This window comes from Arthrobacter sp. NPDC056493, from assembly GCF_042795115.1.
GTDB lineage: Bacteria > Actinomycetota > Actinomycetes > Actinomycetales > Micrococcaceae > Arthrobacter.
The window spans coordinates 57,672-113,596 of record NZ_JBHTSL010000011.1 but is presented as its reverse complement, the minus strand read 5'-3'; the positions used below and the strand labels follow the sequence as shown (position 1 = coordinate 113,596).

The 55,925-nt window shown below is 64.7% G+C and carries 44 protein-coding genes and 2 tRNA genes (1 of these 46 only partly in view); 19 read left to right on the top strand and 27 right to left on the bottom strand.

The window, feature by feature from the left end; translation table 11 throughout:
• Positions 1-65: 65 nt before the first annotated feature.
• The 4 genes from rplI to rpsF all read right to left on the bottom strand — a co-directional run bounded on the left by rplI (position 66) and on the right by rpsF (position 1,849).
• The gene (gene rplI, locus ACFQ50_RS07415; RefSeq protein WP_076799464.1) at positions 66-518 is read right to left on the bottom strand and encodes a 50S ribosomal protein L9; all 453 of its coding nucleotides are present in this window, start codon (positions 516-518) and stop codon (positions 66-68) included.
• Positions 519-536: 18 nt separating this feature from the next.
• Entirely contained in the window at positions 537-776 is a 240-nt protein-coding gene (gene rpsR / locus ACFQ50_RS07410; protein WP_003800144.1) for a 30S ribosomal protein S18, read from the bottom strand.
• 130 nt (positions 777-906) lie between these two features.
• On the bottom strand, positions 907-1,488 hold the full coding sequence (locus ACFQ50_RS07405) for a single-stranded DNA-binding protein (protein ID WP_377994879.1): 582 nt from the start codon (positions 1,486-1,488) through the stop codon (positions 907-909).
• A gap of 55 nt (positions 1,489-1,543) precedes the next feature.
• Positions 1,544-1,849 (bottom strand): 30S ribosomal protein S6, encoded by a 306-nt coding sequence (rpsF, locus tag ACFQ50_RS07400; RefSeq protein ID WP_003800148.1) that lies wholly within the window; start codon positions 1,847-1,849, stop codon positions 1,544-1,546.
• Positions 1,850-2,085: 236 nt separating this feature from the next.
• On the opposite strand from rpsF, the gene ACFQ50_RS07395 reads away from it, so the two are divergent.
• A complete protein-coding gene (locus tag ACFQ50_RS07395) occupies positions 2,086-2,421 on the top strand; it encodes a YnfA family protein (RefSeq protein WP_377994878.1) in 336 nt (111 codons plus the stop codon).
• Between the two features lie 80 nt (positions 2,422-2,501).
• Here ACFQ50_RS07395 and ACFQ50_RS07390 read toward each other — a convergent pair whose 3' ends face one another.
• The 8 genes from ACFQ50_RS07390 to ACFQ50_RS07355 form a co-directional block, all read right to left on the bottom strand.
• Positions 2,502-3,956, bottom strand: a complete 1,455-nt coding sequence (locus tag ACFQ50_RS07390) for an amino acid permease (RefSeq protein ID WP_377994877.1) — start codon at positions 3,954-3,956, stop codon at positions 2,502-2,504.
• A gap of 236 nt (positions 3,957-4,192) precedes the next feature.
• Positions 4,193-5,527 carry a M18 family aminopeptidase gene (locus tag ACFQ50_RS07385; RefSeq protein ID WP_377994876.1) on the bottom strand — a complete coding sequence of 445 codons (1,335 nt, stop codon included), beginning with the start codon at positions 5,525-5,527 and terminating at the stop codon, positions 4,193-4,195.
• A 21-nt stretch (positions 5,528-5,548) separates the two neighbouring features.
• Positions 5,549-6,499, bottom strand: coding sequence for an intradiol ring-cleavage dioxygenase (locus ACFQ50_RS07380; RefSeq protein WP_377994875.1), 951 nt, complete (start codon positions 6,497-6,499; stop codon positions 5,549-5,551).
• An 82-nt stretch (positions 6,500-6,581) separates the two neighbouring features.
• Complete coding sequence (locus tag ACFQ50_RS07375; protein ID WP_377994874.1) at positions 6,582-7,310, bottom strand: response regulator; 729 nt, start codon at positions 7,308-7,310, stop codon at positions 6,582-6,584.
• Positions 7,307-8,638 (bottom strand): sensor histidine kinase, encoded by a 1,332-nt coding sequence (locus ACFQ50_RS07370; protein ID WP_377994873.1) that lies wholly within the window; start codon positions 8,636-8,638, stop codon positions 7,307-7,309. The genes ACFQ50_RS07375 and ACFQ50_RS07370 overlap by 4 nt, the downstream gene beginning before the upstream one ends.
• 19 nt (positions 8,639-8,657) lie before the next feature.
• Positions 8,658-9,536: an ABC transporter permease gene (locus ACFQ50_RS07365; RefSeq protein ID WP_377994872.1), complete on the bottom strand. Its 879-nt coding sequence runs from the start codon at positions 9,534-9,536 to the stop codon at positions 8,658-8,660.
• A gap of 4 nt (positions 9,537-9,540) precedes the next feature.
• Positions 9,541-10,485, bottom strand: coding sequence for an ABC transporter ATP-binding protein (locus tag ACFQ50_RS07360; RefSeq protein ID WP_377994871.1), 945 nt, complete (start codon positions 10,483-10,485; stop codon positions 9,541-9,543).
• Positions 10,486-10,647: 162 nt separating this feature from the next.
• A complete protein-coding gene (locus tag ACFQ50_RS07355) occupies positions 10,648-12,150 on the bottom strand; it encodes a bifunctional phosphatase PAP2/diacylglycerol kinase family protein (protein WP_377994870.1) in 1,503 nt (500 codons plus the stop codon).
• A gap of 239 nt (positions 12,151-12,389) precedes the next feature.
• Between ACFQ50_RS07355 and ACFQ50_RS07350 the strand changes: the two genes are divergently transcribed.
• On the top strand, positions 12,390-13,586 hold the full coding sequence (locus ACFQ50_RS07350; RefSeq protein ID WP_377994869.1) for an MFS transporter: 1,197 nt from the start codon (positions 12,390-12,392) through the stop codon (positions 13,584-13,586).
• A gap of 121 nt (positions 13,587-13,707) precedes the next feature.
• On the opposite strand, the gene ACFQ50_RS07345 is transcribed toward ACFQ50_RS07350, so the two are convergent.
• The 7 genes from ACFQ50_RS07345 to ACFQ50_RS07315 all read right to left on the bottom strand — a co-directional run bounded on the left by ACFQ50_RS07345 (position 13,708) and on the right by ACFQ50_RS07315 (position 23,592).
• Positions 13,708-15,390: an ABC-F family ATP-binding cassette domain-containing protein gene (locus tag ACFQ50_RS07345; protein WP_377994868.1), complete on the bottom strand. Its 1,683-nt coding sequence runs from the start codon at positions 15,388-15,390 to the stop codon at positions 13,708-13,710.
• A 130-nt stretch (positions 15,391-15,520) separates the two neighbouring features.
• Positions 15,521-17,509 carry a penicillin-binding transpeptidase domain-containing protein gene (locus tag ACFQ50_RS07340; RefSeq protein ID WP_377994867.1) on the bottom strand — a complete coding sequence of 663 codons (1,989 nt, stop codon included), beginning with the start codon at positions 17,507-17,509 and terminating at the stop codon, positions 15,521-15,523.
• Positions 17,510-17,672: 163 nt separating this feature from the next.
• Positions 17,673-19,112: a phytoene desaturase family protein gene (locus tag ACFQ50_RS07335; RefSeq protein WP_377994866.1), complete on the bottom strand. Its 1,440-nt coding sequence runs from the start codon at positions 19,110-19,112 to the stop codon at positions 17,673-17,675.
• Complete coding sequence (locus ACFQ50_RS07330) at positions 19,105-20,574, bottom strand: glycosyltransferase family 87 protein (protein ID WP_377994865.1); 1,470 nt, start codon at positions 20,572-20,574, stop codon at positions 19,105-19,107. The genes ACFQ50_RS07335 and ACFQ50_RS07330 overlap by 8 nt, the downstream gene beginning before the upstream one ends.
• Positions 20,575-20,739: 165 nt before the next feature.
• A complete protein-coding gene (locus ACFQ50_RS07325; protein ID WP_377994864.1) occupies positions 20,740-20,910 on the bottom strand; it encodes a hypothetical protein in 171 nt (56 codons plus the stop codon).
• Positions 20,911-21,502: 592 nt separating this feature from the next.
• A complete protein-coding gene (locus ACFQ50_RS07320) occupies positions 21,503-22,084 on the bottom strand; it encodes a histidine phosphatase family protein (RefSeq protein WP_377994863.1) in 582 nt (193 codons plus the stop codon).
• Positions 22,081-23,592 (bottom strand): CCA tRNA nucleotidyltransferase, encoded by a 1,512-nt coding sequence (locus ACFQ50_RS07315; protein WP_377994862.1) that lies wholly within the window; start codon positions 23,590-23,592, stop codon positions 22,081-22,083. Before ACFQ50_RS07315 ends, ACFQ50_RS07320 begins: the two co-directional genes overlap by 4 nt.
• Before the next feature lie 195 nt (positions 23,593-23,787).
• Between ACFQ50_RS07315 and ACFQ50_RS07310 the strand changes: the two genes are divergently transcribed.
• From ACFQ50_RS07310 to trxA, 5 genes are all read left to right on the top strand, one after another.
• The gene (locus ACFQ50_RS07310) at positions 23,788-24,288 is read left to right on the top strand and encodes an NUDIX hydrolase (protein WP_076799448.1); all 501 of its coding nucleotides are present in this window, start codon (positions 23,788-23,790) and stop codon (positions 24,286-24,288) included.
• A 72-nt stretch (positions 24,289-24,360) separates the two neighbouring features.
• Entirely contained in the window at positions 24,361-26,472 is a 2,112-nt protein-coding gene (gene murJ / locus ACFQ50_RS07305) for a murein biosynthesis integral membrane protein MurJ (RefSeq protein ID WP_377994861.1), read from the top strand.
• 171 nt (positions 26,473-26,643) lie between these two features.
• Complete coding sequence (locus ACFQ50_RS07300) at positions 26,644-28,395, top strand: ABC transporter substrate-binding protein (RefSeq protein ID WP_377994860.1); 1,752 nt, start codon at positions 26,644-26,646, stop codon at positions 28,393-28,395.
• A gap of 238 nt (positions 28,396-28,633) precedes the next feature.
• A complete protein-coding gene (trxB, locus tag ACFQ50_RS07295; RefSeq protein WP_377994859.1) occupies positions 28,634-29,590 on the top strand; it encodes a thioredoxin-disulfide reductase in 957 nt (318 codons plus the stop codon).
• A 37-nt stretch (positions 29,591-29,627) separates the two neighbouring features.
• Positions 29,628-29,954 (top strand): thioredoxin, encoded by a 327-nt coding sequence (trxA, locus tag ACFQ50_RS07290; RefSeq protein ID WP_003800194.1) that lies wholly within the window; start codon positions 29,628-29,630, stop codon positions 29,952-29,954.
• A 6,528-nt stretch (positions 29,955-36,482) separates the two neighbouring features.
• Here the strand turns inward: trxA and ACFQ50_RS07285 are convergent.
• From ACFQ50_RS07285 to rpmH, 8 genes are all read right to left on the bottom strand, one after another.
• Positions 36,483-37,787 carry a ParB/RepB/Spo0J family partition protein gene (locus ACFQ50_RS07285; RefSeq protein ID WP_377994858.1) on the bottom strand — a complete coding sequence of 435 codons (1,305 nt, stop codon included), beginning with the start codon at positions 37,785-37,787 and terminating at the stop codon, positions 36,483-36,485.
• Positions 37,788-37,854: 67 nt separating this feature from the next.
• Complete coding sequence (locus ACFQ50_RS07280; RefSeq protein WP_377994857.1) at positions 37,855-38,907, bottom strand: ParA family protein; 1,053 nt, start codon at positions 38,905-38,907, stop codon at positions 37,855-37,857.
• An 85-nt stretch (positions 38,908-38,992) separates the two neighbouring features.
• Positions 38,993-39,643, bottom strand: a complete 651-nt coding sequence (gene rsmG / locus ACFQ50_RS07275; protein ID WP_377994856.1) for a 16S rRNA (guanine(527)-N(7))-methyltransferase RsmG — start codon at positions 39,641-39,643, stop codon at positions 38,993-38,995.
• A 20-nt stretch (positions 39,644-39,663) separates the two neighbouring features.
• Positions 39,664-40,227: a protein jag gene (locus ACFQ50_RS07270; RefSeq protein ID WP_377994855.1), complete on the bottom strand. Its 564-nt coding sequence runs from the start codon at positions 40,225-40,227 to the stop codon at positions 39,664-39,666.
• A complete protein-coding gene (yidC, locus tag ACFQ50_RS07265; RefSeq protein ID WP_377994854.1) occupies positions 40,227-41,207 on the bottom strand; it encodes a membrane protein insertase YidC in 981 nt (326 codons plus the stop codon). The genes ACFQ50_RS07270 and yidC overlap by 1 nt, the downstream gene beginning before the upstream one ends.
• 15 nt (positions 41,208-41,222) lie before the next feature.
• The gene (gene yidD, locus ACFQ50_RS07260; protein ID WP_377994853.1) at positions 41,223-41,618 is read right to left on the bottom strand and encodes a membrane protein insertion efficiency factor YidD; all 396 of its coding nucleotides are present in this window, start codon (positions 41,616-41,618) and stop codon (positions 41,223-41,225) included.
• Positions 41,611-42,036 carry a ribonuclease P protein component gene (gene rnpA, locus ACFQ50_RS07255; RefSeq protein WP_377994852.1) on the bottom strand — a complete coding sequence of 142 codons (426 nt, stop codon included), beginning with the start codon at positions 42,034-42,036 and terminating at the stop codon, positions 41,611-41,613. The genes yidD and rnpA overlap by 8 nt, the downstream gene beginning before the upstream one ends.
• A 40-nt stretch (positions 42,037-42,076) precedes the next feature.
• The gene (gene rpmH / locus ACFQ50_RS07250; protein ID WP_003800212.1) at positions 42,077-42,214 is read right to left on the bottom strand and encodes a 50S ribosomal protein L34; all 138 of its coding nucleotides are present in this window, start codon (positions 42,212-42,214) and stop codon (positions 42,077-42,079) included.
• A gap of 471 nt (positions 42,215-42,685) precedes the next feature.
• Here rpmH and dnaA point away from each other — a divergent pair, with 471 nt between their 5' ends.
• From dnaA to ACFQ50_RS07190, 12 genes are all read left to right on the top strand, one after another.
• Positions 42,686-44,107 carry a chromosomal replication initiator protein DnaA gene (gene dnaA / locus ACFQ50_RS07245; protein WP_377994851.1) on the top strand — a complete coding sequence of 474 codons (1,422 nt, stop codon included), beginning with the start codon at positions 42,686-42,688 and terminating at the stop codon, positions 44,105-44,107.
• 536 nt (positions 44,108-44,643) lie between these two features.
• Complete coding sequence (dnaN, locus tag ACFQ50_RS07240; protein WP_377994850.1) at positions 44,644-45,768, top strand: DNA polymerase III subunit beta; 1,125 nt, start codon at positions 44,644-44,646, stop codon at positions 45,766-45,768.
• A gap of 72 nt (positions 45,769-45,840) precedes the next feature.
• Positions 45,841-46,770 (top strand): phosphogluconate dehydrogenase (NAD(+)-dependent, decarboxylating), encoded by a 930-nt coding sequence (gene gnd / locus ACFQ50_RS07235; protein ID WP_377994849.1) that lies wholly within the window; start codon positions 45,841-45,843, stop codon positions 46,768-46,770.
• Positions 46,771-46,830: 60 nt separating this feature from the next.
• Positions 46,831-48,033, top strand: coding sequence for a DNA replication/repair protein RecF (gene recF, locus ACFQ50_RS07230; protein WP_377994848.1), 1,203 nt, complete (start codon positions 46,831-46,833; stop codon positions 48,031-48,033).
• On the top strand, positions 48,020-48,577 hold the full coding sequence (locus ACFQ50_RS07225; RefSeq protein WP_377994847.1) for a DUF721 domain-containing protein: 558 nt from the start codon (positions 48,020-48,022) through the stop codon (positions 48,575-48,577). Before recF ends, ACFQ50_RS07225 begins: the two co-directional genes overlap by 14 nt.
• Positions 48,578-48,934: 357 nt before the next feature.
• A complete protein-coding gene (gene gyrB, locus ACFQ50_RS07220) occupies positions 48,935-51,025 on the top strand; it encodes a DNA topoisomerase (ATP-hydrolyzing) subunit B (RefSeq protein WP_377994846.1) in 2,091 nt (696 codons plus the stop codon).
• 58 nt (positions 51,026-51,083) lie between these two features.
• The gene (gyrA, locus tag ACFQ50_RS07215) at positions 51,084-53,819 is read left to right on the top strand and encodes a DNA gyrase subunit A (RefSeq protein WP_377994845.1); all 2,736 of its coding nucleotides are present in this window, start codon (positions 51,084-51,086) and stop codon (positions 53,817-53,819) included.
• Positions 53,816-54,472 (top strand): DUF3566 domain-containing protein, encoded by a 657-nt coding sequence (locus tag ACFQ50_RS07210; RefSeq protein ID WP_377994844.1) that lies wholly within the window; start codon positions 53,816-53,818, stop codon positions 54,470-54,472. The genes gyrA and ACFQ50_RS07210 overlap by 4 nt, the downstream gene beginning before the upstream one ends.
• A 99-nt stretch (positions 54,473-54,571) precedes the next feature.
• Positions 54,572-54,645: transfer RNA gene (locus ACFQ50_RS07205), tRNA-Ile, on the top strand.
• Between the two features lie 63 nt (positions 54,646-54,708).
• Positions 54,709-54,834: a DLW-39 family protein gene (locus ACFQ50_RS07200; RefSeq protein ID WP_377994843.1), complete on the top strand. Its 126-nt coding sequence runs from the start codon at positions 54,709-54,711 to the stop codon at positions 54,832-54,834.
• 71 nt (positions 54,835-54,905) lie between these two features.
• Positions 54,906-54,981, top strand: a tRNA-Ala gene (locus ACFQ50_RS07195).
• Between the two features lie 136 nt (positions 54,982-55,117).
• Positions 55,118-55,925, top strand: the 5' portion of a protein-coding gene (locus tag ACFQ50_RS07190) for a DMT family transporter (RefSeq protein WP_377994842.1). The gene runs 116 nt beyond the window's last position; only the first 808 of its 924 coding nucleotides appear in the window; the start codon lies at positions 55,118-55,120; its stop codon lies off the right edge, out of view.

The window sequence follows — 55,925 nt, the reverse complement described above, 5'->3', positions numbered from 1 at the left end:
GAATCCGACGGCGGGGGCCGTCAGCAGTTCAGGACTGCGGAGTGATCCGGCAAACGCCGGACCTACTACTTGCCTGCGACTACGTCGAGTTCGATCACAGCGGCAACGTCGTCGTGCAGACGGACGTTGGCCTGGTAGGAACCGACCGACTTGATGTGAGCCGGCAGTTCAACCTTGCGCTTGTCGATGCTGCCAAGGCCTGCGGCCTCAACAGCGTCGGCGACGTCGGCCTGCTTGACCGTGCCGAACAGGCGGCCGCTTTCGCCGGCCTTGACAACCAGCTTGACCGGCTTGGCGGACAGAGCGGCGGCCTGCTTCTGAGCATCTTCCAGGGAAGCGTGCTCGCGGGCAGCGCGGGCAGCCTTGATGGACTCAACCTGCTTCTCGCCACCCTTCGACCAGGTCAGGGCGAAACCGCGGGGCAGCAGGTAGTTACGTGCGTAACCGTCCTTGACCTCGACGACGTCGCCAGCAGCACCGAGACCGGTTACTTCGTGGGTCAGAATGAGCTTTGCCATGTTAGTTAATCCCTTTCCTTAGCCCCGGCCAGCGCCGGAGTAGGGCAGCAGGGCAACTTCGCGGGCGTTCTTGATTGCCTGGGCGATCTTGCGCTGTTCCTGCACCGTGACGCCAGTGACGCGACGGGCGCGGATCTTTCCGCGGTCGGAGATGAACTTGCGCAGCAATGCTACGTCCTTGTAGTCGATGACGGTGATGTCAGCGGCCTTCAAGGGGTTGGACTTTGGTTTGGGCTTACGGAGTTCAGCCTTAGCCATCGTGGAGCTCCTATTCTAGGGAGCCCGTGAATCGTGATCCACGGGATGGTGGTGGCCCGACCGCGGCAGGAGCAGAGCGTGCCGGATGGAACGCTTTGGCGGATGCTGCGCCGGACCTTTGTTTTGTTGTTTAGAAGGGAGGTTCGGAATCCGGGCCGTTGCCCCATCCGCCGCCAGCGTTGCTGACCCCGGGCGTGGCCCACGGGTCCTCCTGCTGCGCTGCGGGCTGGTTGCCGCCCCAGCTTCCTCCGGTGTTGCCGCCCTGGTTTGCACCCTGGCCGCCACCGAATCCACCGCCACCGAATCCGCCACTGTTGCCGCCGCCGAAACCGCCCTGGCCGCCGGAGCGCTGGGTGCGGTTGACCTTGGCATTGGCGTAACGCAGGCTCGGGCCGATTTCGTCGACTTCGAGCTCGATAACGGTGCGCTTCTCGCCTTCCTTTGTTTCGTAGGAACGGCTCTTCAGGCGGCCGGAAACAATCACGCGGGTGCCCTTGGTGAGGGACTCGGCGACGTTTTCTGCTGCCTCGCGCCATACCGAAGCACGGAGGAACAGGGTTTCCCCGTCCTTCCATTCATTGGACTGGCGATCGAAGGTGCGAGGCGTGGACGCGATGGTGAAGTTCGCTACTGCCGAACCTGACGGTGTGAACCTCAGTTCGGGGTCATTGGTGAGATTACCGATGACCGTAATAGTGGTTTCGCCTGCCATCTACTGCCTCCTTGTTCGTTCCTGCGGGGTAAAGAATGAAAGTTGGGAGCTGAAATTACTCAGCAACAACCTTCTGCTCTTCGGGGCGGATGATCTTGGTGCGCATGATGGTCTCGTTGAGACCCAGCTGGCGGTCAAGTTCCTTGGCGGTAGCCGGCGTCGCGGTGAAGTTCACCACGGCGTAGATACCTTCGGACTTCTTCTTGATGTCGTAAGCCAGACGGCGACGGCCCCAGATGTCAACCTTTTCGATGGTTCCACCATCGTTCGTGATGACGTTCAGGAACTTCTGAAGCGACGGCTCTACGGTACGCTCTTCGACCTCGGGGTCGATGATTACCATCAATTCGTAAGGACGCATATGTGAACCCACCTCCTTTGGGCTAAGCGGTTACGGTATTTCCGTAACAGGAGGTTCATTTGCGATGCCGTACGCGCCCACATCCAAAAATGGACCAGGGCGCAGCACAGACTTCACTAGCTTAGTGCATCGGCGAGGAATTCCGCGATTCGGACAGCTCCAAGGCTACTGGGCCCGGCAGTGGGCAGGAAGTGCCGGCCCGGCTATGTGGACAACCTGCGCGGAATACTGGAGCCATGACGATTCTGAAATCCGTACTCCTGTTCGCCCTGGCTGCCGTGGCCGAGATTGGCGGAGCCTGGCTGATCTGGCAGGCCGTGCGGGAGGACAAGGCATGGTGGTGGGCCGGACTCGGAATCGTGGCGCTGGGGCTCTACGGTTTCGTGGCCGCCTTCCAGCCTGATGCCCACTTCGGCCGGGTGCTGGCTGCGTACGGCGGGGTCTTCATCGCCGGCTCCCTGGTGTGGGGCATGCTTCTGGACGGCTTCCGGCCCGACCGCTGGGACCTCATCGGTGCCGCCGTCTGCCTCATTGGCGTCGCCGTCATCATGTTCGCCCCCAGACAGGGCTGATCCCCACACAAAAACGATCCGCCCGGTTGGCCGTTACGGCCAACCGGGCGGATCGTTTGAAGAACAGGTACGGGACGTGATTACGACGCCGGCCCGGCCCCCACGCCTGCATCTTCGGCTTCCTGGGCGGCCGTTTCGCGGTCGGCGGTGGACGTTGCGGAGGCGGCGTCCGCCTCAGCCTTCCCGCGACCGCCCTTGCGGTAACGCCACACACCGATGCCGACCACCACGACAGCCAGGGCCACGGAGAGCAGGAGCGACTCACGGGTGGAGTCCAGGATCACCATGCCGATGATGAGCGCCACGATGCTGCCGATCGCCAGCCAGGTGAGGTAGGGGAAGAACCACATCTTCAGCGTCAGGTCCTTGGCTGCAGCCCCCATCCGGCGGCGCAGCACCAGCTGGGACGTGGCAATGACCAGCCAGACGAACAGCGCGATGGCGCCGGAGGTGTTCACCAGGAACAGGAAGACTGTCTCGGGGGCGATGTAGTTCAGACCCACGGTGACGAAGCCGACCACGGTGGAGGCCAGCACCGCCGCGGCGGGCACGCCGCGCTTGGAGATGCGGGTCCACGACTTCGGGGCGTCGCCGCGCTTCGAGAGCGAGAACAGCATGCGGCTGGCCGTGTAGAGGCCCGAGTTCAGGCAGGACAGCACCGAAGTCAACACCACGACGTCCATGATGGTGCCCGCGCCGGGGATCCCGAACAGCTCGATGACCGCGACGTACGGGCTCTTGGCCACGTTGGCGGAGTTCCAGGGCAGCAGCGTGACAACAATCGCGATGGAGCCGATGTAGAACACGAGGATGCGCCAGACCGTGGACCTGACGGCCTTCTTAACCGCCTCGACCGGGTTTTCGGATTCACCGGCGGCGATGGTGGCGATCTCCGCCCCGAAGAACGCGAAGACCACCACGAGGATTCCGGCCAGCACGGCTCCCGGGCCGTTGGGCAGGAAACCGCCGTTGCCCGTCAGGTTGCTCAGGCCCGGCGCCGGAACGCCCGGAACCAGGCCCAGGATCGCGGCCACCCCGAAAAGGAGGAACAGGATGATGGCCGTGACCTTGATGGAGGCGAACCAGAACTCGAACTCCCCGTAGGACTTCACCGAGCCCAGGTTGGTCAGCGTGAGCAGGACCATGAGCGCCAGGGCCCAGACCCACTGGTCGATGCCGGGCACCCAGCGGTGCATGATCGCGGCGCCGGCCGTGGCTTCGATGCCCAGCACGATGATCCAGAACCACGCATAGAGCCAGCCGATGCTGAAGCCCGCCCAGCGGCCCAGCGCCTTGTCCGCGTAGGTGGAGAAGGATCCGGTTTCGGGGTTCGCGGCCGCCATCTCGCCCAGCATCCGCATGACCAGGATGACCACGATGCCTGCGGCCATGTAGGCCAGCAGGATGCCGGGGCCGGCCTGCTGAATGGCCGCGCCGGAGCCGACGAACAGGCCGGCGCCGATGACGCCCGCGATGGCGATCATCGACAGGTGCCGGGGCTTTAGGGATTTCGACAGTTGTTGGTCAGCGTGCATGGCTGCGCCATCCTCGTTTTGATTGCAGGTTTTGGGCGGTGGCCGGGCGGCAGGGTCTGTGCCGGGGACCACACTGTGCGTTTCACACTAAGCGAGCCGCGGGTTACTCCGGGCTGTGCAATCAACCAGTTTAGGGGAGGTCAAAACGGGCATCCTCCCAAGCGCGGACATTAGGATGCAACAAAGGTTGCCCAGTAGGCAATTTTGTAACGACGGCGAAACTTGGTGCCTCGCCGCTACGCGTGCGCCGGGGCTCCGAAGAACAGCTCAGCCACCCGGGCCAGGCGGTGCGGATCCTCGACGCCGCAGAGCTCCCTGGCCGAGTGCATCGACAGCAGGGGAACACCCACGTCCACGGTCCTGATGCCGAGCCGGGTGGCCGTCAGCGGGCCGATCGTGGAACCGCACGGCATCACGTTGTTGGAGACAAACTCCTGGAAGGGAACCCCGGCCGCGGCACACAGCCGCGCCCAGAGCGCAGCCCCGGCGGCATCGGTGGCGTACCGCTGGTTGGCGTTGATTTTGAGCAGCGGCCCGCCGTTGAGGACGGGGCGGTTGACGGGGTCGTGCCGTTCGGCATAGTTGGGGTGGACGGCGTGGCCCGCGTCGGCAGAAACACAGAACGACGCCGCGAACGCCTGCCGCCGCTGGCTCGCCGAGGCGCCCAGCCCGTCCGAGATCCGGACCAGAATGTCTTCCAGAACCGGCCCGCAGGCCCCCGACCGGGACGCCGAACCGATTTCCTCATGGTCGAAGGCGGCGAGCACCGCAATCGGTGCGGTTCCCCCCGACCCCGCCGGGCCGCCGTCGGAAGCGCCAGCGTGCGCGATCAGTGCCGTGATCCCGGCGTGGGTGGCGGACAGGTTGTCCAGGCGCCCGGAGGCGAAGAACTCACCCTTGACCCCGAAAACCGCAGGCGGCTGCGTGTCCGCGATGACGACGTCGTACCCGCCGATCCCGGCCGGGTCGACAGGTGCGCCCCCGCCGGAAACCCGCTCGGCCAGCACCGCCAGCAGGTCCTCGCCGGCAGGGTCGCCGAGCCCGAACACCGGGTTCATGTGCTGCTGCTTGTCGAGGGTGAGGCCGTCGTTCACGCCCCGGTCCAGGTGGATGGCCAGCTGCGGAAAGCGCAGCAGCGGCCCGGTGGCGGTCAGGTGCTGCGTGCCGTCGAGCATCACGAGCCGCCCGGCCAGCTGAAGTTCCCGGTCCAGCCACGAGTTCAGCAGCGGTCCGCCGTAGATCTCGACGCCGGCCTGGAGCCAGCCGTACCGGCCGGTGGTCGGCTTGGGCTTGAGCTTGAACGACGGCGAATCCGTGTGGGCGCCCAGGATGTTGAAGCCGCTGGTGGGCCCGGCGCCTTCGGGCGTGACCCAGGCAATCAGCGCACCGTCGCGGACGACGTAGAACTTCCCTGCCGTGGCATCCCAGGGCTGCAGCTCGTCCAGGCCGGTGAAGCCTGCCTCCGTGAGGCGCCGGGCGCCCTCCTGGGCGGCGTGAAAGCTCGACGGCGAGGCGCTGACGTAGTCGCCCAGGTCCCGGATGTGCTCTGCTGCGGAGGAGTGGAGAGGCATGGCTCCGAGTCTAGCGCTGCCCTAGATCGTGACGTTCAGCCCCGCCGTGTAGCCGCCGGAGACGGAACCGGTCATGGTGGCCAGCTGGTAGATGCCGCCGTCGTCGCCGAACACGTTGTCCGACTGCAGCGTGGTGTTGGGGAAATTCCGGGCGCTGGTTTCGTAGCCCGCGGAGGCATAGACCTGGCGGCAGGCGGCGTCGGTCAGGGCGATCTGCGAGACAGCAAGCACCTGGCCTGCCGCCGTGGCGTTGTTCATGGACTCGAACACTTCGAAGTGGATGTGCGGCCAGCGGCCGTTGTAGGCGCCCGGGTAGATGGTCTTGAAGGTGACCTGCCCGTTGGCGTCCGCCTCCTGCACGCCGCGCAGGAAATTCTCGTTTTCCAGACCCGAATCGTAGAGCGAGTACCGCCCCTCCTTGTCGCAGTGCCAGGCGTAGACGGCCGCGCCGGCCAGCGGAACGCAGCCGTTGGCGTTGTCGAGCAGGCTAAGCGTGACTGTCAGCGGCACACCGTCAGCTTTCGTGCTGGATGTGCCGAAGCTTGAGGTGATGTCCTGCCGGACCACGCCGGAGGCTTCCAGGACGTTCGGTCCGTTGGAGCCGTCGCCGGGGTACGGTCCGGCCGTCTCCTGTGGAATTTCGACGCCGCATTCGACGATCGCACGGGTCACGGTGGGGGACGCAGAAGCCGAGGCGGTTGCGGAAGCTGCCGGCGCCGCCGTCGTTGTGGTGGCGGTGGCCGTGGTGCTTGCAGTTTCGCTGGCGGAAGCCGACGGCGATCCCGACGGTGCGGGCGATGACCCGCCTGGCGTGCACGCCGCCAGAGCTGCCGCCGTGCCGGCGCCGAGGAACATGCCCAGCGACCGTCGGGACATCAGCGTGGAGAGATCGAATTCGAGGCCGCGGTCATGGTTGGGGTGCGGCTCGTGCCGTGGCTGCTGTCCATCGGGTCTGCGGGGTGCGGTTGTCATGGCACCATCCAACTCCAGCGGGCTATGGCCTGCATAGGGCAGCGCTGTGCGGAAGCTGTGGAGCCTGTTTCAGTCAGTCGCCTCAGTAGTCCGGGTTGCTCGGGGTCACCAGGCCGGTCTCGTAGGCATAGACCACGGCCTGGACACGGTCCCGCAGGTGGAGCTTGGTCAGGATCCGCCGCACGTGTGTCTTCACCGTGGCCTCGGACAGGAAATAGCGGTGCGCGATCTCCGCATTGGACAGCCCTTCGGACATCGCTTCCAGCATCTCGGTTTCCCGTGGCGTCAGGTCCTCCAGCAGCGGGTCGCGTGGAGCGGGCACCGCGGCAGGCTGGGCCGCCATGTCCGGACCATCCGGCGCGGGGGCCGGTCCGGTGCCGCGGACGTACGTCTCAAGAAGCCGCTGGGTGACTCGGGGCGCCACCACCGCGTCTCCGCTGGCCACCACCCGCACGGCCTGGACCAGCTCCGCGGGTGCCACGTCCTTCAGCAGAAAGGCCGAGGCTCCGGCCTGGAGCCCGGCGAACGCGTACTCGTCCAGGTCGAAGGTGGTCAGGATGATGATCCTGGCACGCGAGCCTGAACCGGTGATGGCCCGGGTGGCCTCGATTCCGTCGAGTGTGGGCATGCGGACATCCATGAGCACGACGTCGGGATCGAGCTGGCCCACCTGGCGGACGGCGTCCGCACCGTCGGAGGCCTCACCCACCACCTCGAGGCCGTCCTCGCCCTCCAGAATGAGCCGGAAGCCCATCCGCAGCAGCGGCTGGTCATCCGCCAGCAGGACCCGGAGGCGCCCGGACTCGTTCATTCGTTCCCCCATTTGCCGTTCTCCAAGTTGCCGTCCCGCATCTTCCCGGCCAGCGTGTTGCCATTCAGTGCCAGGACCGCCCGCACACGCCAGCCGCCGCCGGCCACGGGCCCCGCCTCCACCGTACCGCCGTAGATTCCGGCCCGTTCCTTCATTCCGGTCAGGCCCTGTCCCGTCCCGCCGGGGATGACGGCGTCAACGGTGCCCCGGCCGTCGTCGAGCACTTCAATGGTGACCGTGGAATCCTCGCGCACCACCAGCACGTCCACCCGGCCCAGTGCCCGGCCGTAGCGCAGCACGTTGGTGAGCGATTCCTGCACGATCCGGTACACGGTCAGCTGGAGGGCCACGTCTTCCGGCAGCGCCGGGCCCGTGTGCGAGTAGTGGACCGGAAGGCCGGCGGTCCGGAAGCCGTCCAGCAGCTTCCCTAGGCTGGCGCCGTCCGTGAGCGGCTCACGGGGCGCCTGGCCGGCGGCCGCGTCATCCCGCAGGACGCCGAGCACCCGGCGCATGTCCGTCAGGGCGGCGCGGCCGGTACGGGACAGCTCAGCGAGCACCTCCGCCGCGCGTTCAGGATCCCTGCGGACCACGACGGCGGCCCCGTCAGACAGGGCGACCATGACGGTCAGCGAATGGGCCACGACGTCGTGCATCTCCCGGGCGATCCTGTTGCGTTCGTTAACCGAGCCCAGGCGGGCAGCCTGGGCCGCCCACGCCGCAACTTCCTGCTCATGCTCACGCCGCTGGCGGACAGAAATGCCGATACCGGTGGCGATGATGTTGGAAAACGCGATGCTGGTGCCCGCGGCAATGCTGGTCACCAGATGGAACTCTTCGGGCGAGGCGGACGCGTTGGGCAGCTCCCGTTCAAGCGGCCCCACGGCGGCCAGGAAGTACAGCAGGGCCAGCGGCGCGCTGGCCACGGCCATCGTGACCAGGGAAAAGCGGCGGGTATGGACCACGGCCACCGCGTAGAGCGAGAACCACAGTCCGGCAGAAACATTGGATCCCCACGGGTGGAGCAGGCTCACGCCAACCTCAGCCACCGCAATGAACACCACCACGGCCACCGGGCACCGGCGCCGCAGGAACAGGGACAGCGCCACGGCGGCCAGCAACCCGACAGCGGCCCACCGGCCCGCGTTCACGGCGTCGACCACAGTGGGCACCACCAGCAGCGCATAGCAGGCGACGACCACCGCATCCATCACCCGCGGACGCCGGTGGAGGTAGCGCCGGAGCCGGCCCCGACGACGGGCAGCAAGCTCGGCGAAGGACGCGTCAGCCGGGGTGGCTAACGCGTCCTTCACGGCAAAGGTGTCAATCATGGGCAGAGCCTGGGTGCGGCTAGACGTCCCGTTTCTTCAGCAGGATCATGGCCAGCACCACCGGCACCGCCACCCAGGCGCCCAGCACGAGAGCGGCCTGCCAGACTTCGAGCGTGTCCGGGACGTGCTCCACGGCGGTCATTGGAGTGATCGTGTTGCCGGGGAGGTATTTGCGGGCCTCCTCGAAGAAGTCACCCGGAATGAGCTGGAACGCGATCGGTGCCACGAAGAACAGGCCAACGAGGGCCATGATGCCGCCGGCTGAGTTCCGGAGCAGCGTCCCGAGCGCCATGCCGATTGCGGCCACCGCGGCCACGTAGGCGCTGGTGACGAGCAGCAGCTTGACCGACTGCGAGCTGGCGAGGTCGAGTTTGAGATCGAAGTTGTCCAGGATCGGCACCGCCACCAAGCCGGCGATGTAGGTGGACACCGCAGTCAGGACAAAGGCGCTGACGATCACCACCACGAGCTTGGCGACGAACGCCGGCAGCCTCTTGGGTACGGCCGCGAAGGTGGAGCGGGCCATGCCGGTGGTGAACTCCGAACTCATGAGCAGGACGCCCAGTGAACCCAGGATCAGCTGCGCAAAGGATACGCCGGAGGTGGGGACCGTGACGGCGAGGTCACCGCCCTGTGCCGCGATGGCTGCGGCCGCTTCCGGATCGGAGCTGGCCTGGTCCGCGAACTGGCCTGTTCCCCAGGCGGACAGTGCTCCGAAGCCAACCATGACGACGGCCGTCGAAGCGAGCAAAATCATTGTGGACAGAAGCGTGCGGAACTTGATGAATTCGGAGTTCAGGACCCGGAAGAAGCTTGGACCGGGCCCCGGGCTTGCTACGTTGCGGGCGGCGGCCCGGCCGGAACGGGCGGCAGGCTGGGTGGAAGTCGATGTGCTCATGGCGTTAGTTGCCTCCGGACTGGGCGGGAACCGGGGCTCCCGTGGTGATCAGCGAGTGGTATTCGACCTCGTCCTTGGTCAGCTCCATGTAGGCCTCTTCGAGGCTCGCCTGGAGCGGGGTGAGTTCGTAGATCAGGACGTGGTTGTCCAGGGCGATGCGGGCGATCTGGCGGGGATCGAGGCCCGTGACCTCAAGGAGTTCGTGGTCCTGCAGCTCCACCGAGACCCCGGTTCCGGCGAGGACGTTCATGAGCCGGTCGGGCTGGTCGGAGCGCACCCGCGTCCGGCTCTGGCCCTTGCCCGTGATGATGTCCTGAATGGGCGCGTCGGCGATGATCTTTCCGCGGCCGATTACGATCAGGTGGTCGGCGGTCAGGGCCATCTCGCTCATCAGGTGGCTGGAGAGGAACACCGTGCGCCCCTCGGAGGCCAGGTACTTCACGAGGTTCCGCACCCAGACCACGCCTTCCGGATCGAGGCCGTTGACCGGTTCGTCCAAAATGATGGTCTGCGGATCGCCGAGGAGTGCGGCGGCGATGCCCAGCCGCTGGCCCATGCCCAGGGAGAAACCCTTGACCTTCTTCCGGGCTACGTCCGCGAGGCCTGTCATGTCGATGACCTCGTGCACCCGTTTCCGCGGGATGCTGTGGGTGGCGGCCATGGCCAGCAGGTGGTTGTACGCCGAGCGGCTCGTGTGGACGGCCTTGGCGTCCAGCAGCGCCCCGATTTCGCGCAGCGGTGCAGTGTGCCGGGCGAACGGCACGCCGTTGACGGTGACCGTTCCCGCCGTCGGGGTGTCCAGGCCCATGATCATGCGCATGGTGGTTGACTTGCCGGCCCCGTTGGGTCCCAGGAAGCCGGTGACCTGCCCGGCTTGGACGGTGAAACTGACGCCGCCGACGGCGGTTTTGTCGCCGTAGACCTTCGTCAGGCCTTCTGCCTCAATCATGGAAGCTTTCCTTTGCGTAGCTGCGGGCGTGCTGTCTGGTGTGCACGTTCCACGCTACCGACGCCGCCTGCCGAATTCGCCGGTCTCAGGGATGATTCAGGGGTGAATCAGGGTTCCGGCATCATCCGGTGGGATGAGCGGCCGGCGGTCAGCGACCCGGGGTCAGCTGCCTTCCGCCGGTGAGTAGTAACGCAGGGCTGCGCGCTTCAGCGTGAACTCAGCGGCACGGACGCCGGGCATGGTTTCGCCGTCCACGGCAAGCACCATGGGGGCTGTGCCACACTCCACGCGGACGCGGGTGGCTTCGGTGAGGTGGGTGATCCGGGACGTCGCCACTGTGCCGGTCAGCACCGACCAGAGCATCCGCAGCCGGGCGAAGGACTCGTCGGCGGTCATCATCCTGACGTCAAGCACGCCGTCGTCCAGCACGGGGCGGAAGAGCGGGGCGTGATCCCGCGGGTAGTAGCGGCCACGGCCCAGGTACATGATCCACAGCCTGTGCCGGACGCCGTTGACGATCAGCGTGATCGGCTTCTCCACGGCGAAGGTCCGGAACATCGCCATGACGCCGGCGAGCGGCTTCCCCAGGGCGGGCTGCAGGTGTTCGCGGCGCCGCACCAGGTTGGGGTACAGCCCGATGCTCGCCGTGTTGAGCATGATGAGCTCCACCTTCTCGGGATCGTCCGCGAGGCCGCGTTCCACAGCCACGGCACCCACGTCCGCCAGCGCGGCTTCGCCGCGTTCCGCCGCTGCCACCGCTTCCACCAGGGAGGGGGTTCCGGCGTCGCGGGCGAAGTGGTTGAGGGTTCCCCCGGCCAGCACCAGCAGGGGGAGATCATGTTCGACGGCGGCAGCCGCGGCAGTGCCCACCGTGCCGTCCCCGCCCCACACCCCGAGTGCGCGGATGCCCGGGACAGTGGCTGCCTCCGCCATCCGCTGGGCTACGTTGTCCTCGGGTGCCATCAGCGTTATATGAGCGAGTGGGAATACTTCCTTCAGGGCGGCCGCTGTTTCTTCCGTGAAGGATCCGCCCAGCGTGTTCACCGAGATGCTCAGGCCTGCGCCCTGCGGGACTTTGGCGACGTCCACCCGCCGCCTGGAAGTGGCAGGCATGGGCGGCCGGACCGGCCACCACTTCCTCGTCACGAGGGCTGCGCCCGCCCCGATAGCGGAACCGAACAGCACATCGGAGGGCCAGTGGGCTCCTGTATGCACCCTGGAGTATGCAACGCCGGCGGCCAACGGGGCCACCACTGCTCCGAGCACCGGCTGCACCAGTCCGGTGCCGAGGGCGAACGCCACCGCGGAGGCCGAGTGCCCCGACGGCATGGACGAGCTGGTGGGCTGCGGATGGACAAAGCGGAACACCGGCAAGTGCTCCGGCAGCGGCCGGGCCCGGGGCAGCAGGGTCTTGAAAACGAGGTTGGTTACGGCCGACGCAACTCCCTGGGCCAGCAGCCCGTGCACCGCCGCGCGCCTGGTGCGTCCCGGGATGGCAGCAGCCACGGCCGCGACGCCGAACCAGAGCTTCCCCTTGTTGGCCGAGGCCGAAAGCCGCCGGAAAAAGGTGTCATGGTGCCCGCCCGGAAAGCCCGAGACGGCCCGCATCAGCGTGCGGTCGAGGGCGGCAACCCGTCCGGGTCCGCGGCGCAGCATTCGTCGCATTTCCCCACCCTACCGCCCGGTATCGGCAGCGGCTGGGAATCCTGACCCTTCCTCACCTCCCGTCGCCTTTCCCCAAACGCTCCCTCACCTCCCGTCGCCTTTCCCCAAACGCTCCCTCACCTCCCGCCCCCTTTCCCCAAACGCTCCCTCACTTCCCGTCGCCTTTCCCCAAACGCTCCCTCACCTCCCGTCCCCAGACGGGGGCATGCACAACCGGGGGACATCGATAGAGTTGTCGGATGACTACCACCCAGCAGCTCACCGGCCGGCAGGTGTCGGCCGCGGCATTGGCAACGTTCATTATTTTCGGCGCCAACGGCCTGGTCTTTGCCAGCTGGGCGGCCCGCATTCCGGCGGTCACGGAGATTCTCCGGATATCGTCCGGGCAGATGGGAACGCTGCTGCTGTGCACGGCCGTTGGCTCACTCATTGCCCTACCCACCGCCGGCCGTGTCATCAACCGAATCGGCGCCGCCAACAGCGTTCGCGCCAGCGGTTTCCTGGCCGCCTTGGCCAGCGTGGGCATTGCCGTGTCGCTGCTCGCTCAATCAGTGCCGGGCACCGCGATCGCGCTCTTCTTCTTCGGTATGGGCGTCGGGCTGTGGGATGTTTCCCAAAACGTTGAAGGGGCCGACGTCGAGCACCGGCTGCGCAAGACTGTCATGCCAAAGTTCCACGCGGCGTTCAGCGGCGGCGCTTTCCTTGGCGCCTTGATCGGGGCAGGGCTGTCTGGACTGGGCGTGGGCCTGCCGCAGCACTTGCTGGTCATCGCCGCCACCGTGGCGGTGCTGACCTTCGTCACGCCCCGCTACTTCCTGCCGCATGCCGCTCCCGAGCAGCCGGCCGACGGCGACCCCGGGGCTCCGCGGGGTCCGTCGGCATGGCGCGACGGCCGGACGCTGATGATAGGCGTGGTGGTGCTGGGTGCAACGCTGACCGAGGGTGCGGGCAACGACTGGATCGCCAAGGCGTCCGTCGACGGCCTGGCAACCTCCGAGTCAACCGGTGCACTGCTCTTCGCCCTCTTCGTCCTGGCCATGACTGCCATGCGCTTCGTCGGCGGCACTGTCATCGACAAGTACGGTCGCGTAGCCGTGCTCCGCGGCAGCATGGCGACAGCAGCCGCGGGTCTGGCCCTGTTCGTGTTCGCCGGCAACCTATGGTTGGCCGCCGTTGGCGCTGCGCTGTGGGGGTTAGGGGCAGCGCTGGCGTTCCCCATGGGAATGTCCGCCGCTGCAGACGATCCCCGGCATGCGGCAGCCAGGGTCTCAGTGGTTTCCACGATCGGCTACGTGGCGTTCCTGGCCGGGCCCCCGCTGCTCGGGTACCTCGGAGACCTGACCGGCATCCATCTGGCATTGCTGGCCATCGGGGCTCCGATCCTGGTGGCCCTGTTGCTCGCGGGCGCTGCCAAGCCTCTGCCAGCCAGGCAATAGATCACTTCCGACGGCGGACGGCCCACCCGGCGGAGCGGACCGGGCTCACCGTAGCGCGCGGAGACTGCGGGAGGGTTTCCGGCTCACCGTAGCGCGCGGAGACTGCGGGAGGGTTTCCGGCTCAGCGGGCGCGCTCCACCCGCTTCTCGTCCCAGACCGGCTCGGCGGACTCGTACACCTTACCGTCGGAGCCGAAGACGAGGAAGCGGTCGAAGGTCCGGGAGAACCAGCGGTCGTGCGTGACAGCAAGGACCGTTCCCTCGAAGTGGTCGATGGCCCGCTCCAGCGCCTCCGCCGAGTGGAGGTCGAGGTTGTCCGTGGGCTCATCCAGCAGCAGCAGCGTGGCGCCGGAGAGCTGCAGCAGGAGGATCTGGAACCGCGCCTGCTGGCCACCGGACAGCGAATCGTATTTCTGTTCCGACTGTCCCGCCAGCCCGTAGCCGTCCAGTGCGCCCGCAGCGGCCTCGCGGCCCAGGCCGGAACGGTGTTCGTCGCCGCGGTGAAGGATGTCCAGCAGCGAGCGGTTCATAAGGTCAGGCCGGACGTGGGTCTGGGCAAAGAACCCGGGGCGGATACGGGCGCCGAGTTTCACGGTGCCCTCGTGGGGCACTTCGGCGATTTCGACGTCGGACACCGGAAGGTGCTCCCGCTCCGGATCCGTGCCGCCGGTGGCGAGCAGCCGCAGGAAGTGTGACTTGCCGGAACCGTTGGAGCCGAGCACGCCCACCCGGTCCCCGAGCCAGATCTCCGTGGAGAAGGGCTTCATGAGGCCGGTCAGCTCCAGTTTTTCGGCCACGACGGCGCGCTTAGCGGTCCGCCCGCCCTTGAGCCGCATCTGGACGTTCTGCTCAATAGGCAGGGCCTCCGGCGGCCCGGCCTCAAGGAACTTGGCCAGGCGGGTCTGGGCTGCCTGGTAGCGGTTGGCCATGTCCGAGCGGAAGGCTGCCTTGTTCTTGTACATGTTGACGAGTTCCTTGAGCTTGGCGTGCTCCTCGTCCCAGCGCTTGCGAAGCTCCTCGAAGCGCGCGTTCCGGTCCGCCCGTGCCTCAACGTAGGAGCCGAATCCGCCGCCATGAATCCAGGCTCCCGCACCATTGATGCCCGGCTCGAGCGTGACAATACGGCCGGCCGCATTGTTCAGGAGCTCTCGGTCGTGGCTGATGAAGAAGACTGTTTTCCTGGAATCGTTGAGCTTGTCCTCGAGCCAGCGCTTGCCGGGGACATCCAGATAGTTGTCCGGTTCGTCGAGGAGCAGCAGTTCGTCGGGACCGGCAAAGAGCGCCTCCAGTACCAGCCGCTTCTGTTCGCCGCCGGACAGCGTCGACGCGCGGCGGTGCTGGGCGCGGTCAAAGGGCAGGCCCAGCGCGGCCATGCAGACCTCGTCCCAGACGGTCTCGACGTCATACCCGCCGGCATCTCCCCAGTCCACGATGGCCTGGGCGTAGCGCATCTGGGTGGGCTCGTCGTCGTGCTCCATCATGGCCAGTTCGGCCTCATCCACGGCGCGGGCGGCGTCCGACAGCGCCGGCGGGGCGGCGGAAACCAGGAGGTCGCGGACGGTGGAGTCGTCGCGGACCTGCCCCACGAACTGCCGCATGATGCCCATGTTGCCGGAGCGGCCGATGACGCCCTCGTCCGGGGTCAGGTCACCGGCGATGATGCGGAACAGGGTGGTTTTGCCGGTCCCGTTGGGTCCGATCAGCGCCGTCTTGGTGCCGTCCGGAACCTTGAAGGTCACCCCGTTGAGCAGCTGGGTGCCGTCGGAGAGGAAGTAGTCGATGCCGGAAACGTCAATATGGGCCACCGGGTAATTCTCCCACGCCCCGCCCGCCGGAGTTTTTGTCCAGATATCGTGCCCAAATAGGGGGCAAAGTCGCGACAAATGGACAAAAACTCCGGCGTACTCCGGCGTAATGGGGGTGCGCCTGCGGGTGTCAGCCGGCGGCGGTGAGGAACTTCTTCAGCAACGGGCCGGAGGTGGTGGCGCCGAGCCCGCCGTCCTCGACGAATACCGCCACGGCCAGGTCACCGTGCACGGCGATGATCCACGCGTGCGTCTTGGGCGGCTTGGCATTGCCGAACTCGGCGGTTCCGGTCTTGGCACCAACGGGTTCGCCGGGGACGTCGGCCAGGAATCCGGCGTGACCGGAGGTCACCACCGCACGCATCATGTCCGTGAGGGACGCTGCCTCCGCCTTGGTGACGGGGGTCTGGGCGGTCTTGGCGGGGGCTTCCGCTGTGACGGTCGACGACGGGGCGGAACCTTCCGCGGTCGCCGCCGGGCTTCCCGGCGCCGGTGCAGAGGGAGCGCTCTCCTCCACCAGTACCGGGGAGACGGGTGCGCCCTTCGCCACCGAGCCTGCCATCACGGCGCCTGCCAGCGGGGACATCAGCACCCTGCCCTGGCCGATCATGGCTGCCGCATGTTCGGTGCCCTCGGCCTCACCGGGAACGGAGCCCATGAATGCCTCCGCACCCAGTTTCGGTGCCTCCACGGCTACCCCAAGGGAAGTGGCGGCCGACTCCAGTTGGGCCTGGGTGACCTTGTCCCGCGCGCCAATGAAGGCCGTGTTGCACGAGTGGGCGAAGGCATCCCGCAGCGTCACGGAGCCGAGGGAATCCGTGGGATAGCCCTCGGCGTTCCTGAATTTCCGGCCGTCGACGGTGAGCGTGGGCGTGCATTCGACGGTGGAATCCGGGGTGAATCCGTTGCGGATCAGGGCAAGGGAGTCCACCACCTTGAAGGTGGATCCCGGCGCGTACTGCCCGAGCATCGCCGTGTTGTAGCCGTTGCTTCCGGGTCCCGACGCGGCGGCCAGCACCGCTCCCGTGGAGGGCCGGAGTGCCACGATGGCGGACGCCGGCTTGATGTCGGCAAGTGTGTCCTCGGCAAGCTGCTGCAGTTTTGTGTCGAGGGTGGTCTGCAACGGCGTGCCCGGAACTGCCTTCACTTCGAAGACGGTGCGCCGCGGATCAGTCGGAGCGGCCTGGATCTCTTCCCGGGTCAGGTCCGCGCGCTGCACGCGGACCACGGTGCCGTCCGTGCCGCGAAGCTGGGCGTCGTACTGCTGCTGGAGCCCGCCCGTACCGATGACGTCGCCCGCGGTGAGGGTGCCCTTGGACTTTTCAATCTGCTCTGCGCTGGCCTCGCCCACCGTGCCAAGGACAGCCCGGGCAAAGTTCCGCGTCGGTGCCAGCGGCAGTTCGTCCGGGATCGCACGGCCACCCGGAATCGCCTCGATCTCGGCGTCGGTCACGGCACGGTCGCTGGTGTTGCGAAGGGTGATGGCGGGAACGAATGCCTCAGCCCCGGATGCTTCCACCTGCTGCACGTAGGCCGCGGGATCCACGCCCACGAGCTTGGCCAGCTTGGTGGCGGAATCTGCGGCATCGGCGCCGCCCAGCTGGGGCTTGTCGATGCCCACATTGACCACCGGGCGCAGCGTCACCAGCTTCTGGTTGCCGGCACCGAGGATATCGGCGCGCGGGGACGACTGCGTGGCCTTGCTGAGGATCTCGCCTTCGGCCAGGTTCGGGACCAGCAGCCCGGGTGACCAGACGGTGAGCCATTTGTCCCCGGATTTCCTTAGGTCGGCCGATACGGTGTATTTCCACTCGCCGGTGGATATCTTCCAGCTGTAGTTGAGCGGTAGCCGGGCGGTGTCGCCGTCGAGCGTCAGCTCTCCCGCTTCGACGGACGGCTTGGCCGGCGCCAGCGCCTTGAAGACCTGGTTGAGCTGGTCGTTGGCCACGGTTGAGTCGCGGCCGTCGAAGGCCACCGGCCGCAGGTCCAGGCCCGCGACGGCGGACGCCAGCTGCTTTGCCGCGGCTTCGGCACCCCCGCGGCCGTCGTCGCAGGCCGCCAGTGAGCCGCTCAGTATGAGACCGGCAAGGACAAGTGAAAGTTTCTTAGTGTTCCCCACCGCGTTATTATCCCCCGGCGGCCGCCCGGAGCCAGCCACGAAACGGTCACGCCACGGTCACACCCTGACAGCCCCTGCACCGAGAGCAAACGGGCACCTGAGGCACGTGCGCCGGCACTCAGGCGGGGCTCAAATGTACGTTCGCGCCCGGTGGAGGTGGGCGCTAAAGCCCGAGGGCGGGGACATCCATGCCGAATATGTCCTTGAGCGCATATTTGGCGGCATGGAACCCGGGCATGCCGGTGACGCCGGGCCCAGGCGGCGTCGAGGAGGAGCACAGGTATACGCCCCGCGCGGGGGTGCGCCAGGGAACGGGCGAGACGACGGGCCGCTGAATCAGACCCCGGGGATCCACCAGGCCGGCGCTAAAGTCTCCGCCGACGTAGTTTTCGTTGTAGGCAGCCAGTTCGGCCGCCGTCGTGACCTTGTGCCGCAGCACCAGGTCCCGGAAACCGGGGGCGAAGCGCTCCAGCTGGTCCATGACGGCGTGGCCCATGTCCACCGTGGATCCCGCGGGAACATGGCAGTAGGTCCAGAGGATGTGCCTGCCCTGTGGCGCGCGGCCGGGATCAACAACGGTCGGCTGCGAGACCAGGACGTAGGGCCTCTCGGGGTGTCTGCCTTGGGACACGGCGTTTTCCGCCGCCGTCATCTCTTCGCGTGTGCCGCCCATGTGCACTGTTCCGGCTCCTGCCAGTCCGGCAGCGGTCCACGGTACGGGCCCGGACAGGATGAAGTCCACCTTGCAGGCGCCGTTGCCGAACCGGAAGGACTCCAGCTTGCGCCGGTAGGACGCGGGCAGGCGGCTGCCGGCAATGCGTGAAAGCGCCGGAGGCGCCACATCCAGCAGCACTGCTTTCGCCGGCTCCAGCTCCGCCAGCGACGTGACCCGGAACCCTGTCTGCAGCTGGCCCCCGTGGGCTTTAATGTCCTCGGCCATGGCCCCGGCGATCGCTGACGATCCGCCCACCGGTATCGGCCAGCCGCCGCTGTGCGCCAGCGCGTTGAGGAGCAGGCCGGCTCCCGCTCCGGACAATGACGGGAGGCGCCCCACCACATGGGCTGCAACACCGCTGACCAGCGCTGGGGCCCGGTCCTGCCGGAAGCGCAGGTTCCAGATGGGCGATCCCTGTTCAAAGGTCCGCAGTCCCAGAATGGCGGCAGCCAGCGGGTCGCCGGGAACCCGCAGCAGCTGGTCGGACGTGGTTTGCACAATGCCGTCGATGTGCCGCACCAGCGGAGCGAGGAGCCGGCGGTAGGCGTGGCCGTCCCGGCCCAACTCGTCGGCGGTCCGGTCGAGTGACCGGTACGCCAGCGCCGACCGGCCACCGTCAAGCGGGGACCCGAACTGCACTGGCGGAAGCCGCAGGTCCACGCGCCGCGCCAGTTCGAACGCACGGAAAAAGGGTGAAACCAGCGCCATGGGGTGCACTGCCGAGCAAACGTCGTGCCAGTGCCCTTCCTCGATCACCTCGGAAGTCCGGGAGCCTCCGCCAAGCTGGTCCGCGGCCTCATACACGTGCACCTTCAGTCCCGCCCGCGCCATGACGACGGCGGCGGCGAGTCCGTTGGGGCCTGAACCAACGACGGCGACGTCAGGCATTGCGGGGGACCGTTCGCCAGGGGACCAGGGAAGCGGAGGGACGGACCAGATCGATCCGCAGCCTGTCCGGGGCATTGTCGAAGGGCCCGCCGTGGGGATCGTCCATGGCGTGGCGCCGGATGGGATCGTAACGCGGGTCCCAGATGTCCCAGGCCACCCGCAGCATGAGATATGCAGTCGCAAGCATATGCGCGGCGACGGCCAGAACGTAGTACGGCATGTCGATGTTGTGCTGTGAGACGCCGCCGCTGGTCACTTGGCCAAGATACATCCAGATGGCCGCCCAGTGCAGCCCCTCGATGCCTTGCCAGATCAGGAAATCCCGCCACTTCGGCCGGGCGAGCGCCAGCAGCGGCACGAGCCACAGGACAAACTGGGGCGAGTAGACCTTGTTGGTGAGGATGAAGGCCGCCACGATCAGGAAGGTCAGCTGTGCGATCCGTGGCCGCCGCGGGGCGGTCAGGGCCAGGACCGCAATGAGGACGCAGGCAAGCAGAAACAAATTCAAGGCCAGGGTGTTGATGACCTCCGGAGTGAGGAGCGTCCAGCGCACCCGCCCGGCCACCAGGTTGTACGCAAACCAGGGCGAGCTGTAGCCGGCTGGGCGGTCCTGGGTGAACTCGAAGAAGTACTTCCAGCCTGCCGGGTCCCGTGCGGCTATGGGCAGGTTGACGGCGAGCCAGGCTGCAGCGGCGGACGCTGCAGGAACCACAAAGGCACGAACCTTACCGGCGCGTAGGGCCAGCAAGAAGATGGCGCCGAAAACCAGGACGGGGTACAGCTTGGTGGCGGTTCCCAGGCCGAGCAGGACACCGGCAAGGATCAGCCGCTCCCGGGACAGAAAGTACATGCCCAGGGCCAGCATGGCCACGGCCCACATGTCCCAGTTGATCACTCCTGCGAGGACGATGCCGGGCGCCAGGGCCACCATAGCTGCGTCCCAGGGCCGCCGCCGGGTCATGCGGGCAGTGGCCAGCACGGTGACAATCCAGACAGCGGCAATAAGGGTTGCGTTGACGTCGAAGTAGCCGAGGATCCGGGCGTCCGTGACTCCCTCGCCGGGTACCAGGCGTGCCGTAATGCCGGCGATCAGGCCCATCAGGACCGGATATTCGAAGAGGGCACCCGGGGTGAAGAACGGAAAAGCCCCGTCGCCCAGGCCACGGTTGCGGAACAGCTCCGGGAAATCCGAATAGCAGGTCGCGTAGAACTGCGACGGAGTCTCCCACCCGTTCACCCGGCAATAGTCCTTGACGGCGATGGCAGCGAGGGCGGCAAGCACGGTCAGGATGATCAGCACGCGTTCCACGGTGAAGAAACCAGGCGCCACCACCCCCGGCGCAGACCGCTGGCCCAGGGGTCCGCCAACAAGCTCGGTAAAGTTCCGCAGGAGCCGGTCGCTGCGGCTCGGCACCACCAGGCGCGCGAGCTTTCGATCGGGCGGCGGCTGTGTCTCCTGCATGGTCTCGAGCTTACCGGTGGGTCGCTGCTTAGAGGGCGAGGCCCAAACGGCGGGAGCCCGCGCGTAGCCGCGCGGGCTCCCTGTGGAGCTGGCTGACCGATGTGGCCCATCAGATCCTCCTAAATGCTTCTAAGGGTTGGATCGAAACCGCGAGGGGCCGGTGGTTCAGCGCAGGCTGCTCATCTGCTCATGCATGAGCGTGTAGACGTCCTCCCGTTTCCGGTCCAGCAGCTGGCCGTTGAACTGTGGCTGTACCGATGCGGACTCGACGCCGGAAAGGCCGGTATCACCGCTGGAATCTCGGCCGGAAAGGATCTCCTGAAGCTTGCGAAGCATATTTTTTCACCTCCTTTCAGGAAATGATGAAAAGAATCCGGGCATGGCAATTAGAGCCATTCAGGCATGCAAAGAAATGACCATAAAAAAGGCAAAGAAATGCCCGGCAAGGAAATAGAGTCCGCAAAATGCGGCAATTGGCCTGCAAAGAGGCAGCGCGGCAATCCCAACAAGAAGCAGGGTTCCGAATTATGGGGGAGCTGCGCAACCGCGTGGTTCCGCTACATCAGACCGCCGGGGTCAGAATCTTTCTGAGAAAGCAGCAGAATCGTCTGCCGAAGTCCCGCCTGCTCTTCCACTAAGGAGTGGGAGAGCGGGTAGGGAGTCAGAATTACGCTCGGGCGAGTCCATGGAGAGGGCGCAGGTCAGCAACGAAGGCCGGAAACGCGGTGATGGTCATCTTCCATCCGCTAGTCAAAGTAATCATTTTCCCAACCTCCTTTTCCGCTATGCCGGTGCCGGCGGACTGGCCGGGCAACGTGCGCCATGACCCTGGCAGGTCGCTTTGGGGTCAGGAATAAAAATACACCAGGAATGAACGCCTTGACTACTCATTATCAGAAAATTCCGAAAATTAATCCTAAAGGCGTTTTTACAGGCCCCAGCGGAGAATGACGGGAGTTCTTTTATCCCAGCCCAGGGTGCAGACTTTCGCTGTTCCCAGAAGGAAATGCCGGCCCTCTTCGGGTTCGAGTTCGAGCCAGCGGGCGGTGAGGATGCGGGAAAAGTGGCCGTGGGCCACGATCAGGACGTTGTCCAGCCCGGACTCCAGGACCCGGGCGACGATCTTGTCTGCCCGGGCAGCCACATCATGGAGCTTTTCGCCGTTGGGGACGCCGTGCGTCCAGATGAGGTAGTCAGGGTTGTCCTTGCGGATCAGGTCGGAGCTGATGCCCTCGTAGTCGCCGTAGTCCCATTCGACGGCCAGCGGTTCGTGGACGGCATCAGGGAATCCGGCGAGTTCAGCGGTCCGCCGGGCACGGCGCAGCGGGGACGTCAGAACCAGGTCGAAGTCAACGGCGTCCAGGATCCTGCGCGCCTCGACCGCCTGCTGTTCGCCCTCCACCGTCAGGGGCAGGTCCGTCAGTCCGGTGTACTGGCCGCTTTTGGACCATTCGGTTTCGCCGTGCCGCAGGATCCAGAGCTGGGGGCGGGCGATGTTGGCGGCGTTCACTTGGACTCCTCGGTTGGGGAAGATTCGACGTCGGCGGGAGAGGCAGGGGACACGGAACCAGAAGGAGCAGCTGACTCGGGCTGCTGAGCCCACCAGGCCCGTAGCCGGGTCTCGGCGTCGGCAGGGTCAAGCGGACCGTTTTCCATCCGTTCCTCCAGCAGGAACTTGTACGCCCTGCCCACGACGGGCCCGGGCTTGAGGTCCAGCAGTGCCATGATCTCGGCGCCGTTGAGGTCCGGCCGGACCGCGTCCAGGGATTCCTGTTCGCGGAGGGCGGCAATCCGGGATTCGAGGTCGTCATAGGCGAAGGACAGCCTGTCGGCCTTGCGCTGGTTGCGTGTGGTGACATCGGACCGGGTCAGCCGGTGCAGGCGCTCCAGCAGGGGACCGGCATCGGTGACGTAGCGGCGCACTGCCGAGTCGGTCCAGCCGGCGTCACCGTAGCCGTAGAAGCGCATGTGCAGTTCCACGAGGCGGGCCACCGCCTTGATGGTGTCGTTGTCGAAGCGCAGGTTCTTCATCCGCTTCGTGGTCAGTTTGGACCCCACCATGTCGTGGTGGCGGAAGCTGACCGCACCGCCCGGTTCGAACCGGCGCGTAGCCGGCTTCCCGACGTCGTGCATCAGCGCTGCGAACCGCAGCACAAAGTCGGGGCCGGGGACGGCGCCGTCCGTATCTGTCTCCAGGGCGGCCGCCTGCTCCAGCACCTGCAGGGAGTGCTGGTAAACGTCCTTGTGGCGGTGGTGCTCGTCTGCTTCCAGCCGGAGGGCGGACACTTCCGGCAGCACGAACTCGGCGAGGCCCGTGTCCACCAGCAGGTCGATGCCCGCGCGCGGGTGCCGGCCGTTGATGAGCTTCACCAGCTCGTCACGGACGCGTTCGGCCGAAATGATGCCGATGCGCTCGGCCATCCGGGTCATGGCATCGCGGACGTCGTCCCGCACGGCCACGCCCAGCTGGGACGCAAACCTCGCTGCGCGCATCATCCGCAGCGGATCGTCGGAAAAAGATGCCTCGGGAGCGCCGGGGGTGGCCAGAACGGAGGCGTGAAGGTCGCGGACTCCGCCGAACGGGTCCACCAGTTCCATCGCGGGCAGCCGCAGGGCCATGGCGTTAATGGTGAAGTCGCGGCGCAGCAGGTCATCCGTGAGGGAGGAACCGAAGGCCACCACGGGCTTCCGGGACTCGGGGTCATAGGCCTCGGCGCGGTAGGTGGTGATTTCGATTTGGAACCCGGCCTTGCGCATGCCGATCGTTCCGAAGGCGCGGCCGATCTCCCAGAAGTTGTCTGCCCACTTCTTGATCAGCGCCACGGTCTGGTCCGGCGTCGCGTCCGTCGTGAAATCGAGGTCGGGGGAGGTGCGGCCCAGGAAGAGGTCCCGGACCGGGCCGCCGACGAGCGACAGCTCATGACCGGCGTCCACGAACCGCTGCCCGAGCTCCAGGACCACCGGGTCCACCTGGAAGTCAACGGTGTGAAGATCAGTCTTTTGATGTGCGTGCGCCATAGTTACTTAAGCTTGTCAGAAAACCAAGCCCCACCGCACCAAATCCCGTCATTGTGCGACGGCACCGGAGTAGCACGTCACATGCAGTCCACCTGCAAGCCATGTCCCGGTCATCACGGCGGGGCAAGAGTCGTTAGAGTGGACTGCATGGCCCATCCAGTACCGAGCGCTCCCGGCAGGAGGACGAACCCGCCGTTGCCGTCGGCAATCGGTGCCCATGTCGCGCCTGCACCGCACTCGGCCCCGGCCTCGCTCCCCACCGTGGAGGAGATCTCCGCCGGAGGCGTCGTGGTGGACACGTCCGACGACGAGCTAAGGGTTGCGATTATTGCCCGCCTTAATAGGGGCGGACGTCTGGAGTGGTGCCTGCCGAAGGGCCACCCGGAGGGCCGGGAGAACAACGAGGAAGCCGCGGTCCGTGAGATTGCCGAGGAAACCGGCATCGACGGTGACATCCTGGCCCCGCTGGGCAGCATCGATTACTGGTTCACGGTCAGCGGGCACCGCGTACACAAGACAGTGCACCACTACCTGCTGCGCGCCACCGGCGGCGAACTCACCATCGAAAACGATCCTGACAAGGAAGCGGTTGATGTTGCCTGGGTTCCCATCCACGAGCTTGCCCGCAAGCTTTCGTTTCCCAATGAACGCCGCATCGCCGACCTGGCACGCGAAGTCCTTCCCGAGCACCTCTGACCGTCCGGCAATGCCCGCCGGATACCCCCTTGCGTGCCGCAATGTCAGCACCCGGGTGAGACGATGAAGACGATGTCAGCAGCCAATCCGTCCTCCGACCAGCCCGCGCAGCCCGGCGAAACACCGCCCGGTGTGACGCCCGCCAGCGAGGCAGCCTCCGGTGCCGCGCAGCCCGGCGAGGCCCGTTCCAGCGCCATCATGGCCGCCGGGACGCTGGTCTCCCGTGTGCTGGGATTCGGTAAGACCTGGATGCTGGGCGCGGCGCTCGGCCTGGGCTCCACAGTCAATGACACATTCATCAACGCCAACAACCTGCCCAACCTGATCTTCCTGCTGGTGGCCGGCGGTGTCTTCAACGCCGTGCTGGTGCCGCAGATCATCAAGGCCAGCAAGGCCCCGGACAGGGGAGCGGACTACATCAGCAGGCTGCTTACGCTGGCAGTGCTTGTCCTCCTGTCCCTGACAGCGCTGGTTACCCTGTTTGCGCCTGCCGTCATCGAACTCACCACGCAGGGCTACTCGCCGCAGCAGCGGGCCCTGGCAGTCGCGTTCGCCTTCTGGTGCCTGCCGCAGATCTTCTTTTACGGCCTGTACGCGCTGCTGACCCAGGTCCTCAATGCCAACGGCGCCTTCGGCCCGGCCATGTGGGCGCCCATTCTGAACAACATCGTGGCCATTGCCGGCCTGGGCATGTTCATCTGGATCTTCGGCGCCAACGTGGTCAACCCGCACTCCCTGGACAACTGGGGTGCGTCCCAGACGTTCTTCGTCGCCGGATTCTCCACCATCGGCGTCGTCTCCCAGACCGCCATTCTGCTGATTCCCGTGCTCCGGCTGAAGCTGGGGCTGCGCCCGCGCTTCGGCTGGCGCGGGGTGGGACTTGGCCAGGCCGCGAGGCTGAGCGTGTGGACGCTCATGACGGCCGCCGTCGGGCAGCTCGCTTTCCTGTACGTCATGCGCATCGCCACCATCCCCGGCGCCGAGCGCCTCAGGCTGCAGGAGGCCGGCGACCCCGCCGCCGCCATGCTTCCCGGCAACGCCGTGCTGGAAGTGGCCAGCCAGCTGTACCTGCTGCCGCACTCGATCATCGCGCTCTCGCTGGCCACGGTGCTGTTCAACCGCATGACCCGCGCCTCCCAGGACGGCAACCGCGTGGCACTTCGGGAAGCCCTGTCACAGGGGCTGCGGACCATGGCAGTGGCCACGGTGTTCGGCGCGCTGGCGCTCTTCGCCCTTGCCGGTCCGCTGGGCATGTTCTTCTCCGGCGGCCTGCGCACGGACGGCGTCATGCTGGCGCAGACCCTCACTATCCTGGCGCTCAGCACCCCGTTCATGAGCGCCAACTTCATGATGTCCCGGGTCTTTTACGCCAACGAGGACGCGCGTACGCCGTTCTACATCCAGCTGGTACTGGCCCTGGTGAACGTGGTGGCCGCGTTCTTCATCCAGTTCCTGCCGTTTGATCAGATCATTTTCGCCATCGCGGTCCTCTACACCGCCGGGAATATCCTCTCGGTGGTCGTCTCTTCCTTCTTCCTGCGGCGGCTGCTGGGGCACCTGGACGGCCCGCGAATCATCAACTCATACATCCGCATGGGCTACGCCGCCCTCGGCTCGGCCATTGCCGGCGCCGGGGCACTGTGGCTCATGGGCAGTTACAGCCCGGTCGGCTTCGCCTGGAGCAGCCGGCCCGCCGCACTGGTGACCATCGTCGTCGTCGGACCTGTGATGCTGGCCGCGTACCTGCTGCTGCTGAAGCTGTTCAAGGTCACGGAGCTGCGCGACCTGCTGCGGCCGCTGCTCGGGCGGCTGGGCCGCGGTTCAGGCGCACCTGCGGCTGCGCCGCCTGCCCCTGCAGGTGCCGGAGCTTCGGCAGCCGGAAGGGCCGCCGGCACTCCGTCTCGGCGGCGTCCGACGCCGGAGCGCGCCACGGTCTCTTCGGACACCGGCCTGATTCCCCGGATTTCCGGCGAGTTCGATTCTGCCTCCTTCCGTGCCGGGCCTGCGCCCCAGCCGGAACCGGAAGATTACGACGGCGCCACTTACCTTCCCGAGGAGGACGTCGCCGGGACGGCCCGGGGAAACGCCCTGCGCGGGGAGATCCCGCTTCCTGGCCGCCGGACATATCAGGGGACCCCCGGCCAGAACCCGCATTTCCCGTCGCGGCGGCGGAAGAAAAAGTAGCCCGGCCGGGAGCCGGCCAGCCCCGTCTTCCGCGGCCGTTGCACAGCATCGGCTAGGATCGAGGGGAACAAGGGTAGTTGCAGACCAGGGGTCCGCCGGCGTGCCGGAGGCCTTCCCGGGCGGTGCATCGCCAGGGCCAAAAGCAATTCCCGGACAGGCTAGGAGGAACACGTGTCCCACCCGATCGACGTCGGATCAGTACTGGGCGGCCGCTACAAGGTCACGGCCACAGTGCTGAGTTCGCATGACCAGGATCTGGTGCTGGACGGTGTGGACCAGGTGCTGAACCGTCCGGTCAGCATCCTGGTGGCCGGCCCGTACAACGCCGACCAGGTGGCCCAGAGCGCCCGCGAAGTGGCCACTGGGGAGCGCCCGGGGAACGTGCAGATCCTGGACCTTGGAGTCAGCGACGCAACGACGTACCTGATCACCAACCACACCTCGGCCGCTGATCTGCTGGATCTTGTGGTCGCCTCCAACCCGCCCTACGTGGAACCGTTCTTCACCGACACCCTGGGCAGTGAGATCTTCGGCCAGGCGCGCTCCCACGAACCCGAAACCTACGACGAAGACGACGAGGTCGAAGCCGGGTACATCAACTACACCGGCGACCAGTCCCAGCCGGGCGGGCAATACCCTGCCACCGCGCCGAGCCCCGCCACCAGCCGGTCCGGCCACGGGGCCTCCACTCACGGGTCCGCAGCTCCGCAGGGACTTGGGCAGGAGGCTCCTTCGCAGCAGGCACCCACGGCGCCCGTGCGGAAGGCTCCCGTCGTGCCGCCACTCCCGGCTGCCCGCCCCGCCGCGGGTCCGGCAGCGGGTGCCGCCGGTGCAGCCGCCGCCGGCGCGGCTGGTTCGCGGGGAATCAGGCAGGGCGTCCCGGAGACGACTGCCCCGCAGCCGATTCAGCCGGACAGGGGTTACGAGCAGGACGCCGTACACGAAACCGTCCAGCACGACAACGTTGAGCAGGCACTGCTGCAGCGCGACACCAGCCGCTCCGGAAACGCTACCCGCGGTGCAGCAGGCGCAGCCGCTGCCGCTGCCGGCGCAGGCGCAGGCGCAGCCGCTGCGTCCGGTGACGGCCACAACTCGTCGAAGGTGTCGCTGTGGTCCGAGAACGACTATGACTACGTTCCCGAAGACGAGTACGGCGACGAGGGCAGCAACGTGGACGAGCGGGACCGCCGTGCAGGTAATTTCCCTGCCGTCGCCCGCACCGGCGCCGCTCCCGCTGCCGATTATTACGACGACGAAGACGACGAACCACAGAAAGAACCGCGTTCCATGCGGTGGCTTGTTGGCGGCCTTCTCGCGGCCGTCCTGGTCGTCGGCCTCATCTTCGCTGTGACCAACCTTGGCAGCCTCTTCAAGAGTGCACCGCAAACGGAAGCGACCCCCGGAGCCACCGCACCGCCGTCGGCCGCCCAGCCAAGCACAGGAACGCCGACCAAGAGCACCGCTCCGGCGGCAGGGCCGCCGGCCATCGAGGGGATCACCCGCCAGGGCAACTTTGATTTCGCTGCGACGTACGACGACGACCTCGGCAAGGCGTTCGACGGAAATGCGGCCAGCTACTGGTCCGACATGGAGTTTGCCACGGAGGACTGGGGCGGCCTTGCTCCCGAGGGTGTCCCGCTGGTGGTCAAGCTTAAGAGCCCTTCCCGGGTCTCCTCGATCACCCTGAACCAGTTGGGTGCCTCGGGCGGAAGCATCACGGTCTACACAAATGACCGCCCGTCGCTGGACGGTGCAAAGCAGGTGGGAGCCAACAGCTTCACCTCGCCTGACCTCACCATGCCGCTGGCCGAACCGGTGACCGCCCAGTACGTCATCATCTCGATCAAGAACCTGCCCAAGCTCGCAGCCCCGAAGACCCGCTTTGGCTACGGCCTGCGGCTCGCGGAGATCAAGGTCCAGTAGGCGAAGCGGCACGGCGGTACAGAGGCACCAGTCACGTTCCTTCCGGGCGTAACGGGCATGCCCTGAGGTTGCCGGAGGCGGTACCCTTGTGGAAAGTCCCGTGGCGGTGTTTCCGTGCAGGCACGGGCGTTCACGCCTGCCCCCAAACACGTTTGGAATATTCCACACTGCCAATCAGTTGTGCCCTGTGGCTGGCCGGAAGGCTGGCGCATCGACAAAGGAAGAGGTTCACCGTTCAGTGAGCACCGCAGAAAACAGCGCGTCAGAAGTACGTGATGTCATCATCGTCGGCTCCGGCCCCGCAGGCTACACAGCCGCCGTGTACACGGCGCGCGCCAACCTGAAGCCGCTGCTGCTGGCTGGCTCCGTTACCGCGGGCGGTGAGCTCATGAACACCACCGACGTCGAGAACTACCCGGGCTTCCCCGAGGGCATCATGGGTCCGGACCTCATGGAGAACTTCGAAAAGCAGGCTGCCCGCTTCGGCACTGAGATCCAGTTCGAGGACGTCACCGCCCTGGACCTCAACGGCGACATCAAGACCGTAACCATCGCAACGGGGGAGATCTTCCGCGCCCGGGCCATCATTTTGTCCACGGGTTCGGCGTACCGCGAGCTAGGCCTAGCCAACGAAAAGCGGCTCTCCGGCCACGGTGTCAGCTGGTGTGCAACCTGCGACGGTTTCTTCTTCAAGGACCAGGACATCGCTGTGATCGGTGGCGGCGACTCGGCCATGGAGGAAGCACTCTTCCTCACCAAGTTCGCCAAGTCTGTGACGGTGGTCCACCGCCGCGACACGCTGAAGGCCTCCAAGATCATGGGTGACCGTGCCCAGGCCCACGAGAAGATCAACTTCGTCTGGAACACCGCCGTCGAGGACGTCCTCGGCGGCGACAAGGTCACCGGCCTAAAGCTGAAGAACCTCGTCGACGGCACCGAGTCCGAACTGGCCGTGACAGGCGTTTTCGTGGCGATCGGCAATGACCCGCGCACCGAGCTCATCAAGGACAGTCTTGAGATCACGGGCGCCGGCACTATCGCCGTAGAAGGCCGCAGTTCCCGCACCAGCATCAAGGGCGTCTTCGCCGCCGGCGACGTCGTGGACCCGACCTACCGCCAGGCGATTACTGCATCCGGTTCCGGCTGTGTCGCAGCGATCGACGTCGAGCACTACCTCGCAGACCTTCACGCCTGACCGGCGCTGAAATCATTCGAAGAGAGAGACAAGGGTTATGAGCAACGCAAAAGACGTAACTGACGCAAGCTTCAGCACTGACGTACTTGCCGCTGACAAGCCGGTAATTGTTGACTTCTGGGCCGAGTGGTGTGGCCCGTGCCGGAAGCTGGGACCCATCCTGGATGAGATCTCGGTGGAATACGGCGAGAAGGTCAACGTCGTCAAGGTGAATGTCGATGACAACCCGGCCATCGCCGCCGAGTACGGCATCACCTCCATTCCTGCCGTGTACCTGTTCCAGGGCGGCGAGGTGAAGAGCACGGTCATCGGTGCCAAGCCGAAGCAGTTCTTCGAGAAGGAATTCGCGGACGTCCTGTCCTAGCCGCATTAGGCCTGGACGGCGTACCCAAGAGGCAACGCCGGCATAGCCACGAAGGTGGCCATCACTCCCAGGGGAGTGGTGGCCACCTTTTGTTTGTTGGGCCGGCGGAACTCGCCGCGAAGGAACGCGTTGCCCCGGCGTGCCCACTCTGGTATGTGAGACGCGTCACGCCACTTCGCTCGCCACGCACTCAGGTCCAATATTGGACGCTGCGTCCTCTCAGCGTTGATAATTGATTCTTAAAAGGGACCCCTATCGATTTCATTGTTCATGTCTTATCGCTGAGAATCGTTCAGCTCCGTTAGTCGTGCCGTAAACGCGCTGCGACCGTGCAGACCGTCGAGGCTGGTCACAGTCTGCACCCCTGGTTCCTTCAGATTGCCCACCCTGCCTTGTTCGATGGAAGTCCCGATCTGGTCCCCACGCTCGGTGCCTCCTTCGCCGGCAGCGAGCACAGTCGCAGCCGCTGTTTCACGTGAAACAAGGGGTCGCCCGGCGCTTGAACAACGCGCGATGTCCTTTTCCACCTCCACTCTGTCACGTCCATGGCGAACGACGTCAGACTCTGAAGGCTGCGGATACAGGTGAATGCAACAAATGGGCCAGCACGTTGGATGTGGCCGTTCCAGATGAGAGCGGAACCTATCGTCAGGCATGCCAGCAAACGGCGCATGTGAACCAACCCCTGCGGGATCGCGCCCAAGGGGCCGGTCGGGTCAGTAACAGCGCGCTGCATAGGGACGCTGATGTTGTCCGTCAGTCGATGCGGAGGGCGAAACGCGGACCGCTACACCGGCCAGCTTCCGCGCAGGTCAGCGGCGCCATGCCCGCGAGTCAGGCCCAAGTCTCGAGCGCATGACACCGCGTCCTACCCCTAAGTCGGGGAGCCACCATCTATGGCCGCGGCTACAGTGGCGTACCCGACGTCAATGAAAGATCTCGTGACACGAAGCTCGATAAGAGAAGCCGGACTGGAACCTGTGAAGCGGTGGCGTTTCACGTGAAACATCGGAGGCCACACGTAGCAGTGGAACTGCTCGACGCACCCAATTTTTTCATCGCTAATACGGGAGCGCTGAATCGGAATCGCCCCGCGTATCCATAGCCAAGCGTCAAGGGGGACTTCATCCTCAACCCTCGTATCGGCCACCAGTCCACGAGAGCTGCTCAGGCAGTTTCCGATAAATGCAGCCTAAAAAGCTAGTCGACATCCTAAGGCAGCAGACAATATTGGTCCCGCTACTTGTCGAGACGGCCAATTCTACGATCACGGATATGCCTGGCGCGGAACCGGCAACGCACACGAGCTCCAGGCCCACAGGAGCAGGCCTCCCGATCGATTTCGTCGACGTGGCCTTGCCGGGACTACCTCTACCATGCACGCCAGGGATTCGATGGCACCCACAGCCCGACGCTTGCATCCCGGAACCCATCGACTGCCCTCCATTCACATCACACCCAGTTCGCAAAAGCTGTCTACCTGGCTAACACTGGACCCCTGCCAATCGGGTATTTCTGGCCCACGCGGACACCGCCACCATCAGCAGGGGTCCCCGAGAATCAGGTAGGCAGCATGATTCGGAGATTGGTTACCACCTGCAGCCCCAAACCGAGAAATGCCGCTTTCGCCAAAAGCCATCCAGCACTTCGACTCCTCCCTCGACGGCTAAGGGAGACTGGCGTGCTGCAAATGAACGACCGGATACGCAAATGTAGTGCTTGGCTCTCCGGTGGCTGCCGCTGCGCCAGGCGCGCTCCGGTTGTCATCCTGGATGTCGTCGCCGCGAGGGATTGCAGGGGGAGGACGGCCCACCGCATCCAAGCGTGGTAGAGGAGTGGTACTCCGTTTCACGTGAAACAAGTTCAATCTGAGGTGCGCGCCTGCCTCGATGAGGGAAAGCGGGATTTCTTTGCCACACAACTAGCTGATCGGTCCGGAGCGCCGGAGTGAACTAGCATGCCTAGGCAGCTGGCCCGGTCCGAGCCAACTCGGCGCTCCGGATAGGCCCTATCTCGCTCCTCCTAAGCGGTTCAAAGTATGGCTCCGGCGTTGGGGCCAATGTATCGCCGGCCTAACATCCGCAATCGATGAAATTCCCGATGCCAGCGACCGCTCACGCGTAGAACCACCCAAAGTCTTCACCGGGGGCGGAAGACAGTAGTGCCGCGCACCGATGAGCCCGGATCAATCAGGCATTCCGTCAAAGAACTGGTCCGACGCGGAAACGCCCATGCCTGGCTCGCGCTCAAGGTTTCACGTGAAACGAAGACGCAGGGTTGGTCCACGACCCGGCGTCCCACCCGTGAAGAATCAGCAGCGAGGTAGCTCGCCCCACGGGCCCACGCGCCTGCCGCAGGACTCGCGATGCGTGTGATGTGCGTGCCGGCGGCCTCGTCAAATGATGGTGGCAGGCAGGAGCCTGCTGCGTCACTGCACTTGGCTAATCCAGGAATAGGAGCGGGAGGCCGTGTCTGTGGCTGCTCGATTACTGCCTCCCGCCCGCTACGAATCGATCGTCACGGGCCGAGGCACCGGATGTCGATCTCGCATACTGCAACGAAGGCCCGGACGGCTTCACCATCAGACGTAGAGCTGCACTACTCAGCCCAACCTTGTCCCTCACGACAGCTGCTCCGTTGGGGACAACACCGAGTACCGGAACAGCCGCTGGGACTACGCCCACTAATGGCCAACCAGTCCGGCCACCGGTCGCTGACGCCACATGCAATCAGTCTGCCCACAAAGCACAGCGGGCTCACCAACGGTTCGCCAACGTTGCTCGATACGGTATGCATCCGGAGAGTAGGGGTGAGCGAGTCGGTATCGAGAAGCAACAGTCCCACATAGCCGACCCATTGTTAGCCGAACTCACCAACGCCAGAGCGGCGCCCAGGAAGGAACCAATCGAAGGATCACACCACCGCCGCAGCGGTGATGTGGCGGTGCGAAGCACACCGCGGCGAAGTCGGCGTGGAGGCCCGGCAGCCGCAAGGCGACCACCTCATGCACGGAGCTTCACCCCAGTCATCAATACACAAGCACGCTTCGGTATGACATGCACTTCAGACGCGCGCGAAAGAACTCGCTGGCTGACGTGACGGCGTCATCCCGTTAACGATTTGTCCTGAAGCAGACCCGCCTTCGCGGGGCTTAATCCGCACCACCCATTGCTCAGCCAAGCTCGTGCACTGTTCATTCGAAGGCGTAGATGCGGCCCTACACTGACCAATTGAGCGCCGATAGACCAACTGGATCATTACGCGCATGCACAAGCCGGCGAACGGGTACTGTAGGCAAAAGCGATCAGCTGCCAGGGCTAGGTTGGAAAATTTGGAGCCGGGTCCATCGCGTTCTACTGGGCAGCAATCATGAGGCCTCGGGAGCGGAAGCTCCAAAGAGCCAGCCCGGAATCCGGATCGAGGGTTCTCGTACGGGCCGCGGACTGGCCCTTCCTAGGGCGGTCATGGCCCCGCTGGGCGCCCCTGTATTAAGACTCACCATGACATTATTCACAGTCTTTTCCACAGCCAAATCCACAGGTTTATCCACAGCCTCTCGTGTGATCTTGTGGATTACTCTCCACCGTCCGTGAGCAGAATCACAGCTCGGGTGCCCGCGGCAGCACGGCCCGACGAGTTGCGCCGGTGCGTCCGATATGACAGCTCAGATGACGGGTCGCGGAATATGTCCGTCCGGAGCGGCCATAAGAAACTTATTTACTTTGATCACAGCCCTAACTGCAGCCCGGCTCACCGAAATGAGCCAACGCACAGGGGATGGCGCTGTGTTTCACGTGAAACACGGGGAGGAGAAAACTCGCCAGCTCGGCTGCCGCCCAGGTCAGACAGTGCCCGCTGACATTGGAAGGCAGAGCCGCGAGCTGTGTCATATCCCCAACGTTACCCACAAGGTTATCCACAGCCTTATCCACCGGCCTGTCACCAGGGGCGAGCGGCCCCGTGACTGCTGAGATACCTTGGTTCGCCGATAGTCGATCAGCACTTTCCTTTGCGCAGCCCTCGGCGCCCGCACGTCAACAGTAGGGCCACGTACTCTCCGTGTGGCACACATTCCATCCGCGCGGCAGCGCCATCTGTCATATAGGCAGCTACCGCGCCTAGCCATCGATCAGGTCACGGCAAGTCAGATGCGGCGATGCCGTACCTACCGTCTGCGCTGAATCCGTGGATGGGGGATGGTCAAGGCTCTTGGTCCACACGTCTCTCGGGACACGGCTCTTGGTGTCCGTTCTGCGTAGCCATTTCTGAAGTCGGATGCATTCCCGAAGTGATTGAGGGATCACGCCACTCAGGACGCTGGGCCGTGCCCGCCGGCTAGAGGTGGTCCCGGCGGGAACGCTCGGTGTACGCACAGGGGACCAACCAGAACAGAAGGAGACCTAACCGTGGATGACGGCGAAGCGCTCCAAGGATACCGAGCTACGCTGGCATGCCGTAGAACAGCGAGTCCGTGGCAGAGCTTCGCGTCGCCTTGGACAACCGGCTGGGGGACAGCTGACCGTTTCACGTGAAACCTGTCATCGCCTCGTCCAATCGAAGGAGCATCGGAGAGCATAATGACCCCTCTTGGCGAACCCGCGCCACACAAACAAATGCCGATCCGGGATACGCAGGGGAGACACTAAAGGCCCCCTGCAGGCGGGCTCCATATGACCTGGCACTGACTCGGAGGAAGCATCAAGCTGCCATCTCCAGCGCGGACAACGTGACGGCGGACAACGAGAGGGCCAGCATTACAACAACGAAGCGGGCGACCGGCACCGCCCAAACGTCAGCCGAGGGGATCAGCATCTTCCACTCGAATCGAGCTAGGGGCTATCGTCTGGATTGTCGGTTCGCAGTGCCCTTGCGCCGTATGGGTCATTCCCGAGCCTGCACCGTCTTGCTTCGCTGGTTCGCGACTCTTCCCGCTCGGTACGATCTGGGAAGATGGGGCTGGCATCCGCTTTTCGTGAGCGCCGTGGAGGCAACGGGATGCCCCGACGTGCCTCAGTCTTCATGGCTGCGCCGATCCTATTCCCCAGACACGGTATGCCCGTCAAAGCCCCTCCGAGGGCCCGAGATTCGACGCCGGTCTCAGTAGGGCCGGCCTCGGTAGGAGGGGCAAGCTCCCCACTGCAATATTGCACCATTGGCTGAACCTCCGGTCACGCGTCAGGCTCTCGCGCATCTCCTTGTCAGTTGTTTCACGTGAAACCGCACAGGGGAGGGCGGGACTCAGACCGCGCGGGCGGCTGACGGCGGCCGACGAAGGTCCGGAGCATGACGTTTCACGTGAAACAAGTATCAGGCGGCACAGATGCTGAGGCTCCCGGATGTCACTGCAGGGACCGGTCTGCAATTCGGCGGCAAGGATGGAAGCAATCCTTCGACGGTAGTTGGAGAACCACCCCGAGCTACCGCACTGCACCCATGTGGCGCCGTTGGAATACCGGTCTGCTGGCCTGCCCATTCCCGGATGATGGCGAGCTGCTACCAGGCCGGATTTAAGCAGCTTCAGTCACCGCTACGCGATGGGTACCTGGCAACAGTATGAATTGGCCAAGAAGCGTAGCCGCGAGCAATCAGATCTCTGCCTCTGGATAGATGCGCCGATGTGCCGAGCACATGCATGCACCACCTGGACCGCCCTGCATGCGTCGCCGCAAGCAAGAAGGAAGGAAGAGATGGCAGACGATCGCAAGGCAGCGAAGTGCGATCTGGTGGAAGTCTGTCCGACCCCGGGGACCAGATTGCGCCGAGTTTACCGTCATAAACGACGCGGAACACGTAGGCAGTTGGGCGCAGCCCGCAAAACACCAGCCATGGCCTGTACACACTTCCTCAATGCGGCAGAATCGCACATATGAATTCCTGCGTCTGCGGCACAGGCACCCCCTGCTTTTCGGCCATTCGCGCGACATAAAGGTCCGGCAAAAGGCTCAGAAAACCCAATTTTCCGCGTGCTTTTGGCAACCACTACTGCGCCAGAAGACCCCTTCGTGGGTCAACGAATACACGCGTCGTGGAAACTCTGGCGGGGGCCCAGCCTGCGCCCGGATGGAGACGCACGGTGCGTGTTGTGTCAACGCGGCAGTGGGAGGCCTCCTGGAGGCTGCAGAGGCCGTTGAAGGGCGCTGTGACAGCCGCGACCCTCCGGGGAAGCCCTCCGAAATCAAACCTGCGTCTGAAAACATCAGGTTCACCCATGCAGGTTCCTGGCTTCCGGTTCTATCCAAACGGCAGTACGGCGTTGCCTGAAGGTTCTACTAACCCCCTTGGCTGGGGAACCGACAGAACTCCTTAACAAGAAACCCTGCCGTTGAAAGAACTCTATCGATAGGGCCAGAAGCCGGCTTCCCTAACGACCCACTTGCAATGCACCCAGAAGGCAGTGAGTGCCACATGCCCCAGCTCAAACAACCCACCGGCCAGCTTGCAATCCATGTTGGTTGTGCCAGACACTGCCGTCCCGCCAACAGAAAAGGGCCCGTTCCTCTGAACGGGCCATGATCTTCTCTTGATTCTTTAGTTGTCGCTCCCAGGGGCAAGGACGTCCATGATCCGGTTGAGGTCTTCAACGCTCGCGAACTCAATACTCACGCGGCCCTTGCGGGCTCCGAGGGAGATCTTCACGTTGGTGTCGAGCCTGTCCGACAGCGAGGAGGCCAGGTAATCCAGCCGCTCGTGGCGTGCGCCCGGACGGGGAATGTTGTTTTTGGCCGGCGTCGCGGGTTCACGGTGCAGCGTGACCGCTTCCTCGGTGGCACGGACCGACATACCCTCAGCCACGATCTTCTGGGCCAGGCGTTCCATGGACGCCGCGTCGGGAAGCGACAGCAGAGCCCGGGCGTGGCCTGCCGAGAGGACATTGGCAGCGACGCGACGCTGCACCAGGGGCGGGAGCTTCAACAGCCGGAGAGTGTTGGACACCTGCGGGCGCGAACGGCCGATGCGGTCAGCCAGCTGCTCGTGCGTAGTACCAAAGTCCTCGAGCAGCTGCTGGTACGCAGCGGCCTCTTCGAGCGGATTGAGCTGGCTGCGGTGCAGGTTCTCCAGAAGTGCGTCGCGGAGCAGGTCGTCATCCGTCGTATCACGGACAATCGCCGGGATCGTCGAGAGTCCGGCGGCCTGGACTGCCCGCCACCGGCGCTCACCCATCACCAGCTCGTACGGTTTTCCACCCTTTTCGGTTGAAGTACGCACCACAATTGGCTGGAGGACGCCTATTTCGCGAACCGAGTGAACAAGCTCCGCCATGTCGTCCTCATCGAAGACGGTACGGGGCTGCTTGCGGTTGGGATGGATGTCCGTGACCGGGATTTCAGCGAAGCGGACGCCCGGTACCTCGACGAGTTCTACGTCGTTGTCCAAGCGGACCACGTCATCTGCAGCCACTGCGAAATCCGCTTCACGGACGGCGTCGGCCTTCTCCGCATTCTCAGAGTCGGGCGCGCCGGCGGCCTTGGCCGCACCACCATGCTTCGCGGCACCAGCGCCGGCAGCCGAAGCACCACCCTGGGAAGCGGCAGTCTTCGCCGTGGACTTGGCAGGGGAGGGCTTCACTGTATCCGAGGCATGCTTACTATCTGCTTCGACCGTGGTTGAAACTTCAGCCGCAGCTTTCCGGCCGGACCGGGGCGCCGGGGCATCATCGAGGCCAGACTTGTCCGGTTCCGAGGAGGGGACGGGTTCAGCCGTCTTCCGAGCCTCCGGGAAGAAGAGATCCACAGGGCGCGACGGAGCTGCTCCGTTACCCGAAGCGCCTGCGGAAGCGGAACTTGGAATGAGTGCGCCAAGACCGCGACCGAGCCCGCGTCGCTTATCGCTCATGGATGATTCCCTCCATCGGAAGAGCCCGGCTATGCCGGGCTCCGGCTGTTGCTGTGTTTGGAAAATTCTAACGCTCAGCGATTTCCGCTGCGGCTTCCAGGTAGGACAACGCGCCGCTGGAGGATGGATCGTAGGTCATGACAGTCTGCTGGTAGCTCGGTGCTTCGGAGATCCGCACGGACCGAGGGACGACAGCGTCAAGGACCTGGTCCGGGAAGTGCTGCCGGACTTCAGCTGCGACCTGGGCGGCCAGGTTGGTCCGGCCGTCGTACATGGTCAGCAAGATCGTGGAGACTTCCAGATCCGCATTCAGGTGCTTCTGGATCATCTCGATGTTCTTCAGCAGCTGGCTCAGGCCCTCGAGCGCGTAGTACTCGCACTGGATGGGGATGAGCACCTCGCCGGCAGCGCAGAAAGCGTTGACTGTCAGCAGTCCCAGGCTCGGCGGGCAGTCGATGAAGATGTAGTCGAGCCGCTGCTCGCCCTTCTTCTGGCGGGCTTTGGCATAGACGTCGATGGCGCGGCGGAGGCGCTGTTCGCGTGCCACCAGGGAGACCAGCTCGATCTCGGCACCGGCCAGGTGGATGGTGGCCGGGGCGCAGATGAGGTTGCTGATGTCCGGGCACTGTGCCACCACGTCCTCAAGCGCCATATCGTTAATCAGCACGTCGTAGATGCTGTCGACGTCGGCATGGTGCTCAATGCCCAGAGCCGTGGAGGCATTGCCCTGCGGGTCGATGTCGATGACCAGGACGTTGAGGCCGGCCGCAGCCAGCGCCGCAGCGATGTTCACAGTGGTCGTGGTCTTTCCCACTCCACCCTTTTGGTTTGAAACCGTGAAAATTCGGGTCTTCTCCGGCTTCGGCAGGTTGCGTCCCAGGAGCCGCTCCCGACGCCGGTTCTCGTGCGCGAGTTCCCGTGCAATGGGGCTCGAATCATCCATGGTATCCAGCACGTTTCCGCGGGCCGCGGTTTCACGTGAAACCTTGGCAGCAGTAGTGCCTGCAACCGGATTGAATTGATTTGCCGTGGTAGCGACCGGTGATACGCCAAAGGCACGCGCCGACCCCAGGGACACGAACGGGGGAATCCGCTGCGTGGAGGTTTCGCTACTGGTCACTGGGACACACTCACTCTCGTTCGGCTTTCACTGCCGTTCTCTAGCCTAACCGCTACATCCTGTGGACCCGCGGCACCGTGCGGGGCTAGGCGCTCTTTTGGGTCTTCTTAACTACGATCCGCACCACCGTGGTGGGTTCCTCGAGCAGGTTTTGGCCTACTGTGACAACGGATGTCTCCACGCCACCAAGCTTGCGGATGGCCTTGGCTGCCTTCTCGATCTCCTCGGCAGCGCTGCGACCCTTGATGGCCACGACTTCACCCTCGCCACCGAGCAGCGGAATGGTCAGGCCGGCAAGGTTGCTCAGAGCAGACACTGCCCGGGCGGTCACAACGTCGGCCGTCACCATTCCAACAGCCAGTTCGGCGCGCGTGCGCATGACGGTGACGTTGCTCAACCCGAGATCGTCAACCACTTCCTGCAGCCAGATCACCCGGCGCTCGAGCGGTTCGATGAGGGTCAGTTCCAGGTCGGGACGGGCAATGGCCAGGCAAAGGCCAGGCAGGCCGGCGCCGCTCCCGACGTCGGCCACGTGGCTGCCCTGGGGAATTTCACTTTCGATCACCGCGCAGTTCAGGACATGGCGTCCCCAGAGCCTGGGGACCTCCCGCGGCCCGATGAGTCCCCGCTCGGTGCCGGATGTCGCGAGGTGCTCGACATACCGTTCAGCCAGGCCAAAACGGTCGCCGAAAATCTTCTCCGCCGCCTGGCGCTCGGCTGCAGTAATTTCAACCATCTGTAACTCAGCCAAAGGGTTCAGTCGGCGGAAACGACGATGTGCCGGCCTGCACCCTCGCCCTCGGACTCGCTGACGAATCCAAGGTCGGCAACGGCGTCGTGCACGATCTTCCGTTCGTAGGCGCTCATGGGATCCAGCGCGACGGCCTCACCGGTTTCCTTGACGGAAGCGACGGCGTCCTCGGCAATTTTCTGCAGGTGGCCCGCGCGTTCCTTGCGGTACCCGTTGATGTCCAGCACCAGGCGCGAACGGTTTTCCGTAGCGGAAAGAACCGAAAGCCGGGTCAGCTCCTGAAGGGCCTCCAACACCTCGCCGTCGCGTCCCACGAGGCTCTCGAGCCCGGCGGACTCTTCCTCGGCCACGATCGAGATGTAGGTACGTCCGTTGCGGACTTCGATGTCAATGTCGCCGTCGATGTCGGCAATGTCGAGCAGTTCCTCAAGGTAGTCGGCGGCGACGTCGCCCTCTTCTTCCAGGCGGCTTGCCGACGTGCCCTTGCCCGCGTTCACGGTACCGGCAACGGAGTCCTGGTCTTCGCTTGCTTCAGCGGAAAGTGCGTGTTCAGAGCTCTCAACAGACATTACTTCTTCTTCCTGTTCTTACGTTGTGGCTGAGTGCGCTGCGTCCGGGCCTGCGCAACCGCAGCGGCGGCAGCTGCTTCAGCTTCGGCGTCGGCCTTCTTGCCGCCCAGGATGGGAAGGGCCGGAAGGCCCTTGGCGGCACGGCGTTCGGCGAGGGCTTTGGCGGCGGGGGATCCCGGCGTCGGCATGCGGCGGATGACAAAGAACTGCTGGCCCATGGTCCACAGGTTGGTGGTGGTCCAGTAGATCAGGACACCGATGGGGAAGTTGATGCCGCCCACACCGAAGACGATGGGCAGGATGTACAGCATCATCTTCTGCTGGCGCATGAACGGGCTGGCCATGGCCTCTTCGGACATGTTCTTGGCCATGATCTGCTTCTGCGTGATGAACTGCGAGGCCGTCATGGCCAGGATCATCACGATGGAGAGGATCCACACCGTCACCACGTTGCCGTTGGGTGGCGTGCCGTGAAGCAGGGTCGCGGAGAGCGGAGCGCCAAAGATGCTGGACTCGTCGAACTGCCTGACCTGCTCAATGCTCATGGCGCCGATGCCCTGGCCACCGGCCTTGGCGGAGCTGATGCCGGAGAGTACCTGGAACAGCGCAAAGAAGAACGGCATCTGGATGAGCATCGGGAGGCAGGCAGAGAACGGGTTGGTGCCGTGCTTCTTGTACAGGGCCATCTGCTCCTGCGCCATGGCCTGGCGGGAAAGCTGATCGGTCTTGCCCTTGTACTTGTCCTGCATCTTCTTCAGGTCGGGCTGCAGCAGCTGCATACCTCGCTGCGCCTTGATCTGCTTGACGAACACGGGGATAAGGGCGGCGCGGATCACCAGCACCAGCCCGATGATGGACAGCGTCCAGGTCCAGCCGTTCGCGGCCGGCAGGCCGATGAAGCTCAATCCGTCATGGAAGCCGACCATAATGACTGAGACCAGCCACTTGAACGGGGCCATGATTGTTCCAAAGAAGTCCATACGATTCCCTATTCGTCAGGCCGCAGCGCGGCCTTCTTCATCAGTCTGAGCAGCCAGGTACTTATCCGGGTTATTCAGCACAACAATTCTGGGGGTCCGGTTTTCAGGCCATTCCCGGTGGCCGGCGGGGACATGGTCCACACCACCGGCGTTCCACGGGTGGCAACGTGCCAGGCGCCTGGCCGCGAGCCAGCCACCCTTGACAGCGCCGTGGACGGTGACCGCTTCAAGCGCGTAGGCCGAGCAGGAGGGAAAAAAGCGGCAAACCTGGCCGTACAAGGGCGAAACCACCTTGCGGTAGGCCAGAAGCAGAAGAATGAGGATATTGCGGGGCAGGTTCCAGATGAAGCTGCCCGCGGCCGCTGTTGCGGACTTCGGGGAACGGACGACGGCGGCAGTCGGGTCAAGCACGCTGTGTCCCTTCCTGTGTTGTTGCGTCCGGTAGCGTTCCAGCTGGCCGTTTTCCGGTCACCGCCGGAAGGCGGCCAGCCAGCCGCCTCATGGTGTTTTCCAAGGCGGCGTTGTAATCCGCCAGGAGTTCATCCCAGCTGGCTGTTGCGGAGGCGGGCAAAGCACGCACCACAATAGCGAATCCGGTGCCGTACTCGTGCAACGAGACAGCGCCGGCTTCTCTAAGTCTCCTCTTAACGAGGTTCCTGGCAACAGCGTTCCCGACAGCTTTGGAAACGATGAACCCGATACGGCTGGGTTCGTCGGCTCCAATAGTTGCCGTATATAACACTACGTTCCGGCGTCCATTGCGGACGCCGGAACGTACAGTTGTTGAAAAATCGGTTGAAGTCCTCAGGCGGTTACGGGTGGCAAGCACCGCTAATCTCGCAGAAGGAAGAAGACCGACAAGTCAGTATTTATGCCGACAGTTCGGTGCGGCCCTTGCCACGGCGGGCGGCCAGGATGGCGCGGCCGGCACGGGTGCGCATACGAAGGCGGAAGCCGTGCTTCTTGGCCCGACGGCGGTTATTCGGCTGAAAAGTCCGCTTGCTCACGTTAGTTACTCCAGTGGATCAAAGGTGCGCCCACCCGATCAGTAAGGGGAAGAACTGGCCGACGCTAAGTTTTGTATGTGTCTGCTTCCCCTAGGTTTTTCCCGAACACGCGAAGTGTCCGGAAGTCCAAAATAGGGTCAGAAAGCAGGCACAAAGGACTCCACAACGTTAGGGCAAAACGCGGGCAGGAGTCAAACCAGCAGGCCGCCCGGCGTGTTTCCCCAGCTGTGGCTAACGGGGCGCCGAACCTGTGGATGAAGCGGCTCACAACCGGCGTTTTCGAACCACAACGGTGTAATTATCCACAAGGCACTTCCCAGCTATCTTCTAGGCTTTTCATCCCCTAGAGTGTCTCAGTAGCCGATTATCCACGGACTGTGCATAACCCTGTGGATTAAGCCGGGCCAGCACCCTGGTTCGGGCTTGCGGCTGCATGTAATGCAGGCAGCAAGCTTTGAGGAACCAAATTTGATGACAGTAGACGAAGCCAACCACGCCAACACTGTCGGAAGTTCCTGGCGGCGCGTGGTGAATCTTCTCGAACAGGACGACCGCGTCTCGCCCCGGCAACGCGGCTTTGTCATCCTCGCGCAGGCCCAGGGCCTCATCGGTTCCACCCTTCTCGTCGCAGTGCCCAACGAACTGACCCGGGAAGTGCTCCAGACGCAGGTCAAGGACGCTCTCGATGACGCTCTCCGCAACGTCTTCTCAGACGACATCCGATGCGCGATCGACGTCGACACCGATCTGGTGCCCATCCACGAAGAGCCGGAACCCGCCGTCGAGCTTTCCCTCGCAAACGATCCCTCCATTGAACAGAAGCCGCAGCCCATGCTGCCGAGCACTTCACACGAGTTCGGCCGGCTCAATCCGAAGTACGTTTTCGACACGTTCGTGATCGGATCCTCCAACCGGTTTGCGCATGCCGCAGCCGTCGCCGTGGCGGAAGCGCCCGCGAAGGCCTACAACCCGCTGTTCATTTACGGTGACTCGGGTCTGGGCAAGACGCACCTCCTGCACGCCATCGGCCATTACGCCCGGCGCCTCTACAGCGGGATCCGCGTCCGGTACGTCAACTCCGAGGAATTCACCAACGACTTCATCAACTCGATCCGTGACGACGAAGGCGCCAGCTTCAAGACGACGTACCGCAACGTCGACGTCCTGCTGATCGATGACATCCAGTTCCTGGCCGGCAAGGACCGGACGCTGGAGGAGTTCTTCCACACGTTCAACTCCCTGCACAACAACAACAAGCAGGTGGTCATCACCTCGGACCAGCCGCCCAAGCTGCTCGCGGGTTTCGAGGACCGGATGAAATCCCGCTTCGAGTGGGGCCTGCTGACGGACATCCAGCCCCCCGAACTTGAAACCCGCATCGCCATCCTCCGGAAGAAGGCCCTCAGCGAAGGCCTCTCCGCCCCGGACGACGCACTCGAGTACATCGCGTCGAAGATCGCCAGCAACATCCGCGAACTCGAAGGCGCCCTCATCCGCGTCACCGCATTCGCCAGCCTCAACCGCCAGCCGGTGGATGTGGCTCTCGCGGAGATGGTGCTCAAAGACCTCATCACCGACGACGGCGCCCAGGAAATCACGTCCGGCCAGATCCTGCAGCAGACGGCGGACTACTTCAAGCTCAGCATGGAGGAGCTCTGCAGCAAGTCGCGGACCCGGACGCTGGTGACCGCACGGCAGATCGCCATGTACCTGTGCCGCGAGCTGACCGACATGTCGCTTCCCAAGATCGGCCAGGAGCTCGGCGGCCGCGACCACACCACGGTGATCCACGCCGACCGCAAGATCCGTGAACTCATGGCCGAGCGGCGTGTGATTTACAACCAGGTCACGGAGCTCACCAACCGCATCAAGCAGCAGCAGCGCGACTCCTGATCCGAGGTTCTTAACCTTATTAACAGGTGCGTGTGGATAAACCTGTGGACAGTTAAGGGGACAACCGCGGTTAATGGGCTTAAAACCCTTAAGGCGTCTGTGGATCACGCAAACAGGCCAAAAATGTTGTCCCCATCCACAGCCTGTTTAAAACGTGCCGAACCCACAGTCCATGAACAGGGCTTAACCGCGGATCCGAGCCGTGAAACGGGGTTATCCACAGTTTCCACAGCAGTTATTAACACTACTAATCCCAAAAAATTGAAATCCCTCAAACAACAATCTCCTTCCCCGACCTCCATGCACCGGCCAAAGGATCGGCCACTGGCCGCCGGCAGAGCCGGCAGCAACGGCGGGGATGGGGAAATGCTTGTAGTTCCGGCTAAGCTGTCTGCAGCGCTCCCATCCCCGGGTTCGTTTGCAGTCGGCCATGCGCGGACCATGCAGGTTCCGGGGTTTGGGGGCAAAGGTCTTGTGGGCTCTTTGCGAGTTCCCGTTCAGAAAATGGCAGCAGCAATGAAAGGCGGCACCCTTCCGTGAAGTTCAGAGTCGAACGGGACGTCCTGGCAGAAGCCGTCACATGGACAGCCCGGTCGTTGTCTCCGCGGCCGCCCGTACCCGTGCTTTCCGGTCTCCTTCTCAAAGCCGAATCCGGGACCGTCAGCCTGTCCAGCTTCGATTACGAGACGTCCGCGCGGCTTGAAATACCTGCCGACATCAGGGAAGAAGGCACCATCCTGGTTTCGGGCCGGCTCCTCGCGGACATTTGCCGCAGCCTTCCCTCAGCGCCGGTGGACATCGAAACCGATGGCAACAAGGTGACCCTCACCTGCCGCCGAAGCAGCTTCCACCTCGCCACCATGCCCGAGGCCGAATACCCGCCTCTGCCCGCGCTGCCCACCATCACCGGTACTGTTGCCGGCGACGCCTTCGCCCAGGCCGTGTCCCAGGTGATCATCGCCGCCAGCAAGGACGACACCCTTCCCATCCTCACCGGCGTGCGGATGGAGATCGAGGACGACCTCATCACCCTCCTGGCCACCGACCGTTACCGGCTCGCCATGCGGGAAGTTCCCTGGAAGCCTGTCACTCCCGGCATCTCCACCAGTGCCCTGGTCAAGGCCAAAACGCTCAACGAAGTTGCCAAGACCCTGGGCGGCAGCGGTGACATCAACCTCGCCATCGCCGACGACGACAGCCGACTCATCGGCTTTGAAAGCGGCGGCCGCACCACCACGTCGCTACTGGTCGACGGCGACTACCCCAAGATCCGCTCGCTATTCCCGGATTCCACGCCCATTCACGCCACGGTGCAGACCCAGGAGCTCGTGGAGGCTGTCCGCCGTGTCTCGCTCGTGGCCGAACGCAACACCCCGGTCCGGCTCGCGTTCACCCAGGGCCAGCTGCACCTCGACGCCGGCACCGGTGAGGACGCCCAGGCCTCCGAAGAGCTCGAGGCACAGTTGTCCGGCGAGGACATCACCGTTGCCTTCAACCCGCACTACCTGGTTGAGGGCCTCAGCGTGATCGAAACCAAGTTCGTGCGATTCTCCTTCACCACGGCACCCAAGCCCGCAATGATTACCGCACAGAACGACATCGACGGCGAGGACCAGGACGACTACCGCTACCTCGTGATGCCGGTGCGCCTGCCCAACTAAGCCACACCCCAACTGGGTAGCAGGTGAGGGGCTTCTGAGCCTTCAAAACGCCTCGAGCTGCTACCTGGTTGGGTGGACCGCCCATCCCAAACCTCCGCGCAGAAAAGAGTTCACACGGTGCATATCGGACTGATCGGCCTTGGAAAAATGGGCTTCAACATGCGCGAGCGGCTGCGCAAGGGCGGAATCGAAGTCACCGGCTTTGACCGCAACCCTGAGGTCACCGATGTCGCCTCCACGGACGACCTCATTGCCGCGCTTCCTGCGCCGCGCCTCATCTGGGTCATGGTTCCGGCCGGTGAAATCACCGACGCCGTCATCACCGAGCTCGGCGCCAAGCTGCAGCCCGGCGACATGGTGATCGACGGCGGCAACTCCCGCTTCACTGAGGACCAGAAGCACGGCGCGGCCCTGGCCGAAAAGGGAATCCGCTTCGCTGACTGCGGCGTCTCCGGCGGGGTCTGGGGACTTCAGAACGGTTACGGGCTCATGGCTGGCGGCGACGCCGAGGACATTGAACGTGCACTTCCGGTTTTTGACGCGCTCCGTCCGGAGGGTGACCGTGCGGACAGCTTCGTGCACGTGGGCGGCGTCGGCGCCGGGCATTACGCCAAGATGGTGCACAACGGCATCGAGTACGGCTTGATGCAGGCCTACGCCGAGGGCTACGAACTCCTCGCTGCCAAGGAAATCGTTACGGATCTTCCCGGAACCTTCCGCGCCTGGCAGAAGGGAACGGTTGTCCGGTCGTGGCTGCTGGATCTCATGGTGAAGGCCCTGGACGAGGATCCGGGACTTGCCTCGATCGATGACTACGTCGAAGACTCCGGTGAAGGCCGCTGGACCGTGGAAGAGGCCATCGCCAATGCGGTGCCGGCCCCTGCGATCACCGCCGCGCTGTTTGCCCGCTTCGCCTCCCGCGAGGACAACTCGCCGGCCATGAAGATGGTGTCCGCGCTGCGCCACCAGTTCGGCGGGCATGCCACCCGTCCGGCCAAGTAGCTCCGTGTCCGGGTTCCGCCCGGCTTCCGGCCCGACGGTTCCCGAGAATTTGAAGATCGCGTGTACCTAGAACACCTGTCCCTGACCGATTTCCGCAGTTACGCCCAGGTGGATCTCCGCTTTGGCCCGGGCGTCACGGTCCTGGTCGGCTCCAACGGAATCGGCAAGACCAACCTGATGGAGGCCATCGGCTACCTTGCGACCCTCAGTTCCCACCGGGTCAGCGCCGACGCTCCGTTACTGCGTTTCGGAACCGACCGCGCCCTGATCCGGGCGAAGCTGGTCCGCGGCGAACAATCCACCATCCTGGAGCTGGAAATCAACGGCGGCCGGGCCAACCGGGGACGCATCAACCGCAGCAACCCCGTCCGTGCGCGTGACCTGCTGGGCATCTGCCACACCGTCCTCTTCGCTCCGGAGGACCTGGCGCTCGTCAAAGGCGATCCGTCGAACCGCCGCCGCTTCCTGGACGAGCTTCTCGTGAGCCTGGTTCCCCGACACGCCGCCACCCGCAGCGACTACGACCGGGTCCTCAAACAGCGCAACGCACTGCTGAAGTCGGCGCGGGCCGGGAAATTCACTGCCGGCCACGAGGCCACCCTCGACGTCTGGGACCAGCACATGGCGCGCGCCGGTGCGGAACTGCTGCACGCCAGGCTGGAACTCGTTGAGCGCCTTCGGCCTCATCTCAACAGCGCGTACGCCCAGCTCACCGACGGCTCCAAAGCCGCGGATGCGATCTACAGGTCGACACTGCAGAACATAATGGACGACGACGGCGAGCCGGCTGGCGCTTCGACGGCACCACCCGGGCCGGGAAACCCGGCCGAGGATCTCCGCCTGTTGTCCGTGGAGGAGCTCGCCGAACGCTACATGCAGGCCTTCGCGGCATCCCGCCGCAGGGAAGTCGAACGGGGCATCTCGTTGGTAGGTCCGCACCGGGACGAGCTGGAACTCGTGCTCGGGCCGGCTCCCGCCAAGGGCTACGCGTCACACGGTGAAACCTGGTCGATGTGCCTGTCGCTCCGGCTGGCGTCCTACTACGTCATGCTCGACGACGCCCGCACCGGAGGCTCAGCGCCGATCCTCATCCTGGACGACGTTTTCGCCGAACTTGATGTCCAGCGGCGGCGTAAACTGGCCGCAATAGTTGCCGGCGCCGAGCAGGTGCTGGTGACCGCCGCCGTCGACGCCGATATTCCGGACGAGCTTGCGGGCCGGCGGGTGAAAGTAATTCCGGGAGGAATCGATGAACAGGGATAAGGACGGCGGCCTGCAGCCGGGCCGCGATCCCGATGAAATCGATGCCGCCCAGGCGGCGCTAAACAGGATGCGTGAGGCGGCGGCTGCCCGTGGGGAGATCCGCCGGAAAGCGCCACGGGCAGGCACCGGACAAAAACCGCGAACTGCGGCCCAGGGAACACGGGGCTTCAGCCAGTTCCACTCCACCGGACGCGACCCCCTGGGGCTGGGAAAGGTGGTGGGGCGGCTGGTTGCCGAGCGCGGCTGGACCTCCCCGGTCGCCGTCGGCTCGGTCATGGCCGAGTGGCCGGCACTCGTGGGACCGGAAATCGCCGCGCACTGCACCCCGGAAAGCTTCACCGACACCACCCTTCATGTCCGGTGCGACTCCACTGCCTGGGCGACGCAGCTCCGGCTGCTCAGCATGAGCCTGCTCGAAAAGTTCCGCACCGAACTCGGTGATGGAGTGGTCACCAGCATCCAGGTGCTGGGGCCGGCCGCACCGAACTGGCGCAAGGGCGGCCGTACTGTCAACGGACGCGGGCCGAGGGACACGTACGGATAGCCGACAGCACAAACGGCGTGCAGGGCGCTTAAACCGCCGTCGGCCGTATAGGAGTCCAAAACAGGGACTGCTGGAGCCTTGCAGGCGGGGCCAATGGCCAGCGAGAGGCATATTGAGCCGCGTCGGCGCCCCGCCAATGCGGGGATCGACCATGTTTCACGATAGAATTCCTCTAGATAACTGGGCGCCGGTGAAACGTTGACTGAGTCCGTTTTCCAGCGCTTTTTCCGCGTGGGAACGGTTCCGCAGGTCAACCGAGCAGCTGGCGCTGGCAGTGACGTGCCTTTTGGCGGACGCCGTTCCCCGGCGGACGGCGGAGGCCGGCCATCATCGAACATAGAGGAGTCGAAAGCGCCTGTGGCTAACGACAATGCAGATATCGAGGCAGTGGAGCCTGTAGCGGAGGATGCCCGGACGTCCGGCGCCCCGGCTGAGACTGCCACACCGCGGGAGTACGGCGCCAGCGACATCACCGTTCTTGAGGGCCTCGAGGCCGTACGGAAACGGCCCGGCATGTACATCGGCTCCACCGGTCTGCGCGGCCTGCACCACCTGGTGTACGAAGTTGTGGACAACTCCGTGGATGAGGCACTGGCAGGTTACTGCACGCACATCGAAGTTGTTCTGCAGGCGGACGGCGGCGTCAAGGTAACAGACGACGGCCGCGGCATCCCGGTGGACATCCACCCCACCGAGGGCAAGCCGACCGTCGAGGTGGTCATGACCATCCTGCACGCCGGAGGCAAGTTCGGCGGCGGCGGCTACGCCGTGTCCGGCGGCCTGCACGGCGTGGGTATCTCCGTCGTTAACGCGCTCTCCAGCCGCGTGGACACCGAGGTCCGCAGGCAGGGCCACGTCTGGCGCATGTCCTTTGCCGACGGCGGCAAGCCCCAAGGCGCCCTGGTCCAGGGCGAGGAAACTGCCGAGACGGGAACCACCCAGACCTTCTACCCGGATCCGAGCATCTTCGAATCCGTGGAATTCGACTTCGAGACGCTCCGCGCGCGCTTCCAGCAGATGGCCTTCCTCAACAAGGGACTGAAGATCACCCTGACGGACGAGCGCCAGGCGGCGGCCGGCACGGACGATGCCGGCGACCTGGACCTGGACGGCGTGCTGACCGAGGGCGAGGTCTTGGCCGAGCACCGCACCGTGGTCTACCAGTACAACGATGGTCTTCTCGACTATGTCAAGCACCTGAACTCGAGCAAGAAGGTGGATGTTGTCCACGAGGACGTCATCGCCTTCGAGACCGAGGACACCGAGCGGCACATCGCCGTCGAGATGGCGATGCAGTGGACCACGGCGTACTCCGAGAGCGTTCACACCTACGCCAACACCATCAACACCCACGAGGGCGGAACCCACGAAGAAGGGTTCCGTGCCGCGATGACGTCGCTCATCAACCGCTACGCGCGGGAGCAGAAAATCATCAAGGAAAAAGAGGAGAACCTCACCGGCGACGACATCCGCGAAGGCCTGACGGCCGTCATCTCGGTGAAGCTGTCCGAGCCCCAGTTCGAGGGCCAGACCAAAACCAAACTGGGCAACTCCGAGGTCAAGGGCTTTGTGCAGCGCGTGGTCACCGACCAGCTCGGCGACTGGCTGGAACGCAACCCCGCCCCGGCGCGCGACGTGATCCGCAAGGCCATTTCCGCCGCGCAGGCTCGCATGGCTGCGCGCAAGGCCCGCGACAATGCGCGCCGCAAGAGCCCGCTGGAGTCCTTCGGCATGCCGGGCAAGCTCTCCGACTGCTCCTCGAAGGATCCCGCGAAGTGCGAGGTTTACCTGGTGGAGGGTGACTCGGCAGGCGGTTCGGCCAAGCGCGGTCGAAACCCGGAGACGCAGGCCATCCTTCCGCTCCGGGGCAAGATCCTCAACGTGGAGCGGGCACGCCTGGACAAGGCGCTGGGCAACAACGAGGTCCAGTCCATGATCACAGCATTCGGCACGGGCATCGGCGAGGACTTCGACCTCAGCAAGCTGCGCTATCACAAGATCGTGCTGATGGCTGATGCCGACGTGGACGGCCAACACATCACCACGTTGCTGATGACACTGCTGTTCCGGTACATGCGCCCGCTGATCGAGAACGGCTATGTCTACCTGGCCCAGCCGCCGCTGTACCGCATCAAGTGGTCCAACGCGCCGCACGACTACGTTTACAGCGACCGTGAGCGTGACGCCGTGCTGGTTTCTGGCCAGGCATCGGGCCGCCGCATTCCGAAGGAAAACGGCATCCAGCGCTACAAGGGTCTGGGCGAGATGGATTACACCGAACTCTGGGACACCACCATGGACCCGGACCGGCGCACCCTCCTGCAGGTCACCATGGAGGACGCAGCGGCCGCCGACCAGATCTTCGCCGTGTTGATGGGCGAGGACGTCGAATCCCGCCGAAACTTCATCCAGCAGAACGCCAAGGACGTCAGGTTCCTCGATATCTAGCGGTTTGCGCCCTTGATATTCCAGAACAGACATATACCTGAAACGGAAAATACAGACTATGAGTGACGAAACACCTGAGGTCCCGGCCGAGTCCCCGGACGGCACGGAGCCGGTGCTGGAGGGCGACGTGCTGGTCGACCGCGTGGAGCAGGTGGACCTGCAGACGGAGATGCAGCGTTCCTACCTCGACTACGCGATGGCCGTCATTGTCGGCCGTGCGCTGCCGGATGTGCGTGACGGGCTGAAGCCGGTCCACCGCCGCGTTCTCTACGCGATGTTCGACGGCGGCTACCGCCCGGACCGCGCCTTCAACAAGTGTGCCCGTGTGGTGGGCGAGGTCATGGGCCAGTACCACCCCCACGGTGACACGGCGATCTACGACGCACTGGTGCGCCTGATCCAGGACTGGACCATGCGCTACCCGCTGGCGCTGGGACAGGGCAACTTCGGCTCACCCGGCAACGACGGTGCCGCGGCCCCGCGGTACACGGAAACCAAGATGGCGCCCCTTGCCATGGAGATGGTCCGTGACATCGACGAGGAGACCGTCGACTTCCAGGACAACTACGACGGCAAGAACCAGGAACCCACCATCCTCCCGGCACGGTTCCCCAACCTGCTGGTCAACGGCTCCTCGGGCATCGCCGTCGGCATGGCCACCAACATCCCGCCGCACAACCTCCGCGAGGTGGCCGACGGCGTCCAGTGGTACCTGGCCAACCCGACCGCCAGCCGCGAGCAGCTGCTCGAAGAACTGCTGAAGCGGATCAAGGGACCGGATTTCCCCACCGGCGCCACCATCCTGGGCCACAAGGGCATCGAGGATGCCTACCGCACCGGCCGCGGCTCCATCACCATGCGCGCCGTGGTCAATGTCGAGGAACTGCAGGGACGGACCTGCCTGGTGGTCACCGAGCTGCCCTACCAGGCAAACCCGGACAACCTGGCCATCAAGATCGCCGAACTGGTCAAGGACGGCAAGGTTCAAGGCATCGCCGACCTCCGGGATGAAACTTCCGGCCGCACCGGCCAGCGCCTGGTCATCGTCCTCAAGCGCGACGCCGTCGCCAAGGTGGTGCTGAACAACCTCTACAAGCACACCCAGCTGCAGGAGAACTTCGGTGCCAACATGCTGGCGATCGTGGACGGGGTGCCGCGCACCCTCAGCCTCGATGCCTTCATCCGCCACTGGGTCACCCACCAGTTGGATGTTATCGCTCGGCGCACGCGCTACCGCCTGCGCAAGGCGGAGGAAGAAGCGCACATCCTGCGTGCCCTTCTCAAGGCGCTGGACATGCTGGACGAGGTCATTGCCCTGATCCGCGCCTCGAGCACCACCGAGGCAGCACGGGATGGCCTCATGCAGCTGCTGGACATCGACGAGATCCAGGCCCGCGCGATCCTCGACATGCAGCTCCGCCGGCTCGCTGCCCTGGAACGCCAGAAGATCCAGGACCGCCACACCGAGCTCGAGGCGATGATCGCCGAATACAACGCGATCCTCGCCTCGGAGGAACGCCAGCGCACGATCATCAGCGAGGAACTCGCCGAGATCGTGGCCAAGCACGGCGATGACCGTCGCACCCAGATCCTGATGGGCTACGACGGCGACATGTCCATGGAAGACCTCATTCCCGAAGAGGAAGTGGTGGTCACCATCACCCGCGGCGGCTACGTCAAGCGGACGCGGAGCGACAACTACCGTTCGCAGCAGCGCGGCGGCAAGGGCATCAAGGGTGCCCAGCTGCGCGGCGATGACGTGGTGGAACACTTCTTCGTTACCACCACCCACCACTGGCTGCTCTTCTTCACCAACTTCGGCCGGGTGTACCGGGCCAAGGCCTACGAACTTGCCGAGGGCGGCCGCGACACCAAGGGCCAGCATGTGGCAAACCTGCTGGCCTTCCAGCCGGACGAGCACATTGCACAGGTGTTGGACCTGAAGGACTACCAGCACGCGCCGTACCTGGTGCTGGCCACCAAGCGCGGCCTGGTCAAGAAGACCCGGCTGGAGGACTACGACACCAACCGGTCCGCCGGCGTCATCGCCATCAACCTCCGGGAAGAGGATGAACTGGTCTCCGCGCAGCTGGTTTCCGAGACGGATGACCTCATGCTGGTGTCCCGTAAGGGACAGTCGATCCGCTTCACGGCCACCGACGACGCGCTCCGTCCCATGGGCCGGGCCACGTCCGGCGTGACAGGCATGAAGTTCCGCGAGGACGACGAACTGCTGGCCATGAACGTGGTGGCCGAGGGCTCCTACGTTTTCGTCGTGACCGAAGGCGGCTACGCCAAGCGGACGGAAGTCGAGGAATACCGGCTCCAGGGCCGCGGCGGCCTGGGCATCAAGGTGGCTAAGCTCGCCGAAGAACGCGGCGATCTTGTGGGCGCGCTGATCGTCCAGGAGGAAGACGAGGTCCTGGTGGTCATGGGCGGCGGCAAGGTTGTCCGTTCATCCGTGGCCGGCGTCCCGGCCAAGGGCCGCGACACGATGGGTGTCATCTTCGCGAAGCCGGACAAGAACGACCGCATCATCGAGGTTGCCCGCAACACCGAACGCGGCCTCGAAGCCGAAGTTGAAGCCAGCGCCGAGCGAGAGTCTGAAGCCGACCACGCCGATGAACCGGGTGCGTCAGAAATCTTGGCTATCGCCGCTGATGACGTAACGTTGGCTGAAGATGCCGGACCAGACGAGGAATCCGCAGCGGCGGCTTCAGCACTGGCCGATGAAGCAGAAGGAACGTCCGGCGATGCTGAGGCGAACGAAGACAACACCGGAGGTAACGAGTGAGCAATTCCGACTCATTTCCCAAGCCGAGCAGTAATGGTCCCGGCGGGATGCGTCAGCCGGCATCCGCTCCCCGGGTGAACGCCCCGGTGCGTCCCCAGCAGAGCCCGGCCACGCCGTCGGGACTTCCGGGACAGCGCCCCGCAGGTGCGGGACAGCGCCCGGCGCCCGCAGGACAGCGTCCGCAGGGCCAGCGGCCGGCCGCGCCGGCGCAGCGCCCGGCGGCGCCAGGACAGCGCCCCCAAGGTGCGCCGGGTGCTCCGGGGCTGGTCAAACCGGCTCCGAAGGCCAAGGTGCGCCGCGCCCGGCTGCTGGTCAGCAAGGTGGACCCCTGGTCCGTCCTGAAGATGGCGTTCCTGCTGTCCGTCGCTCTCGGCATCGTCACGGTGGTCGCCGCCATCGTGCTGTGGACCGTGCTCGACCTGACCGGAATCTTCGACCAGGTGGACAGCTTGCTGGGAACCCTTGCCGGTTCCGAGGGCGGCGGCTTCGAGCTGAAGAAGGTCGCCTCGCTCGGCCAGGTGGCATCCTTCGCCACCATCATCGCCGTTGTGAATGTTGTGCTGCTGACTGCCCTGTCCATGCTGTCAGCTGTGCTGTACAACATTTCGGCAACCCTTGTTGGCGGCATCGGCGTGACCCTGACAGACGACTAAAAACCCTGTATTTCCGCGGGAAAACCCTGCCGGAATGCCTCGATTTGAGATCGGGCCGGGATGTGCTGTAGAGTCATGTCTCGGCCCGATGAGGCATCGGGGCGTATAGCTCAGGCGGTTAGAGCGCTTCGCTGATAACGAAGAGGTCCCAGGTTCAAGTCCTGGTACGCCCACGGAACCTGCACAGGTTCAAGTCGAGGTTTAGGTGCGATTCCCAGGAATCAAGCCGGAACGGGGTGCGTGTGAAGAAGTTGCTGGTTATTGCAGCTGCAGTCGCAGGCGTCCTCTTGTACAAGAAAAAGGTGCAGGAATCCGAAGCCCGGAAGACAGTCTGGAGCGAATCAACCGACAAGGTTGAATAGTCCGGATCCCGGTGCGGAGGCTGGTCAGCCAGCCTTCGGAACTAGGGTATGATGGACGGGTTGCTTCTTATGGGGGCATGGCGCAATTGGTAGCGCACCTGCTTTGCAAGCAGGGGGTTCGGGGTTCGAGTCCCCGTGCCTCCACCATAAGAAAGGTCCCGGTCGGAACGGCCGGGACCTTTTGCGTTAACCTCCTGCGCCGGCCGGTGGAGGCTCGCCCCGGGTTCGACAGGCCCAATCGGCCCCCACCGGCGGGGTGTGGCCGGCACATTACTGTGGAAGCGTGAACTTCTTCTTTGCAGCCCTGGGCGTCCTGGGCGTGGCTTCATCAGGACCGCTCATCGCCGCCACACTCGGCGCCACCACTGTCACGGCCCTCGCCATCGCCTTCTGGCGCAATGCCATCGCGGCCGCCGTCATGGCCACCCCCACCCTGATCCGGGAACCGCGCCAGTTCAGCCGGATCGGGCGCTATGAGTTCCGTTGGTCGCTCGTTGCGGCCGTGGCCCTGGCCCTGCACTTCGCCTGCTTCATCACGTCCCTGCAGCTGACCTCCGTGGCTGCGGCTACCGCCCTCGTCTGCCTGCAGTCCGCCTGGATCGCCGTCATTCAGCTCTTCCGCGGCGTGCGGCACCGCTGGCAGGTGCTGGTGGGCCTGGGCATCTCCTTCGGCGGCGTCGTGGCCATTACGGGTTTCGACATGGGCACTTCCCCAGATGCCCTGTTGGGCGACGTCCTGGCCATGGCCGGCGCGCTACTAGCGGGCATCTATACCCTTGCCGGCGGCCGGGCCCGCCAGAGCATGACCACCGGAACCTACACGGCCCTCTGCTACGGCATGTGCGCTGTCCTGGTGGCGGTACTGGCAATATTCACCAACCAGCCGCTGACCGGGTTCGACGCCGGCGGCTGGCTGGGAATTCTGGCCATCACGGTGTGCGCCCAGCTCGTGGGACACACGGCATTCAACCACCTGCTGGCCACAATGAGCCCGCTGCTGGTGTCCATGATCATCCTGCTTGAAATACCCGGTGCCGCGCTGCTGGCCGCCGTGTTCCTGCACGAGAAGCTGCCGGCTGGCACCTACGCCG

Coding starts and splice junctions, on each gene's coding strand:
- ACFQ50_RS07315 (WP_377994862.1), bottom strand. CDS start 23,592: ATGGCGCACGCACATCAAAAGACTGATCTTCACACCGTTGACTTCCAG.
- rpsF (WP_003800148.1), bottom strand. CDS start 1,849: ATGCGTCCTTACGAATTGATGGTAATCATCGACCCCGAGGTCGAAGAG.
- trxA (WP_003800194.1), top strand. CDS start 29,628: ATGAGCAACGCAAAAGACGTAACTGACGCAAGCTTCAGCACTGACGTA.
- ACFQ50_RS07325 (WP_377994864.1), bottom strand. CDS start 20,910: ATGCTTCGCAAGCTTCAGGAGATCCTTTCCGGCCGAGATTCCAGCGGT.
- dnaA (WP_377994851.1), top strand. CDS start 42,686: ATGACAGTAGACGAAGCCAACCACGCCAACACTGTCGGAAGTTCCTGG.
- ACFQ50_RS07330 (WP_377994865.1), bottom strand. CDS start 20,574: ATGCAGGAGACACAGCCGCCGCCCGATCGAAAGCTCGCGCGCCTGGTG.
- ACFQ50_RS07350 (WP_377994869.1), top strand. CDS start 12,390: ATGACTACCACCCAGCAGCTCACCGGCCGGCAGGTGTCGGCCGCGGCA.
- ACFQ50_RS07285 (WP_377994858.1), bottom strand. CDS start 37,787: ATGAGCGATAAGCGACGCGGGCTCGGTCGCGGTCTTGGCGCACTCATT.
- ACFQ50_RS07375 (WP_377994874.1), bottom strand. CDS start 7,310: ATGAACGAGTCCGGGCGCCTCCGGGTCCTGCTGGCGGATGACCAGCCG.
- yidC (WP_377994854.1), bottom strand. CDS start 41,207: ATGGACTTCTTTGGAACAATCATGGCCCCGTTCAAGTGGCTGGTCTCA.
- ACFQ50_RS07225 (WP_377994847.1), top strand. CDS start 48,020: ATGAACAGGGATAAGGACGGCGGCCTGCAGCCGGGCCGCGATCCCGAT.
- ACFQ50_RS07335 (WP_377994866.1), bottom strand. CDS start 19,112: ATGCCTGACGTCGCCGTCGTTGGTTCAGGCCCCAACGGACTCGCCGCC.
- ACFQ50_RS07365 (WP_377994872.1), bottom strand. CDS start 9,536: ATGAGCACATCGACTTCCACCCAGCCTGCCGCCCGTTCCGGCCGGGCC.
- ACFQ50_RS07405 (WP_377994879.1), bottom strand. CDS start 1,488: ATGGCAGGCGAAACCACTATTACGGTCATCGGTAATCTCACCAATGAC.
- ACFQ50_RS07355 (WP_377994870.1), bottom strand. CDS start 12,150: ATGCGACGAATGCTGCGCCGCGGACCCGGACGGGTTGCCGCCCTCGAC.
- ACFQ50_RS07395 (WP_377994878.1), top strand. CDS start 2,086: ATGACGATTCTGAAATCCGTACTCCTGTTCGCCCTGGCTGCCGTGGCC.
- ACFQ50_RS07385 (WP_377994876.1), bottom strand. CDS start 5,527: ATGCCTCTCCACTCCTCCGCAGCAGAGCACATCCGGGACCTGGGCGAC.
- rsmG (WP_377994856.1), bottom strand. CDS start 39,643: ATGGTTGAAATTACTGCAGCCGAGCGCCAGGCGGCGGAGAAGATTTTC.
- ACFQ50_RS07390 (WP_377994877.1), bottom strand. CDS start 3,956: ATGCACGCTGACCAACAACTGTCGAAATCCCTAAAGCCCCGGCACCTG.
- gyrA (WP_377994845.1), top strand. CDS start 51,084: ATGAGTGACGAAACACCTGAGGTCCCGGCCGAGTCCCCGGACGGCACG.
- ACFQ50_RS07380 (WP_377994875.1), bottom strand. CDS start 6,499: ATGACAACCGCACCCCGCAGACCCGATGGACAGCAGCCACGGCACGAG.
- ACFQ50_RS07370 (WP_377994873.1), bottom strand. CDS start 8,638: ATGATTGACACCTTTGCCGTGAAGGACGCGTTAGCCACCCCGGCTGAC.
- rplI (WP_076799464.1), bottom strand. CDS start 518: ATGGCAAAGCTCATTCTGACCCACGAAGTAACCGGTCTCGGTGCTGCT.
- ACFQ50_RS07270 (WP_377994855.1), bottom strand. CDS start 40,227: ATGTCTGTTGAGAGCTCTGAACACGCACTTTCCGCTGAAGCAAGCGAA.
- murJ (WP_377994861.1), top strand. CDS start 24,361: ATGTCAGCAGCCAATCCGTCCTCCGACCAGCCCGCGCAGCCCGGCGAA.
- ACFQ50_RS07360 (WP_377994871.1), bottom strand. CDS start 10,485: ATGATTGAGGCAGAAGGCCTGACGAAGGTCTACGGCGACAAAACCGCC.
- rpsR (WP_003800144.1), bottom strand. CDS start 776: ATGGCTAAGGCTGAACTCCGTAAGCCCAAACCAAAGTCCAACCCCTTG.